Source organism: Anaerovorax odorimutans (assembly GCF_024459955.1).
GTDB classification, from domain to species: domain Bacteria; phylum Bacillota; class Clostridia; order Peptostreptococcales; family Anaerovoracaceae; genus Hominibacterium; species Hominibacterium odorimutans_A.
The window spans coordinates 1-52,385 of the sequence record NZ_JANFXK010000021.1 but is presented as its reverse complement, the minus strand read 5'-3'; the positions used below and the strand labels follow the sequence as shown (position 1 = coordinate 52,385).

43 protein-coding genes and 1 rRNA gene are annotated in these 52,385 nt (G+C 49.2%); 5 read left to right on the top strand and 39 right to left on the bottom strand.

Going from position 1 to position 52,385, the window contains the following annotated elements; all coding sequences use genetic code 11:
* Positions 1 to 98: 98 nt before the first annotated feature.
* The 8 genes from NE619_RS15465 to NE619_RS15430 all read right to left on the bottom strand — a co-directional run bounded on the left by NE619_RS15465 (position 99) and on the right by NE619_RS15430 (position 11,111).
* Positions 99 to 1,691: a sensor domain-containing diguanylate cyclase gene (locus tag NE619_RS15465; RefSeq protein ID WP_256133361.1), complete on the bottom strand. Its 1,593-nt coding sequence runs from the start codon at positions 1,689 to 1,691 to the stop codon at positions 99 to 101.
* A 132-nt stretch (positions 1,692 to 1,823) separates the two neighbouring features.
* Positions 1,824 to 2,768, bottom strand: coding sequence for a carbamate kinase (gene arcC, locus NE619_RS15460; RefSeq protein ID WP_256133360.1), 945 nt, complete (start codon positions 2,766 to 2,768; stop codon positions 1,824 to 1,826).
* Positions 2,769 to 2,802: 34 nt separating this feature from the next.
* Positions 2,803 to 4,023, bottom strand: a complete 1,221-nt coding sequence (gene arcA / locus NE619_RS15455) for an arginine deiminase (RefSeq protein ID WP_256133359.1) — start codon at positions 4,021 to 4,023, stop codon at positions 2,803 to 2,805.
* Between the two features lie 32 nt (positions 4,024 to 4,055).
* A complete protein-coding gene (argF, locus tag NE619_RS15450) occupies positions 4,056 to 5,051 on the bottom strand; it encodes an ornithine carbamoyltransferase (protein WP_256133358.1) in 996 nt (331 codons plus the stop codon).
* A gap of 138 nt (positions 5,052 to 5,189) precedes the next feature.
* Complete coding sequence (locus NE619_RS15445) at positions 5,190 to 6,674, bottom strand: PLP-dependent aminotransferase family protein (RefSeq protein ID WP_256133357.1); 1,485 nt, start codon at positions 6,672 to 6,674, stop codon at positions 5,190 to 5,192.
* On the bottom strand, positions 6,655 to 7,809 hold the full coding sequence (locus NE619_RS15440) for a THUMP domain-containing class I SAM-dependent RNA methyltransferase (RefSeq protein ID WP_256133356.1): 1,155 nt from the start codon (positions 7,807 to 7,809) through the stop codon (positions 6,655 to 6,657). Before NE619_RS15440 ends, NE619_RS15445 begins: the two co-directional genes overlap by 20 nt.
* Complete coding sequence (mreB, locus tag NE619_RS15435) at positions 7,806 to 8,828, bottom strand: rod shape-determining protein MreB (RefSeq protein ID WP_305146656.1); 1,023 nt, start codon at positions 8,826 to 8,828, stop codon at positions 7,806 to 7,808. The genes NE619_RS15440 and mreB overlap by 4 nt, the downstream gene beginning before the upstream one ends.
* Positions 8,829 to 8,981: 153 nt before the next feature.
* Positions 8,982 to 11,111, bottom strand: a complete 2,130-nt coding sequence (locus NE619_RS15430; protein WP_256133355.1) for an Ig-like domain-containing protein — start codon at positions 11,109 to 11,111, stop codon at positions 8,982 to 8,984.
* Positions 11,112 to 11,537: 426 nt separating this feature from the next.
* On the opposite strand from NE619_RS15430, the gene NE619_RS15425 reads away from it, so the two are divergent.
* Positions 11,538 to 12,950, top strand: a complete 1,413-nt coding sequence (locus NE619_RS15425) for an APC family permease (RefSeq protein ID WP_256133354.1) — start codon at positions 11,538 to 11,540, stop codon at positions 12,948 to 12,950.
* Between the two features lie 196 nt (positions 12,951 to 13,146).
* Entirely contained in the window at positions 13,147 to 13,404 is a 258-nt protein-coding gene (spoIIID, locus tag NE619_RS15420; protein ID WP_256133353.1) for a sporulation transcriptional regulator SpoIIID, read from the top strand.
* Positions 13,405 to 13,494: 90 nt separating this feature from the next.
* On the opposite strand, the gene ftsH is transcribed toward spoIIID, so the two are convergent.
* A complete protein-coding gene (gene ftsH, locus NE619_RS15415) occupies positions 13,495 to 15,321 on the bottom strand; it encodes an ATP-dependent zinc metalloprotease FtsH (protein ID WP_256133352.1) in 1,827 nt (608 codons plus the stop codon).
* 107 nt (positions 15,322 to 15,428) lie between these two features.
* Between ftsH and NE619_RS15410 the strand changes: the two genes are divergently transcribed.
* Positions 15,429 to 15,869 carry a MarR family winged helix-turn-helix transcriptional regulator gene (locus tag NE619_RS15410; RefSeq protein ID WP_256133351.1) on the top strand — a complete coding sequence of 147 codons (441 nt, stop codon included), beginning with the start codon at positions 15,429 to 15,431 and terminating at the stop codon, positions 15,867 to 15,869.
* Between the two features lie 9 nt (positions 15,870 to 15,878).
* On the opposite strand, the gene NE619_RS15405 is transcribed toward NE619_RS15410, so the two are convergent.
* Entirely contained in the window at positions 15,879 to 17,474 is a 1,596-nt protein-coding gene (locus NE619_RS15405) for a CTP synthase (protein ID WP_256133350.1), read from the bottom strand.
* 340 nt (positions 17,475 to 17,814) lie between these two features.
* On the opposite strand from NE619_RS15405, the gene NE619_RS15400 reads away from it, so the two are divergent.
* A complete protein-coding gene (locus NE619_RS15400; protein WP_256133349.1) occupies positions 17,815 to 18,828 on the top strand; it encodes a threonine aldolase family protein in 1,014 nt (337 codons plus the stop codon).
* Positions 18,829 to 18,877: 49 nt separating this feature from the next.
* Here NE619_RS15400 and NE619_RS15395 read toward each other — a convergent pair whose 3' ends face one another.
* From NE619_RS15395 to NE619_RS15300, 20 genes are all read right to left on the bottom strand, one after another.
* On the bottom strand, positions 18,878 to 20,095 hold the full coding sequence (locus NE619_RS15395) for a CynX/NimT family MFS transporter (RefSeq protein ID WP_256133348.1): 1,218 nt from the start codon (positions 20,093 to 20,095) through the stop codon (positions 18,878 to 18,880).
* A gap of 9 nt (positions 20,096 to 20,104) precedes the next feature.
* The gene (locus NE619_RS15390) at positions 20,105 to 20,752 is read right to left on the bottom strand and encodes a FadR/GntR family transcriptional regulator (protein ID WP_256133347.1); all 648 of its coding nucleotides are present in this window, start codon (positions 20,750 to 20,752) and stop codon (positions 20,105 to 20,107) included.
* A 143-nt stretch (positions 20,753 to 20,895) separates the two neighbouring features.
* On the bottom strand, positions 20,896 to 22,170 hold the full coding sequence (locus NE619_RS15385; RefSeq protein ID WP_256133346.1) for a sensor histidine kinase: 1,275 nt from the start codon (positions 22,168 to 22,170) through the stop codon (positions 20,896 to 20,898).
* A complete protein-coding gene (locus tag NE619_RS15380) occupies positions 22,157 to 22,837 on the bottom strand; it encodes a response regulator transcription factor (RefSeq protein ID WP_256133345.1) in 681 nt (226 codons plus the stop codon). Before NE619_RS15380 ends, NE619_RS15385 begins: the two co-directional genes overlap by 14 nt.
* A gap of 3 nt (positions 22,838 to 22,840) precedes the next feature.
* On the bottom strand, positions 22,841 to 23,611 hold the full coding sequence (locus tag NE619_RS15375) for an ABC transporter ATP-binding protein (RefSeq protein WP_256133344.1): 771 nt from the start codon (positions 23,609 to 23,611) through the stop codon (positions 22,841 to 22,843).
* Positions 23,612 to 23,622: 11 nt separating this feature from the next.
* Positions 23,623 to 26,004: an ABC transporter permease gene (locus NE619_RS15370; protein WP_256133343.1), complete on the bottom strand. Its 2,382-nt coding sequence runs from the start codon at positions 26,002 to 26,004 to the stop codon at positions 23,623 to 23,625.
* 168 nt (positions 26,005 to 26,172) lie between these two features.
* The gene (locus NE619_RS15365) at positions 26,173 to 27,405 is read right to left on the bottom strand and encodes an MFS transporter (protein ID WP_256133342.1); all 1,233 of its coding nucleotides are present in this window, start codon (positions 27,403 to 27,405) and stop codon (positions 26,173 to 26,175) included.
* 100 nt (positions 27,406 to 27,505) lie between these two features.
* Positions 27,506 to 28,861 carry an MATE family efflux transporter gene (locus NE619_RS15360; protein WP_330640799.1) on the bottom strand — a complete coding sequence of 452 codons (1,356 nt, stop codon included), beginning with the start codon at positions 28,859 to 28,861 and terminating at the stop codon, positions 27,506 to 27,508.
* 75 nt (positions 28,862 to 28,936) lie between these two features.
* A complete protein-coding gene (locus NE619_RS15355; RefSeq protein WP_256133341.1) occupies positions 28,937 to 29,179 on the bottom strand; it encodes a hypothetical protein in 243 nt (80 codons plus the stop codon).
* A gap of 719 nt (positions 29,180 to 29,898) precedes the next feature.
* Entirely contained in the window at positions 29,899 to 30,864 is a 966-nt protein-coding gene (locus NE619_RS15350) for a cupin domain-containing protein (protein WP_256133340.1), read from the bottom strand.
* A gap of 44 nt (positions 30,865 to 30,908) precedes the next feature.
* Positions 30,909 to 31,904, bottom strand: a complete 996-nt coding sequence (locus tag NE619_RS15345; protein WP_256133339.1) for a cupin domain-containing protein — start codon at positions 31,902 to 31,904, stop codon at positions 30,909 to 30,911.
* A gap of 30 nt (positions 31,905 to 31,934) precedes the next feature.
* The gene (locus NE619_RS15340) at positions 31,935 to 33,173 is read right to left on the bottom strand and encodes an MFS transporter (RefSeq protein WP_256133338.1); all 1,239 of its coding nucleotides are present in this window, start codon (positions 33,171 to 33,173) and stop codon (positions 31,935 to 31,937) included.
* A 31-nt stretch (positions 33,174 to 33,204) separates the two neighbouring features.
* Positions 33,205 to 34,194, bottom strand: coding sequence for a carbon-nitrogen hydrolase family protein (locus NE619_RS15335; protein ID WP_256133337.1), 990 nt, complete (start codon positions 34,192 to 34,194; stop codon positions 33,205 to 33,207).
* A gap of 383 nt (positions 34,195 to 34,577) precedes the next feature.
* Entirely contained in the window at positions 34,578 to 35,981 is a 1,404-nt protein-coding gene (locus NE619_RS15330) for a sigma-54 interaction domain-containing protein (protein WP_256133336.1), read from the bottom strand.
* A 266-nt stretch (positions 35,982 to 36,247) separates the two neighbouring features.
* Positions 36,248 to 36,412, bottom strand: coding sequence for a hypothetical protein (locus NE619_RS15325; RefSeq protein ID WP_256133335.1), 165 nt, complete (start codon positions 36,410 to 36,412; stop codon positions 36,248 to 36,250).
* A gap of 323 nt (positions 36,413 to 36,735) precedes the next feature.
* On the bottom strand, positions 36,736 to 38,967 hold the full coding sequence (locus tag NE619_RS15320; protein WP_256133334.1) for a vitamin B12-dependent ribonucleotide reductase: 2,232 nt from the start codon (positions 38,965 to 38,967) through the stop codon (positions 36,736 to 36,738).
* 577 nt (positions 38,968 to 39,544) lie between these two features.
* Positions 39,545 to 41,992: a homocysteine S-methyltransferase family protein gene (locus NE619_RS15315; protein ID WP_256133333.1), complete on the bottom strand. Its 2,448-nt coding sequence runs from the start codon at positions 41,990 to 41,992 to the stop codon at positions 39,545 to 39,547.
* Complete coding sequence (locus NE619_RS15310) at positions 41,979 to 42,623, bottom strand: vitamin B12 dependent-methionine synthase activation domain-containing protein (RefSeq protein WP_256133332.1); 645 nt, start codon at positions 42,621 to 42,623, stop codon at positions 41,979 to 41,981. The genes NE619_RS15315 and NE619_RS15310 overlap by 14 nt, the downstream gene beginning before the upstream one ends.
* A gap of 1 nt (position 42,624) precedes the next feature.
* Entirely contained in the window at positions 42,625 to 43,485 is an 861-nt protein-coding gene (gene metF / locus NE619_RS15305; RefSeq protein ID WP_256133331.1) for a methylenetetrahydrofolate reductase [NAD(P)H], read from the bottom strand.
* A 62-nt stretch (positions 43,486 to 43,547) separates the two neighbouring features.
* On the bottom strand, positions 43,548 to 44,654 hold the full coding sequence (locus tag NE619_RS15300) for a hypothetical protein (protein WP_256133330.1): 1,107 nt from the start codon (positions 44,652 to 44,654) through the stop codon (positions 43,548 to 43,550).
* A 195-nt stretch (positions 44,655 to 44,849) separates the two neighbouring features.
* On the opposite strand from NE619_RS15300, the gene deoC reads away from it, so the two are divergent.
* Complete coding sequence (gene deoC / locus NE619_RS15295) at positions 44,850 to 45,506, top strand: deoxyribose-phosphate aldolase (RefSeq protein ID WP_256133329.1); 657 nt, start codon at positions 44,850 to 44,852, stop codon at positions 45,504 to 45,506.
* Between the two features lie 62 nt (positions 45,507 to 45,568).
* On the opposite strand, the gene NE619_RS15290 is transcribed toward deoC, so the two are convergent.
* The 9 genes from NE619_RS15290 to rrf all read right to left on the bottom strand — a co-directional run.
* Entirely contained in the window at positions 45,569 to 46,447 is an 879-nt protein-coding gene (locus tag NE619_RS15290) for an MBL fold metallo-hydrolase (RefSeq protein WP_256133328.1), read from the bottom strand.
* Between the two features lie 67 nt (positions 46,448 to 46,514).
* A complete protein-coding gene (locus NE619_RS15285) occupies positions 46,515 to 46,940 on the bottom strand; it encodes an aspartate carbamoyltransferase regulatory subunit (RefSeq protein ID WP_256133326.1) in 426 nt (141 codons plus the stop codon).
* A gap of 13 nt (positions 46,941 to 46,953) precedes the next feature.
* A complete protein-coding gene (pyrB, locus tag NE619_RS15280; RefSeq protein WP_305146655.1) occupies positions 46,954 to 47,877 on the bottom strand; it encodes an aspartate carbamoyltransferase in 924 nt (307 codons plus the stop codon).
* On the bottom strand, positions 47,878 to 48,516 hold the full coding sequence (gene pyrE / locus NE619_RS15275; protein ID WP_256133325.1) for an orotate phosphoribosyltransferase: 639 nt from the start codon (positions 48,514 to 48,516) through the stop codon (positions 47,878 to 47,880).
* A gap of 2 nt (positions 48,517 to 48,518) precedes the next feature.
* A complete protein-coding gene (gene pyrF / locus NE619_RS15270; RefSeq protein ID WP_256133324.1) occupies positions 48,519 to 49,220 on the bottom strand; it encodes an orotidine-5'-phosphate decarboxylase in 702 nt (233 codons plus the stop codon).
* Positions 49,221 to 49,232: 12 nt separating this feature from the next.
* Entirely contained in the window at positions 49,233 to 50,144 is a 912-nt protein-coding gene (locus NE619_RS15265; protein WP_256133323.1) for a dihydroorotate dehydrogenase, read from the bottom strand.
* Positions 50,138 to 50,875 (bottom strand): dihydroorotate dehydrogenase electron transfer subunit, encoded by a 738-nt coding sequence (locus tag NE619_RS15260; protein WP_256133322.1) that lies wholly within the window; start codon positions 50,873 to 50,875, stop codon positions 50,138 to 50,140. The genes NE619_RS15265 and NE619_RS15260 overlap by 7 nt, the downstream gene beginning before the upstream one ends.
* Complete coding sequence (locus NE619_RS15255) at positions 50,856 to 52,121, bottom strand: dihydroorotase (protein WP_256133321.1); 1,266 nt, start codon at positions 52,119 to 52,121, stop codon at positions 50,856 to 50,858. Before NE619_RS15255 ends, NE619_RS15260 begins: the two co-directional genes overlap by 20 nt.
* A 177-nt stretch (positions 52,122 to 52,298) precedes the next feature.
* A 5S ribosomal RNA gene (gene rrf / locus NE619_RS15250) occupies positions 52,299 to 52,385 on the bottom strand; the annotation flags it as partial.

The following is a 52,385-nucleotide window of genomic DNA, read 5'->3' as shown; positions in this document are numbered from 1 at the left end:
TTTTCTCAAGTGAATTTCCTTCGCAAAAAGAGACATTTTCTCAAGTTATTGACAGTGAAATTTGTTCTCACAAACAAATATTTCCAATTTGCGTGGATTCAGAAGTCATCGCCGTAAACACAGCACCGTCCCCGGCCCAATTGTTTTGCCCGATACAGCGCCATATCGCTCTCACGCAGCACAGTATCAATCTCCGCCTCAGGGTCGCTGCTTTGTGCAATACCGATACTGGCAGACAGCTGTTTCAGCTGCTCTGAGGCGCGGAAGGCTCTGAGCATTTCCTCCTGCAGGGCAAGAGCCTTTTTCCGGAGGACGCTCGCCTGACAGGGGCCGAGGATCGTTATGAGGAATTCGTCTCCGCCCAGACGTGTAATAAAATCCTGAGGAAAACACTTTTCCATGAGTCGGGCAGTTAAAATAAGAGCTTCATCCCCGGCTTTATGCCCATAGGTATCGTTTACCTGTTTGAATCCGTCCATATCCACATAGATCATGCTGATCTCCTGATCCCCGCGGTTTTCTGCCATGTATTCGTAAAAGTACCGCCGATTATTTAATCCTGTCATAAAATCGGTATGGGCGTTGTGCAGGATCTGCTGTTCCATCATGCGTTCTCCGGTTACTTCCCTGCAAATGCAGAGCTCACCTACCAGATCAGAGAAAATATCATAGATAGGTTCCTTATGAATCTCCAGAATCCGCTCCTGCCCATCAACCTGTATGGCCGTCTCCATATAGCCATCCTTCTCCTGCTCCGTAATGTCTTTTAAAAGCTGTTCTTTCCATTGCTCAAAGTCCATACCTGCGATTTCCTCAGCCGGCATGCCGAAGTATTCGGTGAATTTATGGTTTGTATTGATGATGATTCCTTCGCTATTTTTGACCAGAATAGCAAAGGGCATACTTTGAAGCACAATCTCCAGCTCAGTGGCTACGTTCTCCAGGTCCGTCACATCGTGAGCGATTCCCACTGTGCCGAGAACCTGTCCGTCCTGACCGAAGACAGGCGATTTATAGGTTTTGAACTGACGGAGTCCGTTCTTGCTTTTCACTCTCTCATCGAACAGACAGGTTTCCTTTCTGCGCAGGACCTCTTCTTCTGTTTCCAGACACACATATTCGCCTTTCGCATAATCTTCCGGTTCCAGATCCCAGATGTAATAGTGGCCCCTGCCCTGTACATCTTCTTTCGTCTTTCCCACCGCCTCGCAGAAGGCGTCGTTGACTTTCAGATGAGCGCCTCTGATATCCTTGAACCAGACCAGGTCCGGTATGCTGTCTATTGTCGTGTCCAGATAATTCCGGGTGATCCACAGCTCTTTTTCGGTTTTTATCTGCTCCAGAATTCGCTGCGTGCGCGCAGTGGCAAACTCCCTTTCAAAAGGTCTGGCCCAAACTTCATCATACCTGTGTCCCAACGTTTCCTGCAGCTGCGCTATCTGGCCTGCGTTCCCGCAAAGGATCAGTCTCGCATCCTTTTTCAGCCAGCTTTGTATCTGCCGGGAATCAAATTCCTCCAGGTCGATAATCAGAATATCGCTGTCTTTTAGAATATCCCCGTCTGTCTGCGCCAATACCCTCACCCTGACGGAGAGTCCTTCGGGAACGATAAGCTTCTCCAAAGCCGACTCCCAAAACGTTTTTTCGTTTAATTCATTTAAAATATGAATGTTGAGCTGGCAGTGATACATCTTATTCCCTCCTCTGGTGCTGATTTGGGTATATTATACCACAGTCGCAAAAAATTTAATATAAAGAAAAGGCCGATATCCAATCTGCTTCAGATACCCGCCTTTTGTTCAATGCTTTTTATTTTTTAGCGATCAGTTGAAAGTCAGCACAGTTCCGGTCTTGCCCTCCAATGCCTCAACCGCTTTATCCAGAGAGGTTATGATCGCTTTCTTCTGAGGAAACGCTCTCACGAACTTCATAGCAGCCTCAACCTTCGGCAGCATACTTCCTGCGGCAAAATGGCCTTCTTCCATATACTGCGCTGCTTCTGCCAGAGAAATGTTTTCCAGATCCTGCTGATTGGGTTTGTTGAAGTTGATGGCAACTTTCTCTACCTCTGTCAGAATCATGAGCACATCCGCATCGACCTGTTCCGCCAGCAGCTCGGCAGCAAAGTCCTTGTCGATTACCGCCGCCGTTCCTTCCAGCGTTCCGTCCGGTCTTTCGATAACAGGAATGCCTCCTCCTCCGCAAGTGATTACGATGGCATGATCCCACAGCTGCTTTACCGCGTCAATCTCTACGATTTTCCTCGGCAGCGGAGAAGCCACTACTCTTCTGTAGCCTCTTCCGGCATCTTCCTTCATGATATAGCCCTTTTCCTCTTCCAGCGCTTTCGCTTCCGCTTCGGAATAGAAAGGCCCGATGGGCTTGGTGGGATTTTTAAAGGCCGGATCGATTTCTTCCACGATCATCTGGGTTGCCACTGTAACGACAGGAATGTTCCTGTTGGTTTTATTCAGGGCATATTTCAGGCACTGCTGAATATGGTAACCGATATAACCCTGGGACATGGCGCCGCATACGTCGAAGGGCATGGCCGGCGTAACATCCTTTGCCGCTTCGGAAGCCATAACGATTCTTCCTACCTGCGGCCCGTTTCCGTGCACAACCGCGATTTCGTAGCCCCGTTCGCTGATCTGGGCGATGTGTTCGCAGGTTCTGCGCACGACAGCCAGCTGCGCCTCGGCCGTAGCCTCTCCCTTTCCGGATTGCAGAGCATTTCCGCCCAGAGCAATTACAATTTTTTCCTTCATTCTCTTTTCTCCCCTAAAATCATTTTTAAATATGCTACAGATCATCCCTGTTTACCGGACAGCTCATGCATCTTGGGCCGCCTCTGCCTCTGGAAAGCTCCGAGCTTGGCATTGTGATAACAGTAATGCCCTTCTTTTCCAGCAGATCGTTGGTAACATAGTTTCTTTCGTAGGTGATAACCTTAGCAGGCGCGATGGCCAATGTGTTGGAGCCGTCGTTCCACTGTTCCCTCTGAGCTGCCATGGCATCGTCGCCTCCGCAGCGAATCAGTTCCACCGACGGAAGTTTCAGCTCGGAGCTGAGGATATGCTCCAGTTCTCCCTGGATGCTCTCAAAGTGAGCCTTTCCGTCAGAAGTAAGGGTAATCTCATAAATCTGCAGCGGGCCTTCGATCTCCGGATGAATGGTGAACTTGTCGTAATCCACCATGGTGAATACCGTGTCCAGATGCATGAATGCTCTGCTCTTTGGAATGTCAAACACCAGGATTTTCTTAAAGGACGATTCCTTGAGAATGTTTTCCGCGAAGCGTTCGATTCCGCCGGCTGTGGTTCTCTGGCTGAGTCCGATGGCTACAATGTCTTTGGACAGTACCAGCACGTCGCCGCCTTCGATGGAAAACTCCTGATTGTAGTCGTACCACAGATGGGTTCCTTTTGGCGCGAATTCTTCATTATACAGATACATATAGCGCAGCAGCAGGGCTTCCCTTCTCCTGGCCATTGTGCTCATATGGTGCACGTTGAGTCCGTCTCCCACACATGCGCCCGGGTCCCGTGTAAAATACAGGTTTGGCATTGGATCTGTGTAATACGGGTAACCGGAAGCGATGTAGCTGGCCAGCGACCCCTTGTTCTTTACTTCTACTTCGCTCTTTTTAATTCCTGCGATAGCTGTCTCCACCAGCTTCTTGGAAGGCATCCCCAGCAGATATTCTCTTACTGTTTCCTGCGCCTCCTGTGAATAGATCCCGCTGTCGGCGATGAAATCGTCAACGAAGTTTTCACGGATCTCATCCGTCTTTAATGCCTTTGCCGTCTCATCCACATAGTAGATGACTTCCACGTCGTTTTCACGAAGGAGCTCGGCAAAGCGGTCGTGCTCCTGCTGGGCGATTTTCAGATATGGAATATCGTCAAACAGCAGGCGCTCAAAATTGTCAGGTACCAGGCCTTCGATCTCTCCGCCCAGTCTGTGAAGCAATACTTTGTTTAGTTTACCTATTTCAGAGTAATTGTTAATTCCGGGTTTCATAAACACCCTCCTCTCATTTTCCTCTTACTAGTCTAACCAATTGTCGCTACAATAACAGCTTTAATTGTATGCATTCTGTTTTCTGCTTCATCAAATACCTTGGAGTGCTTGCTTCTGAACACTTCGTCTGTGACTTCACGGATGTCGTATCCCGCTTCCTTCTGTGTCTTGGCCATGGTAGTCTCAAAATCGTGGAAGGATGGCAGGCAGTGGAGGAATACCACATCAGGGTTTTCGGTAGCCTTAATCATATCCATGTCGATTCTGTACGGTGTGAGCAGTTTCACTCTTTCCGGAATCTCAGCCTCTTCACCCATGGATGCCCATACGTCGGCGTACAGTACGTCCGCACCTTTGAGGGACGCCGGATCGCTGGAAATTTCGATGGTCGCGCCGGTCTCTTTGGCAACTTCCTGAACCTTTGCGATTACGTCCTGATTCAATTCTTTTTTCAGTTCTTCCGGTCCGTAGGCCACATAGTGCATACCCATTTTAGCGCAGCCATACATCCATGCATAACTCATGTTGTTTCGGATATCTCCGCTGAATACAACTTTTACGCGGTTTAATGGTTTTGCCACATGTTCTTCAATGGTCATCATGTCGGCCAGAATCTGAGTCGGATGGTCAACATCGGTCAGGCCGTTCCATACCGGCACGCCGGCATGCTTTGCCAGATCTTCCACGACTTCCTGTTTATATCCTCTGTATTCGATTCCATCGTAAAATCTTCCCAGAACCTTTGCCGTATCTTCCAGGGATTCTTTCTTGCCCATCTGGGAGCTGCCGGAATCCAGGAACGTTACGCCGGCGCCTTCATCCATACAGGCTACTTCGAATGCGCATCTTGTTCTTGTGGATGTCTTTTCAAACAGCAGAACAACGTTCTTACCTTTCAGCACCTCGTTTTTGATGCCGGCTCTTTTTTTGGCCTTCAGGTCGTGGGCCAGATCCAGCATGTATCGGATCTCTTCCGGAGTGAAATCCATCAGTGTTAAAAAACTTCTTCCTTTTAAATTTACTGCCATTTGTCTATTCTCCTTTTCATTCATTTAATTATTTACATTTACGAAATTATTTTGCCTGTCTTTAACAAAATAATACTATATTTATCCTTAAATAAAAAGTACCAGCACTTTCTTTTGTGAGTGTGCCAGCACTTTGATTTAGGGCTCTGGAGGCTGGAAACCGCTATTTTTCTGAATCTTCTGCATGGACTCTGTTAAAATTTTCATCCCTTTTTTTATCTGCTCTTCCGTAGGGTAGGAATAGTTGAGCCTTATGTAGTTGGCATCCGGATCGTTTCCCGGGAAAAAGATGGCGCCTGGAATAAAGGAAACGCCCCGCCGCTCCGTCTCCTCTGTCAGCCGGGCCACATCCATATCCGCAGGCAGCTTGACCCACAGATAGACGCCGCCCCTGGGCTTTTGGTAGGTGAGCGGGATCTGTTCCTTTATCTTGTCGAGGCAGTCGCACATCAGGTCCCGTTTGCGCCTGTAGTTCTTCCGAAAATCTTCCAGCTTTTTTAAAAAGGTTCCGTCCTTTAAGTATTGACAGGCCAGATGCTGCGGTGTCCAGTCCAGAGTCACCAGCCGGACCGATACCAGGTTGCTGAGACTTTTAACGACTTCCTTTGGCGCGATCATAAAGGATACGCCTACGCCGGGGACCAGGGTCAGGGAAAAGGAATACATATAGATCACATTTTCTCCGGGATCCATGGATTTGAGCGAAGGCATTTTATTTCCTTCAAAATAAAGTTCCGAGGCTTCGTCCTCTTCCACAATGGGAATTCGGTATTGATAGGACAGATCCAGCAGCTTTTTGCGGCGTTCCATGGAAAGCACGATTCCCGTAGGATTGTGATAGCTGCAGTTGACGTAGATAAATTTGGGCCGGTGCTGCTCTATGAGCGGCCCCAGATGATCGCAGACCATTCCTTCTTCGTCCATAGGGACGGGAATGATCTCGCCGCCGGCCAGCTCGATGGCCCTGTACACATCGGGGGACGTGCTTTCCTCCGTGAAAATCTTATCGCCCGGAGATAAAAGAAGCGTTACCAGAAAGTCCAGAGCCTGATTATTCTCCGAAAAAATCTGGATCTGCCCCGGGCTGGTGAGAACCCCCTTGGTCCGCATAAACGCGGCAATCTCTCTGCGCAGCTCCAAATCTCCCTGGTAGGGCGTATAAAAATAGGAAGGGCGGTTTCCGGCAGCCATGATCTTTGCCAGACAGTCAGCCACTTCATCCTGACCGTAAACCTCTCCCGCCGCCATTCCAGCGGCAAAGGAAATCTTGCTCCCGGTCTGCGCTTTAATGAACAGATCGTCAAAAGCGCTTTCCAGCTCCATGTATTCCGCCTTGATCTGGCTGGCCCAGTTGACCGCCTTTTTCGTTTTCCTGTCCTCTTCCGCCCGGTACTGCACCCGGTAGCCCACACCCTGATAGGATGTAATCAGGCCGTCGGCTTTCAGTTCCGTATATGCCCGTACCACCGTGTTTCGATGAACGCCCAGACTCTTAGCCAGCGCCCGTTCCGAAGGCAGCGCGTATCCGGGCGCCAGCTCTCCGCTTACGATTCTTTTTTTAATTTGCGAAACGATCTGCAGATAGACCGGGGTCTTGAGCTTTTTATCGACTGCCAGCTTCATCTTTCTTTTCCTTTTTTCCGTGGAACTGGTAGTAGCATACCTCCAGCCTTCCATTGTACAGCTTTCGCCTGCGGTCCGCCGGGCGGCCCATGATCTTTTCCTCAGCTTCCTTATCGGTCGTAATCAGAAACAGCGACCAGCCGGGATTTTTCTTCATATAAAAGCTGAGACTTTTGTAGATCCGCTCAATGGCTTTTTTGTCTCCGATCCGTTCGCCGTAGGGAGGATTGGTAATAATGATGCCGTCCCTCACCTCTCCCGGGCGCAGCTTGGAAAGGTCCATGATGTGAAAATCAATGCAGTCGTCCACACCGGCTTCAATGGCATTTTCCCTGGCAGCCTCTACAGCCCCCTTGTCGATATCCGACCCCTGTATCCGAATCTCCGCGTCATAATCGATTTCTTTAAAAGCTGCCTGCCGCTCTTCTTTCCAGAGGGATTTTGGGATCAGTTCCCATTCCTCGCTGGCGAATTCCCGGCCAAGTCCGGGCGCGATGTTCCTGCCGATCATAGCGGCTTCGATGGGAATCGTGCCCGATCCGCAGCAGGGATCCGCAAGCAGCCGTCCTGCCTTCCAAAAGGACAGCTGTACCATAGCGGCGGCCAGCGTCTCTTTGATGGGCGCGGCTACGTCCGCTACCCGGTATCCCCGCTTATGTAGTCCCGCCCCGCTGGTGTCCGCCGTAACGGTAACCCGGTCTTTGAGCAGGGTGACTTTTATGGTATATTCGGCTCCCGTCTCTTCAAAGCGGGTGATGCCGTAGATCTCCGCCAGCCTTTCCACAATGGCTTTTTTGGTTATGCTCTGGCAGCTGGGTACGCTGTGGAGCTTTGATTTTACCGAACTGCCTGTAACGGTAAACTTCCCGTCCGGCGGGATCAGCTCCTCCCAGCTGATCCCTTTTATCTGCTGAAACAGCTCTTCAAAGGTCAGAGCTGTAAATTCGCCCAGCTTTAAAAGGACCCTGTCCGCGCTGCGGAGCCAGAGATTGCTTTTGACAATGGCCCTTTCGTCTCCCATATAGGTTACTTTCCCGTCCTCAGTCTTTAGGACTTTGTAGCCCAGATCCTGTATTTCTCTTTTTACTACGGCTTCCAGCCCAAAGGTGGCTGTCGCAATCAATTCCAGCTTCAAATATAGGTCTCCCTTCTGTTCAATTGGCTTCTTCTTATAACATCCATATTATCCAAGGCCTCTCCCGTGCCAATGGCTACGCAGGACTTGGCGTCCTCCGCGATGCGCACCCTGATGCCGGTCCGCTCTTCAATCCTTTTATCAATGCCCCACAGGTAGGCGCCTCCTCCTGTGAGAACGATGCCTGAATTGCTGATATCGGCCGCCAGCTCCGGCGGGGTCTTTTCCAGAACGTTGTGTACGGATTCACAGATAACGGAAAGCGGCTCGTCCAGAGCTTCCAGCATTTCTTCCGATGTGACGCGGATGGTCTTGGGCAGGCCGGTGACCAGATCGCGCCCTTTACATTCGATGGAAACGCTCTCCTCTCTGGGATAAGCGGTCCCGATTTTGACTTTCAGTTCTTCGGCAGTTCTCTCCCCTATATAAAGGTTATGATTTTTCCGCAGATATTTGATGATCGCGTCATCAAACCGGTCGCCGGCCACCTTTTCGGAAATGCTGGTGACAATTCCGCCCATGGAGATTACGGCAATATCCGTCGTCCCTCCGCCAATGTCGATAATCATGATCCCGTCCGGTTTGGAAATATCCAGTCCCGCTCCGATAGCCGCGGCCACCGGCTCTTCCATGAGGAATACGGATTTGCCTCCCGCTTGGGTTGCTGCCTCACGAACTGCTCGCTTTTCCACTTCCGTCACTCCGCTGGGAACGCATACCATCAGTCTGGGGCGGAAAAATTTGCTGCTGCCGCAGGCCTTGCGTATGAAATATTTGAGCATCCGCTCCGTCACGTCATAGTCGGAGATAACCCCGTCCTTCAGCGGCCGAACCGCCACGATACTGGCCGGAGTTCTGCCCAGCATCTCCCTGGCCTCTTCACCGACAGCCAGTATTTCGTTGGTATCTTTGCTGATGGCCACCACGGACGGTTCGTTTAAAACGATCCCCTGGCCCTTGATGTACACTAACACATTGGCCGTACCCAGGTCAATGCCTACTTCCTCTGAAAATCCCAAAATTTACTACCTCCTTTATTCTAGCAGTTTGAACTTAGTTTTGCCAGAAGATGAGGAAAATATTGATAAATATCGTAAAACATTGCTTTTCCGTATAACAAAAAAGCCGCCGCATCGTAGTTGTTGACGCGGCAAGCTTTTTCTGCTTTTATCTTATCTAATTTTCACTTTCTTTACGCTGCTGTACGCACCGTAAACTTTTTTGCTGCCTATTTTTTTGTATGCTCTTACCTTTACATAGTAAGTTTTCCTTGACTTAAGTCTTTTAATAACCTTTTTATTGGTCTTATTTTTGCTGATAGTCACATTCTTCTTTGCTTTCTTAAATGATTTGTTTCGAGCATAAGTCAGCTGATATCCGCTGGACTTCGTATCCTTCTTCCAGGAAACCGTCATTTTTCTCTTTCCGGTTTTAACTTTCAGGGAAGCAACTTTTTTCGGTTGAACAGTAACGGTGATTTTTGCGGATTTTCCGTTTGCCGCAGTCGCAGTAACCGTTGTTCTTCCTGGTTTTTTTGCAGTTATTTTACCATTAGAAACAGTTGCTATCGAACGGTTGCTGCTGGTCCATGACACCGCTTTGTTTGTAGCGTTGGCCGGAAGAACGGCCGCAGTTACAGTTACGGATTTACCTGCTGCTACAGAAACGGAGCTTTTACTCAGCGTGATTCCTGTTGGAAGAACTATCGGCTTTGCTTTTACCGTTACGGTACACACCGCTTCTTTTCCATTGGTTGTTTTTGCAGTAATAACTGCCTTGCCTGGTTTCACTCCTGTTACTTTACCATCTTTTACAGCCGCGATTTTATCGTCGGAAGATGTCCATGACACCGTTTTATCTGTAGTGTATTCAGGTCCTACCACAGCATTCAGCTGTTGAGAAGCTCCTTCTACCAATTCCATGGTTTCCTTGTCCAAGGTTATTTTTTCTGCCGCATAAGGAGGAACATCCTTGTAAACAGCTACTCCATTTTTTGTATTGATGCTGCTGAACCACAGCTGTCTGTGTTGTGATGCGTTATCATGGTTGGAACCAGCTTTATCCAGATCTGACATTTTAGCTTTTTTCGTCTCGCCAACCAGTTTTCCTCTATGCTCTACCTGAAGCTGTTCATATACCGCACCAAAGAGATCTCTGTCAAAAACAATACGGAACGTGTAAACGTCTTTCTTATCCAGCTTGATATCAGTTCCCAGAATATTAACGACATCGCCGTCTTTTTGCAGACAGTATGTCATTTCCGTTCTGTAATCGCCCGCATTATCGTTCAGTGCGCAGGATAATGCAAATTTCACATTATTATCGACATAGCTTTCTTCATCCGCCGGATCGATCATAACATTGATCTCCTGTACCATTGGACCATCCGCAAGCTGCTGGTTTCCTTTTTTCGAATAAGGGCCCATTGCATAACCGTCCCCATTTAATTCGCCACCCTTTAATATAAAGGCTGTACCATCGTCGGCTGTTTTGCTGACTGCGCCGTAACCACCGGCTGTAATCCAGTCCTTAGCTACATATTTATGAGGCTTTTGCAGTTCCTTATCCTTCGGCAGCTCTGTAAACACTTTTACGCCATCCGCCACACTGATGTTATAGAACCACATAGAACGGTTGCTTACTTTCGCCGCATCTTTATCATTGCTCAGATCTCCATCTTTTAGCGCTACTTTTTTTGTAGTGGCCAGCACCTTGCCGTTGTCCAGCAGGGACTGCTCCCCATATATAACGCCGCCTTCACCCTGTTCTTCCATACTGAATTCCCAACGGATAGTATAAACCGCGTCTTCTTTAATCGTGTACAGATTGCTCTGATCATAGGCGGAATATACGATATTTCCATCTCCACCCGGTCGAAAATCGGAAGTCATCTCTGTCAGATATTCATCTTCCCCGGGTTTATTTAGGGATGCCGTCACCCCAAAGGAGCCTCCATCAAGCGCCTTCGGACCAATAAGAACGTTGATCTCTCTTACAATACTGCCCTTTTCCAAAGTAACTTTCTGCTCATCCTCCGGTTTGGCATATGGTCCATTATAGCCGTTGTTATCTGCCGAATAGGCCCCCTGGGTCAAAATAGTGACATTGGGATCTGCGCTCTGTACGGCCGTTCCATAAGTATCCGTATTGGTCTGATCCCAGTCAGATACAACCCATTTGTGCGGTCCTTTTGCTGCGTCACTGTTTTCATCTGCCGCAAAAGCCATACCCGGCGCGACAGAAAACAGCATTACCGCAGAAAGAACACCTGCGAGAAGTTTTCTAAAAAAAGTTCTTTTCATAAGTATCTTCCTTTCATAAATAGTACAATAAGATATAAGCAATTCACATTTATGATACCCCCCCCCCGCATACATTTGTCAATGTTTTTAGCGATTTAGTGCAAATAATCCTTCAATTTTCTTATTAAACTCAAAGCCTCTGCCGTTATACGGATTATTCGAAAATTTTTTCCCCTTTCACCGGCAATTAATTACCGACAGGTATTTTTTTGCCGCATCCTGTCCGGCATCAATTTCACCATCTAAGCAGCCATTAATTTTTTCTTAAGCACACAAACGTTAAAATTTCAGCGTTTTAAATCTAGCGTTTGTTTTTTTCTGTATTATTATGAAAATTTGGCACGGTTTTTGTTTGTTTATATAAGCGGATCCAATTAAGTCGGCAAATCAAACAATCATAATATGTTACATAAGGAGGATCTCGTAATGAGTTCAGGAAATCAGACTTTGGAAAAGTCTTTTAAATCAAGAGATGTTCTCGCCATGGCTTTCGGCACGATGATCGGATGGGGCTGGATTATGCTCTCCGGTCAGTGGGCGGCTTCGGCAGGAATGGTTGGTGCTATCAGCGCATACATGGTAGGAGCGGTGCTCTGCATATTCGTAGGACTCGTATATGCGGAGCTGACTCCTGCGATCCCTTTTACCGGGGGAAGTGTAGTGTTTTCATATAAAGCAATGGGCTATTGGCCGGCAGTATTCGCCGGACTTGCGACAGCCTTTGCCTATTTAGGTGTTGCGGCCTGGGAAGGCCCTGCGTTTACCACGGCGCTCAATTACATAGTGCCCATACCAGAACTTGGGCGTTTGTGGACAATTCAGGGTTCGGATGTCTATCTATCCGTTGCGCTCATATCGGTTATTGCCTCTGTGATAATTACCATTGTTAATTATCGGGGCGCAAAGCAGGCCGCTGTTTTTCAGACGATTGCGACCGTAGGTCTTGTTGCCGTAGGAATTCTTTTCCTCTCCGGCGGCGTGGCTTTCGGCGATATCGAGTATACAAAACCCCTTTTCACATCTTTTAACGGATTTACAGTGGTATTGCTCATGGTTCCTGCCATGTTCGTAGGCTTTGACGTCATCCCTCAGTCTGCCAGCGAGATGGATGTTCCTCTGAAAAAGATTCCGAGGATCCTGATTATTTCCATCTGCATGGCGGCGGCATGGTATATGCTGATGATCTTTGCCACTTGTATTTCCGCACCGGGCAGCGTGCGCACCGGCGGCGTGATCCCGGTAGCGGACGCTATGGCCTTTGCTTTCGGCAACCCGATCTGGGGCAAGGTATGTATCATCGGCGCCATGTGCGGTATTCTGACCAGCTGGAACGGCTTTTTGTACGGTGGAGCCCGCGTACTGTATTCGCTGGCCAATGCCAAGATGCTGCCGGGCTTCCTGGCTAAGATACATCCCAAATATCATACGCCCAGCAATGCGGTATTGTTCTGCGGCGGTCTGTCCACCTTTTCCTGCCTGCTGGGAGCGGGAGCTCTGACCTGGTTTGTAAACGCCAGCTCCTTTGGCGTAGTAATCATTTATCTGATGGTATCTCTGTCCTTTATCGTTCTCCGGGTAAAACAGCCGGAAATGCACCGCCCGTATAAAGTAAAATACGCTAAGCTGGTGGGAACGATGGCAGTGGGCGTAGCGCTGTTCTTCGCGTATCTCTATCTGCCCATGGGACCGAGCCCTCTGGTTCCCATCGAATGGGCGCTGGTCTGCGGCTGGTTCGCGCTGGGACTGATTCTGGCAATCTACGCCAAGGCCAAAAACAGCAAGGTTTCTGAGCTGGAAAGACAGAGCCTGCTGTTCCGTACAGAGGATGAAACGGCATAGAAAATCTCGATCTCCGATTCACTGATATAATGGTAATTTGTGTGACAAAACACCCTGCGTTTTTTCAATCGCAGGGTGTTTTGCTGCTTTGCGAAATAAATTAAGCATAACCCCTCTCTTTTCCACATATATTGTGATAACAAAATGGTTAATTTTAGCTGTTTAAATAATATAAGAGGTGGTGAACTGTCTTAACATGAAGGATTACATAGAAGAGAGGGTACTGGAGCTGGCCGATTACATAATCGAAACGGGTGCAACAGTCAGAGCAACAGCAAAAAAATTTCGCGTCTCCAAATCTACAGTACACAAGGACATCACTGAACGGCTCCTTGAGATAAATCCCGGACTGGCCGCGCAGGTCAAGGCGGTTTTAGATAACAACAAGGCTGAAAGGCACATTCGTGGTGGAATGGCAACAAAGGAAAAGTACCAGCATCACGAAGAGCAGTAATTTATGAAAAAGCAAAAAGCACCACCGCTATCTGCGGCGATGCTTTTTTGCGGTCCGGCCGTTCCGTGGGGTCCGGCCTCTCTTATCCTGCTATTTCTGCTCCAGTATCTCCATAAACTCTTCCCCAGTAATGGTTTCATGCTCATAGAGGTATTCTGCGATTTCGTCCAGCTTAGCCCGGTTTTCTTCCAAAATAGCACGGGCTTTATCATACTGTTCCTTTACCAAAGCGATCACCTGCCGGTCCACCCGGGTCTGAGTATCGGCCGAGCAGGCCAGCGTCGCATCTCCGCCCAGATACTGATTGCTCACCGTTTCCAGCGCCACCATGCCAAAATCTTCGCTCATTCCGTATCTTGAAATCATAGCTCTCGCCAGTTTGGTGGCTTGCTCAATATCGTTGGCAGCGCCAGTGGTAATGGAGCCAAAGATCAGTTCCTCAGCCGCACGGCCGCCGGTAAAGGTCGCGATCTTGTTTGCCAGCTCTTCCTTAGACATGAGAAAGCGCTCCTGTTCGTCCACCTGCATGGTATATCCCAGCGCTCCGGAGGTTCGCGGAATAATGGTTATCTTATGAACCGGCGCCGAATGATTCTGCATGGCCGCCACCAGGGCATGGCCCACTTCATGATAAGCAACAATCTTTTTTTCCTCGTTGGACAGCACTCTGCTCTTTTTCTGATAGCCGGCGATGACCACTTCAATGCTCTCCTCCAGGTCTTCCTGGCTGGCTGTATCCCGTCCATTGCGCACTGCCCGCAGGGCCGCTTCATTGACTACGTTGGCCAGCTCCGCGCCGGAAGCTCCTGCCGCCGCCTTGGCGATCTCGTGGAAATCCACATCGTCCGCCACGCTGATTTTTTTCGCATGTACCTTGAGAATATCTTCCCTTCCCTGCAGGTCAGGCAGCTCCACAGGAATTCGGCGGTCGAATCTGCCCGGCCTGAGAAGAGCCGGGTCCAGAGAATCCGGACGGTTGGTCGCCGCCAGGATTACCACACCTTTGGAACCGTCGAAGCCGTCCATTTCCGTAAGGAGCTGGTTGAGGGTCTGTTCCCGCTCATCGTTGGTGGACAGCTGCCCATCTCGCTTCTTTCCAATGGTATCGATCTCATCGATAAAAACGATGCAGGGCGCTTTTTCCGCTGCCTGTTTAAAGAGATCCCTCACCTTGGCCGCTCCCATACCGACAAACATTTCCACAAATTCCGATCCGGATATGGAGAAGAACGGAACCTCCGCTTCCCCTGCCACAGCTTTTGCCAGCAGCGTCTTTCCTGTTCCCGGAGGTCCCACCAGCAGAGCGCCCTTGGGCATCTGGGCTCCGATCTGCTGATACCTCTGAGGATTGTGCAGATAGTCTACGATCTCACTGAGCAGTTCTTTTGCTTCGTCTTCACCTGCCACATCGGAAAATTTAATGCCGCTGGATGACTTTACATAAACCTTAGCGTTGCTTTTGCCAAAGGACATGGCTCCCGGTCCGCCCATCATGCCGCCCATCTTTTTGCTGAGAAACCTTCCCATGACGCCGAAAATTAGAATCGGAACGATACATAAGAGCAGGATCTGCATCAGCGGAGAGGTCTGTTTGACCACTTTCTGAGAGAATGCCGCGCCCGACTGATAAAGCCGGTCCACCAGGTTCTCATCGTCTACCCTGCCTGTTTTATAGACGACGTCCTTGTCGTCGCTGTCATCGCTTTCTTTCAGCGTATAATAAATCTCATTCTGTTCGATCGTTACTTCCTGTACCTGTTTTTTGTTAATGCTGGTCATAAAATCGTTATAGCTGGTACTCTTTATATTGTTGCTTCCCAGCAGCGGAGCCAGAAACGCATTCAGCAAAATGATAATAACCAACGCACCCAAATAGTAATAAATCATCGGTTTTTTGTTCGGTTTTTCTTCTTTCACGATAAATCCCCCTTTTTTTAATTTATAGTATCTCAACAATTGATTTTTGTCAACCATTGACTTTGGTCAATTTTAATTTTATAATAAGTATGAACGGAGGTATTTATATGGAACCATTAAAAAAACCGCCTTGTTTTATTCTGACTGAAATTTTTTCAGTTTGTCAGAAACTGGTGATGAGCGCAGTGGATATCAAAGAACTGGATCTGACTAAAAATCAGATTTGCGTGCTTTTCGCGCTGATGCATCACCCTTATTTAAGTATGAGCAGGCTCGCCGATTATATTCCTTCTTCTAAGGAACAGGCGACCCGCGCAGTGGCGCCGCTGGCGCAGGCCCACTATGTGGAACGCTTTCAGGATGAAAAGAACCGCAAGCTGGTCCTGATCCGTCTTACGGAAAAAGGGCGGGACTTCATTTTTCAAACGCTGGACAGTGTGGATGAAAAGCTGTGTGAAAAAGCAGCCGCGCTTTCTGAGGAAGATATAAAAAGATTCCAGGAGGCGCTGGACACGACTCTTGAAATCTTAAAAAAACTGGATCAGTAAAACAAACTTCTATTTTTCCAAAGCAGCCCGGATGAATTCGCGAAACAGCGGATGGGCTTTATTAGGTCTGCTCTTAAATTCCGGATGGTACTGGACGGCTACGAAATATTTGTTTTCCGGGATCTCCACAGCTTCCGCCAGCCTGCCGTCCGGGGAGGCCCCGGTTATCTTCATACCGGCCTCTTCAAACCGCTGTCTGTACCGACTGTTGAACTCATATCTGTGCCTGTGCCGCTCTGTGATCTCTCCGGTGCCGTAGGCCCTTTCCAGTATGGTGCCTGCCTGGATCACGCATGGATACGCGCCCAGACGCATGGTGCCGCCCTTTGGGATGTCTCCCGACTGGTCAGGCATGAAATCGATTACCTTATCCTTTGTCTCGCTGTTGAATTCTCCGGAATCGGCGTCCTCGATGCCCAGCACGTTTCTGGCAAATTCAATGACCGCAGTCTGCATTCCCAGACAGATTCCGAAGTAGGGCACATCCTTTTCTCTGGCGAACCGGGCTGCGGCGATCTTGCCTTCGATTCCCCTGTCTCCAAAGCCTCCGGGCACCAGAATCCCCTGTACGTCGCCCAGGAGCTCCGGAGCGCTTTTATCCGTCACCTCTTCCGCTTCCACCCACTTGATATCCACACAGCACTGATTTTCGTAACCGCCGTGGTGCAGCGCCTCCGCAACGGACAGGTAGGCGTCATGAAGCTTTACGTATTTTCCTACAATGGCAATTTCCACCTTCCGGTCCCGGTTTTTAATCCTTCTCACCATTTCGGCCCACCGGCTCATCTCGCACGGACCGGCATTGATTCCCAGCTCTCTGCACACAATCCAGGAAAACCCCTTCTCCTCCAACATCAGCGGCGCTTCGTACAAAACAGGAAGGGTTATGTTTTCGATCACGCAGTCGGGCTTTACATTGCAGAAAAGGGAAATCTTTTCTGCAATGCTTTCATCGATGGGTTCGTCCGCCCGCATTACGATCATGTCCGGCGAAATGCCCATGCCCTGCAGCTCCTTTACTGAGTGCTGGGTCGGCTTGGATTTGTGCTCACCGGAGCTTTTCAGATACGGCACCCATGTCACATGAATGAAGAGGCAGTTTTCCTTCCCCTGTTCCAGGGAAACCTGGCGGATCGCTTCCAAAAACGGCTGGCTCTCGATATCCCCCGCAGTCCCTCCGATCTCTGTGATAATGACCTCCGCGTTGCCGGTCTTTCCCACCTGATAAATAAATTCCTTGATTTCATTGGTTATATGAGGAATCACCTGCACGGTGCTCCCCAGATATTCCCCCTGCCGCTCTTTATTGAGGACGTTCCAGTAAACCTTTCCCGTCGTCAGGTTGGAATATTTATTCAGGTCCTCATCAATAAAACGTTCATAATGGCCCAGATCCAGATCTGTCTCCGCTCCGTCTTCCGTCACATATACCTCGCCGTGCTGATATGGGCTCATGGTGCCCGGGTCCACGTTGATGTACGGGTCCAGCTTCTGCGCCGCCACCTTTAGCCCCCTGGCTTTCAGCAGCCTTCCCAGTGAAGCTGCCGTGATTCCCTTTCCCAGTCCCGATACAACTCCGCCTGTTACAAAAATGTACTTCTTCATCCGTCCACTTCCTTTCATTCATCTCTCAATCCAGCAAAAAAGCGTCCCTAAAACAAAAAAAATAAGGTGCCGCGGCAATTTTGAGTGAGAAGGGTAACCAAGACCCCGTTATGCCGTCTTTCCTTATTTTTTCCTATTTTCGTGCACTTATTTCAATAATATTACTGAAAAATTATACTATATTGGGAGTAAAAATTCCAGTACTTTTTTTGCAGTCAGCGGAAAAAGATAGTATAATAAAACGAGTTTATTCCGCAGGGCAGGCTCTGCGGAAACGATAAAATTTTAGAAAGGATCTGTGTCCCGCCATCCTTCGGCCGGGCACTGTACAAAGAGAATTATGATTTATTTAAAAAACGATTACAGCCTGGGAGCTCACCCGCAGATCATGCAGGCGCTCTCCGACACCAATATGATCCATACCACAGGATATGGGGAAGATCCCTTCTGTGAGGAAGCCCGCCGGCTGCTGAAAAAACAACTGGCGGCTGATGAGGCGGACATCCACTTTCTGATGGGCGGAACTCAGACCAATCTGACAGCTATGGCGGCCTTTCTGCGGCCTCACCACGCCATCATTGCCGCTGACAGCGCCCATATCTGTGTCCACGAGACCGGAGCCATCGAAGCAACCGGCCATAAAGTCATTGCCTGCCCTTCTCCCGATGGGAAGCTGCTGCCTCAGCAGATCGAGGATGCTGTCCTGGTTCATAAGGATGAGCACATGGTAAAACCCAAACTGGTGTACATTTCCAACACCACGGAAGTGGGCACGGTCTATGACAGGGACGAACTGCAGGCACTGCGGAGCGTGTGCGACAAATACGGCCTGTATCTGTACCTGGACGGCGCCAGACTGGGCTGCGCCCTCACCGCTCCCGACATTCAGCTCACACTGGCTGATCTGGCCCGTCTTACCGATGCCTTCTATATCGGGGGCACGAAGAACGGCGTTTTGTTCGGAGAAGCGCTGGCGATCCTCAATCCTGAACTGAAAGAAGATTTTCGTTATCATATCAAGCAGCGCGGCGGCATGATGGCCAAGGGTCGTCTTTTGGGAATTCAGTTCCGTGAATTGTTTAAAGACGGGCTCTATTTTGATCTTGCCCGCCATGCCAATGAGATGGCCCAAATTCTGAAAAACGGCATTATCGGCGGTGGATATGAATTTTTCGTCGATTCTCCCACAAACCAGATCTTCCCGATTCTGCCCAATATGGTCGCCGATCATCTCCGGGAGCTGGTTTCCTTTGAGGATTGGCAGCCCTATGGGGACCGTGCGACAGTAATCCGTCTGGTCACCTCCTGGGGAACCACCGAGGATGAGATCATGGAGTTTTTACGCCATCTGTAACCTCCGCCGGCCTGCGGCAGGCAGTTTCCCAGGAGGAACAGGAATCTCCTCACGCTCCTTTTGCCGTCAGTTCCGTTTTTTGTTCCTCTATTGTAACGTCGTTTCCGGCATGCCAGCCGCAGAAAGCCAGAAAAAGAATCATCCCTGCAAAGATCATGATGGGAATGGACCAGCTCTGCGTAACGTCATAGATGATTCCCAGCAGAATCGGCCCAACCGCCGCGAACAGATAGCCGGCGGATTGGGACATGCCGGAAAGCTCCGAGGCTTTGGCTCCGTTGGGGCTTCTCAGCGAAATGAACGCGATAGACAGACTTATGCTGCCTCCCATTCCCAGTGCCATCAGCAGGACTGCCGGCACCATCACGACCTGCGACCGGCCCAATAAAAACAGAAGCATCCCGCTTATGTACAAAAAGCAGGTGATGAAAACCAGTCCTCTCTGGTTTTTAAGCTTATCGCACAGCGTCGGTATAATTAAGGTGGCCGGAAGGGCGGTTAGCTGGAAGGCCAGCGCCATGGTTCCCGCAAAAGCGCCTGACATTCCTTTGAAAACGATGATTGTCGGCAGCCATGCTACCAGGGAGTAAAAAATCAGCGACTGCGTTCCCATAAAGAGGGTTACCCACCAGGCAACAGGTGATTTCCAGACGGATCCGGAGAATTTCTCTTTCACCCCTCCATCCGTTGTCTTCACCGCCGGGCGGGCGCCTGCTTTTATCTGGGGAAACCACAGGATCAAAGTTACCACTGCCAGCAGGGACCAAAACGCCAGGGAATTCTTCCATCCCAGCTTCAGACCATCCGCCAGCGGTATGCTGGCACCGGCACCGATTGCGGCAAAGGTACACATGCAGGTGGTGTAGATACTCGTCATGCGTCCTACGGCCTGCGGAAATTTCAGCTTTATTATGCTGGGAATCAATACGTTTCCAATGGCGATTCCAACTCCCAGAAAAGCGGTTCCTAAAAACAGGCCGACCCCGTTGGTATAGGAACGGATCAGCTCCCCCGCCAAAACCAATATCAGGCCGGCGAACATCGTTTTCCCGTATCCGAATCTGCGGGATACTCCGGCGACAAAGGGCGAAACGGCGGCAAAGGCCAGCAGCGGCAGCGTCGTGATAAATCCCGCCATACCGCTTGTCAAAGCGTATTCCGACTGAATTCGGTCCACAAGGGAGCCGACCGCGGTGATTGGCGCCCGAAGGTTGAACGAGAGGAATACAATGCCCAAAATAATCAGTATTTTTTCTTTTCTAGTCATAGGTTCTCCTTATAAGTTTATTATCTCTGATACAATTTCTTTTGCCGTCCGGCTTTCTTTATCCCGAATCGCATAAAAAAGCCGGCTGTGCAGCTCATCAATGTACTCCTGATTGTCCTTGTGAGCAGCCAGGTTTTCCGCGATGAATTCATTGAAATACTGGGAAACATATTTGTATAAATGGATCAGCAGGCTATTGTGCGTAGCAAGGGCAATCGCCAGGTGAAAAGCCACGTCCGCTTCCGTATGCTCCCGCACCGTATTTACAGCAGCATTCCTTTGAAGCAGACATTTCTCCATGTATGTCAGGTCCTTTTCTTCTGCGTTTAAAGCAGCGGATGACACGATATATTCCTCCAAAAGGTTCCGAACCTCCCGAACCTCCTCTCTCTCTGTTTTGCCCATCAGCCCATAGAAGTCCACCTGCAGGCGGTCTTTGGCCACCACATAGGTTCCGTCTCCCTGCCGCGCTTCGAGAATGCCCGCATGGATCAAAGCCTGCACCGATTCCCGCACCGTGTTCCGGCTGACGCCGAAAGCCTGGATCAGCTCCGGCTCCGGCGGAATCCGGTCCCCCACTTTGTATTCCCCACAGCGGATCTTTTCTTCAATTTCATCTGCGATTTGTTTTGTAAACGAATATTTTACGGGTTTCATTTCTAAACCTCCAATCATCCGATGTTTAATGTTGAAAAAATATGTTGCTGCTTATTTTAACATAAATTAAGATCTAAATTCAATAAATAAATTTTTTATCAATCAGGTCCTCCAGGCGGCGTTGCCTGCCCGGAGGGCTGAAATCATCGAAACACCAGCACAAAAGCCATGCCTTCCGCTTCCTTGCGGGCAAAAATCTCGCCGTCCATTTTCCGCATGATTTCCCGGCATATGTAAAGCCCCAGTCCGCTGCCCTGGATTCCCTCGCTTCCCGCGCCGCGGAAAAAGCTTTCAAAGATATGGTTGAAGTCGTTATCCGTCACCGGGGTTCCCGTGTTGAAAATGCGGATCAGCTGACAGTAATCCTCCTCGGAGAAAGATATTTCGATCCTTCTTCCGTCCCCGTACTTAAAGGCGTTTTCAAATATATTTTCAAACACCTCGGCTGCCCGCTGCAAATCGCCCTTCAGCAGACGATCCTCAAAACTCCCCACCTCAAGATCTACCATGCGAATACGGCATTTTTCCTCATAGGTGGCAAGCACCTGTTCCATCAGCCGGGAAAGATAAAACTCTCCCGGTTCCACCTGAATATCGAGTATATCTTCCCGGGAGTTTTTCATGATTTCTTCCACAAAGCGCTCTATTTCCTCCGCCTTCTGCCCGATCTGGCGCGCCGCGCGGATCTTCTGACTTTCCTCTTCATAAAGATTTTCTTCCAGAGCTTTGCCGTAGAGTTTGATGGTGCTGAGCGGCGTTTTGATGTCGTGGGACAGGGAAAGAAGCATTTTTTTCTTTTCCTTTTCCAGATCCAGTCTCCGTTTTCTGTTTACCTCCAACGTATCCTTCAGCTGCCCAAGCCCCCAAAGGAAATGGCCGAAAAAGCGATTTTTCTCTTCTTTTACAATCCCCCTGAGGTGTCCCTGCGCCATCTCATATGGCAGCTCACTCACTTGCCGGAAAGGCCGGATCAGCTGATATTTCAGGTACAGGAGGACTATCAGCAGAAAAAGCTCCATAAGACCCAGGCATACCTGGGTCAGCACCAGCACAAAATGCGAGTCAAATTCAGGCTCCAGATATTCAAATCTGAGATATCCTTTGAGTTTTCCGGCCTCAAATACCGGCCTTATCTCTATCCGCAGCTTGCCGTCTTCCTCAAAAAAAGCCAGATGTTTTTCCTGCGGCTGCATGTCATCGGCTGACAGCCACCGCACATTGCGCACGTATTTATAAGAACGCAAATCTCGCTCATCCGGCAAATGCCCGTCGGACAAACGATCATAGATGCGGTTTATTTCTACTTTGTAAACCCGGTCTTTCTCCTGAGCCGTGTTTTGGATTCCATACCAGGCAGCCAAAGCTGCCAGAACATACAGCAGGATGGAGGCCGCGATCAGCAGGTTATATTTCTTCATATCGGTATCCTACTCCCCAGACCGTTTGAATCCGCTTCGGCTCCCTGGGATTGTCTTCGATTTTGCTGCGGAGCATTTTCACATGCACGGTCAAGGTTTGGTTCTCACTGAAGCTGTCGCTGCCCCATATGCGTGCGAACAGAAATTCCTTGCGCAGCGTTTTGCCTGCATTCTGAATAAACAGCAGAAGCAGCTCATATTCTTTTACGTTTAAGTCTATGATCCTGTCTTTCAGCCGCACGCAGCGAGCCTCCCGGTCAACGGTAATGTCTCCCGATACCAGAACTTCCTCTTTTCGCTGCGCTCCGTAAGCCCTCTGCATCAGTGCTTTTATCTTGGCTGTAAGAATTTCCGCATCCACCGGTTTTTCCATATAGTCATCCGCGCCCAACTCATATCCGCTCAGCTTATCGGCACGGTCGGATCTGGCGCTCATAATCAATATGGGAATATCCCGCTGTTCCCGCACGGCGCGGCAGACAGCAAAACCGTCCATCTCCGGCAGCATGATATCCAAAAGCAGCAGTTTGACAGAATGACGGCGGAGATATTCCACAGCCTCCCTGCCGGATGTCACATGCAGGACGGTATACCCGTCCCGCAGTAAGAAAGTCTGTATCAAAGCGGCCAGCTCTTCATTGTCCTCCACCAGCAAAATATCTTTCATAAATTACCATCCCAGTTTAATCAGCCAATCGTTCAGGCGTCTTTCTCTTACCCGGATATCCTGCGTGTCGGCCCATTTCCCCAGCGCGATCTCATCCCGGATATTACCGTCCTCAATATACAACACCCGCTCACATTTTGCGGCAACCTTCATGTCGTGGGTCACCAGCAGAATACTGGTACCCTCTTCATTGATGCGGTTCAGCTCATCCATCACCTCGATGGAATTCTGTTTGTTGAGAGCGCCGGTAGGTTCATCAGCAAAAATGATCTTTGGCTTGTTAATCAGGCTGCGGCAGATGCACGCCCGCTGCAGCTGTCCGCCGGACACCTCCGTAATATCATTTTCGGCGATCTCACTGATTCCCAGCTTTTGCATCAGGATCTTTGCCCTGTCGTTGGCAGCCTTTCTTCCGGCTTTACTCTTTCCCTCGGGGGACTGATAAGCCGGTAAAATTATATTATCATACACGGTGAGATTTTTCAGCATATACATCTGCTGAAAGACAAATCCCATCTCTCTGAGGCGCAGATCGCTCATTTCGTTGGCATTCAGAGAGGTAAGCTCTCTGCCGAAAAAATCCACTCTGCCGGCTGTGGCCTCGTCCATTCCGCTGACCGTATAGAGGAGCGTCGTTTTTCCCGAGCCGGAAGGCCCCATAATTGCCGCCATTTCGCCCTCTTCGATGGACAGTGTCACATTTCGCAGCACATTGTTCTGCCGTTTATTAATAATATAGGTCTTACATAAATTGGATACGTTTAAAGTTCCCATGTTTTCCCCTCCTATTCCAGGTTATTGAGTTCACGGATATTAATTTTCTTTATACTGAAAGCTGCCAAAATCGTTGCGGCAATAATCCCTGCCAGCAGAATCCCGGGATAGATCCCGTAGACCTGCCGCGGAACTACCTGAACCTCCACATCAGCGCCCATGAGGGCAAAGATCGGCTTAATCATATATTGGTTACTGAGCAGTGAAAGCGGGATTGCCGCCGCCATGGAAACCAGAGCTACGAAAACCATGCGCAGCACCTGCCACAAACGAATGGTTCGATTTTTGTACCCCATGCTCTTCATCATAGCGATTTCTCCTTTTTCCCTCACAATGAACAGCCGTTCCATCAGGAACGTAATCAGCATGATGACGGCGCAGAGCAGGCCGGTCATCGGTATCAGCATCCCCTGTATGGTCTGCTGGATTCCTCCCACGTTCCGGTCGACTACTTCCTGTGCGTTTGACCACTCATAATCAGGAAAATCCTTTGCCAGATCTTTTAACAACACCTCCTGCGAGGTCTTGGTATCAATATCCACCAGCACTTCCCAGTAGTCAAACATAGGGGCCTTGCTGCAATCAAGCTTCGGATTCATGCGTGCGCTCTTCCCCAGCTGCATATAGTCGGAATAGGTTCCGGTAATGATAAATGTCTTTTTTTCGCCTCCAATGGTGGATACCACAGAATCACCGATCTTCCATCCCTTCTCTTCCAGAATCTGTTCGGAAAAGGCGATTTCATTTTCCAGCACAGGGGCCGTGCCTTTTTTGTACTCCTGATATTGATTGTTGGGGCCCAAAATCTGAATGGTCATTATATTGTTTTTATCCTTTTCTCCCGGCTGATTGTATGTGAAAAAGTAGAGAACGATACCGGTAAGCTCAGCGTTATATCCTTTTTCCTTCAGCTCCCGGCTGACTCTGTCCATATCCCGTTCAAATGCCTTGCCGGACTTATAGGTTTCCGACCCGTTTTTTTCTATCTTTCTCACATAGACGGAGCTGTCCGGGTCCAGGCAAAACTGCTGGGCCATTTCCCTGCTCTGCATGGTATTGACTGTATTTAGGGGCAGGGTAATTAAAATAAAACTGATACAGAAGGTAATCATCAGGACTAAATACCTCTTTGGGTGGCTGAAAATATCATTCATTCCCAGGAATGCCGCCACCGGCATTCTGCTCCTGCGGCAGAGGCTGATCCCTTTTCTTCTGCCATAGCGCCTGCCCGTCTGTCCGCCGTGAATCGCTGTAATGGCGGATACCTTATTCAGCTTTCGCATGCAGCCATAGGAAAAAAGCATAACCACAAGGATAATGGCCAGCGTGCAGATCAAATTGGCCCATAGGTTAGCGCTGCTATCCTCCATAATCATATTCTCACTGACGCCCGCGATCATGGTTTTACTGACCGGCACGCTGATCGCCAGACCCAGCAGGGACCCGGCCGTTACCAGGGCCAGATATTTTGCCAGATAAATCTTTTTAATAGCGAAGTTTTTCAGCCCCACTGCTTTCATAATCCCGATTTCCCGGTAATCCTCTTCAATGGTAAAAACCAGGGTAAACCGCAGAACCAGCAAAGCGATCAGAATCAGGCAGATTCCAATAAGGATCAAAAGCGCTGCCACGATCATGTCAAAGGAATAAGTCATTTTATAAGTATCCCTTGTTATGGAAGTTCCCATTGAGGCAAATCCCTGATTGTTCAGCGCCCGGCTGAACTTGGCGGAATCCCTGGTATTGACGTAGTACATTCCGATCAGGTCTGATTTGCTGTCCTCTGCGAACAGAGAGTAATCAGCACGGCTTACCACCAGCCGCTTCATTCCCGTCATTTCGTTGCCAAAAGCCGCATCCTTGACCGCCAGTTTTACGGTAAATTCTTTTTTTGTATTTCCCGAACGGATGCTCAGCCGATCTCCCGGTTTTATATGGTTCCTGTCCATGGTCGCCTGATTCATAGCCAGCTCCCCCGGCTGCAGAGAAAATTCTTTGCCGTCTTTATCGAAAACTTTGCAGTATTCCGTGTCCTTTGCTCCCAGATATATGGTGGCCCCGTTTCCATCAAAATCCGAATCTTTTCCGGTTTTTTTAATGGTGATCCCTTTTTCCGGCAAAGCAATGATTGTATCATAGCCGTAGGAATCCACATCCTCGGCCTCATCCCCCAGCCAGTGATCGATCTCCTCCTTCTCCTCCGTTCCCGATGTGATAACACTGACCTCAGGAATATTCGCGTAATCCAGATAATAATTTTCCGCCGATGCTACCACCAGAATGTTATTGACGCTGCTGGCAAGAAAAACAGCCGCAATGGTGATGAACAAAAAGAGAATGGCATTGACGCTCTTTCTCCGTTTCATATCTTTTTTCAGTATTCGCCCTATCATGATGATTCGTCCTTTCCTGTTTTGTAAGGCCAGTATAGCGGAACAATTATTAAAAAATCCTTAAATGCGGTTTCTTTTTCAGAAACCGCACCTGATGCCGGATAACAGAAAAAAGAGCCGTGCGCAAACGGTCTTTTTTCTCCTCTGCGAAACAGCTCTTTGTTCATTCTATTGATGATCCGATTTAGCTCTCCCTTTCGTTTTCACCCTGTCCACTGTGGCGATAATGATGGCTGCGCCGGCCGCTGTGGCAATGGTGCTGACGAAGGTAAGCGTTTTAGCGCCGCTGATATCAATGATGATTCCGCCGACCAGACTGGAAAAAACCGTTGTGATCGTCACCATAGTGGTGAACAGCGCCTGACCTTTGACCGCCTCGCCCCTCCGCATGGCTTCATTGATAAAGTGGACCATCGCAGGGAGAAAGAGCGCGAAGGCAACCAGCTGAAAGAACTGGGCGATGAAGATCATTGTTACGGATGTTGCCATATAGCAGATGGCGATCTTGACGGTAAACCCTATGGAAGCCGCTTTCAGCATGGCCTGGCAGGAAAATTTTCTCCTCAGCAGATCGAAACAGACCATAGTGGGAATTTCCAGAAACGCCATCACGGACAGAATCCTGCCCATATCTTCACTGTTTCCACCCACAGCGGAAACAATCTGCATCATATAATTATTGAGAATGGAGTTGCTGAAATACAGGCCAATGACACCGACGTTCATGAAAAAGAAAAACTTGTTTCTTTTGATAAAGCGAAGCAGATTGATTTCCTCTTCATCATTTCGATCTGCCCCGGCTTTTGGGATCCCAGCGCTGTCTTTTTTCAACCTTTTTGCTTGATCAAAGGAGCGTTTTGTCAGCAGCAGGCTGACCATCATCATCACTAAAATGATTTCCCCGGTAATCGGCAGCACCGTAACGCCATGTTTTTCCACCAGAGTACCCAGCACCGCCACAAGGGCCGAATAGGCCAGCGAACCCATGCTTCTGGCCACCCCGAAATTGATATGGACGCCGCATTCTTCCAGCTTAAAGGTCAGTGAATTGAGCAGCGGATGCAGCACCGTATGCCAGGCGATGAGCAATACAAACACGATACAGAGGGACAGAGTTTTTCCCTGAAAGGAAAACATTCCTACCGTCACAATCATCATCATAATGGTCATAATCTGAGTGATTCCTATGAGGGATATCCGTTTTACCCGGTCTGCCAGATCCGCGGCAATGGGCTGCAGCACAACCGCCAGTACATTGGCGACAGCCAGAGTTGCCCCGATCTCCCAATTGGAGTATCCCCTGGCCAGCAAAAACACCGAAGCAAAGCTGCTGGCAATTCCGTAAAACATCCAGTATGTCCCGTGGATACAGGCATATTCAATATTCAGCAATTTTTTCATGTATCGCTTAAATCCTCCGCTTTAAACAGTATTTTATCCTTTCATCCCTGACCCCATGGCAGCAGGTTTTCAATTGTGATACCTGCTGCCCACCATCTGCCTATTGCTCTTCATCTTTTGGCAGCCTGCGGAAAAAACGCACAACAAAGGGCAGGGCTATAAAGAATGCGGCTATATCAGCTGCTGTCTGTGCGATTTCCACTCCGGTCAGGCCCATCAAAGCCGGCAGAATCAAAATCGCCGGGAAAAAGAGCAGGCCGCTGCGCAGGGCTGCCAGGAAGCTGGCGATGCCGCTCTTTCCGATGCTCTGGAATAGCATATTGGCGCATATGGACAGGGGCTGGAAAAACAGCGCAATCATCTGTGCCAGCAGAGCAAAGGTCCCTATGGCAATTACTTCCGGGTCATCCCGGAAAAAGCCCACCAATTGAGGCGACAGAAGAATTCCGATCACTGCTGCGCATCCGAGACTTATTTCACCTGCTCCCCAGGTAAAGAAAAAGGCTTTCCGCACCCGGGAGTACTGTTTCGCCCCGTAATTAAATGCCGATACTGGCTGGAACCCCTGACCGATTCCCAGGCCAACGGAAAAAATCAGGAAACAGATCCGATTGACGATAGCCATCGCCGCCACTGCGGCATCTCCATAAATGCCTGCCTGTCCGTTCAAAAGCATGGCGGCAACGCTGGATAATCCCTGCCGGATCAGACTTGGAAATCCGGTTTTTACAATAGCGGCCACATCCCCACGGTCCCTGGAGAAGAAGCGCAGAGACAGCCTGCTGGACGTCCTTCCGGTAAGAAACATACTGAGGAGAATAGAAAAGCTGATCAGCTGGGAAACAGCCGTCGCAATGCCTGCGCCTTCCACTCCCAGTCCGCACTTCATAATTAAAATCCAATCTCCGAAAATATTTAGAATCCCGCCCGTTGTCAGTCCGATCATTGCCAGAGCCGCTTTCCCTTCATAGCGCAGAATGTTGTTCATTACAAAGCTGCTGACCATCAGCGGTGAAGCGATTAAAATGAAAATCCCATACATCCTGGCATAAGGAAGGATCGTATCCGTGCTCCCCAGCAGTCTCATCAGCGGCGTCAAAAAAATCAGCCCCAGGACTGCCAGGGCAATGCCTGCTGCCAGAGCACTGAAAAAGCTGGTAGAAGCAATCCGCGTCGCGCTCTCCTGATTCTTTTCCCCCAGCTTTCTTGAGATAATGCTGCCGGCTCCGTGCCCGAACATAAAGCCGATGGCCTGGATAATAGCCATCAGTCCAAAAACGACACCCACCGCCCCGCTGGCACTGGTTCCCAGTTTGCTTACAAAATATGTATCCGCCATATTATACAAATTTGTCACCAGCATGCTCACTGTGGTGGGTATACCCAGCATAATCACCAGCTTGGGGACAGGCGTCTCCGTCATTTTTCTGTATTCACTCGATAGCTCGCTTTTCAATTTAACTCCGCCTTCTTCCTTATCTGATCTGATTTGACTTGACCTGACCTGATTTGGCCTGCAACCTGCTCTGATCTATTTGGCCTGATCCAGCTTGATCTGTTCTAATTTGACCTGGCCTGATCTGCGACCAGAATGCGTCTTTGGGGACAATGGTCGCGGAATTTGCCGGCAAAATTGGAGTTTGGTCGCAAACTCAAAGCCATTTTCTTCTCTGCTTTCTGCCGCATCCGGGCCGCCTTCTGCCAGTTTCTCCAGGTTCGCCAATTGGGCCAGTTCTGCCAATTGGGCCAGTTCTGCCAGTTCTGCCAGCCTCACAATCCCGTCAGCCCGAGCCAGAAGGAACGTCTATCCGCTTTCGCATTGTAATGCGCTAAATCGTTTCCGGATCTTTTATCAAAGAAAAGAGATAAAAGCGGACCTTTTTTCAACGTTTCTTACCCTTGTTGGTCAATTTCCAGTGGAAATTTCCAAGAAATAAACTCATAAAACCCGCAAACCCACAGATTTTGTCCGCTCAGGTCCAGTTTCAAAGCAAAAAGCGCCGGGTCGCCGGGCTGACTCCTGGCCATCTTTCCGGATCGTCATTGCAAAACAGGGATGAATATCAAAATTATATTGCTTTCTTGTGCCTATTGATATTTGGGCATGACAGATGAGAAAATTTGTGCTGCCGCTTGTTTCGAGGGACCGCAGAATCGTTGAAAACGTGCGTGGCTTTTCGCTAAAATCGGCATCTGGTTATCAAATCACATTCCGATATAGTATATCATATTTCCATACCTTATGACTACCACCGATCAAACCGCACTGGCATCTGCTGACGAGTGGTCCCTGAGCAGGTTGAACGGTTTGCTGCCGCAAATCGGTTCGCCGCAAAGAGCATTCCGTACTTCAATATAGCAAAAAAAATTATACGATTTCCTTCCTTACAGCACTGCTGCATTTAACCGAAGGAAATCGTATAATATTATGTTCAGCACTTGCGGGAGCAGCGCCTGAACACGCAAGAATTTTGTTTTAAAAACGCCCCTGCGCTACCGGGTGAAGATACCGGTAATCGCTCTGTACGGGCACTGGTGCTTATCAAGCAGTTCTTCTAAGAATACTGGATCTATTCTTTGCGGATTCTTCTTTTTCGTAAATACGATCTCGTCTAAAAGGAGCATCAGATTATATTGTACATTAAAATCCAGAAGAGTCGTTTTTGCTTCCAGAGCCGTCAGTTTGTGGCTGGTGAAGTTGGGGATATTGATGAGCTCCCCCTTGCGGGCGGTCATCGGCTCGCGTCCCTGAACTTCCACCCTGACGCTTCCCTGCGTCACAGCAAAGAGCTCATGGCCCACATAATGGCCAAAATCCACTGACATCTGTTCATCCAGTTCAAACTCCCAGATCTCTTTTTTACCGGCCAGCTCCCACTTTGGATATTTCAGCCTGCACTGAATCCCCGAAAAGCTGTAGGTCTTGTAGCACATTCCTCTGCCGCTGAATCCAGGAAGCTTTTCTGCGTTTACCTCCGTAACTCCTTCTATCGGAAATTCGGGATAGGACACCTGCCCCTTCCGTTTTTCATACTGCTCCCGAAACGTTTGATCTTCGTATTTTTCAGGACAGTTTTCAAAGATTCGGTCCAGAGACCAGACCCTGTCCCACAGGAACATGCCGTTCATCACTTCCCACCATACGGTCTGCTGGCCGTACTCAAATCCGTGGGGCATGGCAGGCGGAATCAGCAGCATGTCTCCGGGCCTGACCTTAGCCCGATAGCCGCCCAGCACCGCCGTCAGTTCACCCTCCTGCACATAGAACAATTCATACCCTTTATCATGAGTGTGCAGCGGGATTTTCGTTCCCTGATAAGCGATATAGTCATTCATTTCATTATTGCCGCTGATATGCACATTCTGTACAAAGCTGTGCGCGCTTTCTTCTCTGCCGGAGATCGCACTCAGCGCATGCCTGGAATCCTTTGTATCAATAATTATTCTTTCCGTATTCATGTTGACCTCTTTTCCTCATTTTCCGCAACAACATTTTCTTTCCGCTACAGACAAAACAGTCCGCTTACCTCTGTGATCGGGCAATGGTAACGGCCCAGGCACTCCTTAACAAAATCATCGGAGATCCGGCCCTGCCTTTCGGCAATATCCAGCTCCTCCAGCATGAGAAACAAATCATACTGAACATTAAAATCCTGTAAAACCGTTCCCGGTTCCAAAGAAGTGATTCTGTGTCTGGTATAGTCGGGAATGTGGATAATATCTTCTTCTTTTGCGATCTGTTTTTCATGTCCCTCGATTTCAACTTCCGCGCTCCCCTTGCGCACTACCATGAGTTCATGGCTGAAATAGGGATCGTTCCAGGATACGGACTTTCCTGCATCCAGAATGAATTCCCACACTTCCTTGATATTGTCGATTTTCCATCTCGGGTATTTTATGCGGCATTCGATGCCCGGAAGCAGGTAGTTTTTATAATACATATCCTTTCCGCAGAATCCCGGAAGATCTTCAGGCAAAGCGGCCGGCGCTTCCAAATACGGATATCCCAAATAATCCACCCGTCCCTCTGTTTTGAAATAGTCACGCATAAAGGCGGCATCCTCGATTTTTTCCGGACAGTTTTCGTAGATCCGGTCCAGACCGGTCAGGCCTTCCCAAAGATCCATCCCCTGAATAATCTCATGCCAGACAGTCCCGTTTTCCCGATACTCGAACCCATGGGGCATGAAAGGGCGAATCAGAATCATGTCGCCCGGATTGACAACAATTTGTTTTCCCCCGATCACCGCATCAACGCTTCCTCTGGTGACAAAGAAGATCTCACTGCCGTATTCGTGGTAATGATAAGGAACCACATCGCCTTCATTGACACAGTAATCGCTCATTTCCAGGTTCTTTTCCGGGCCCCTGGCCGTAATGAACAGATGGCCGACTCCGTTCTCGTCTGCGGATTCTTCCAGAGAGAACACCGTCGGATCAATGACGGACGCTTCCCTGATCGGTTCATATTTATCTGTTGTTTCATTAAATTTTAACATTTTTCAACCTGTCCCTTTCCTGCTTTCTGATTATGCGGATTTTTCCGCATTTTTTCTTAAATCCGTAAAATTACTGCGGCCTTTCATTCCCAGTATGATGGATATGACAATTGTCACAGCCATGAATATACCGCCTACAAACAACGCTTCTCCCGGAGTCACCTCTCCAGTGAAAAATTTCGTGATTGAATTTACTAAATATGGCTCGATCATCGTTCCTATGCAGTCAAACCCCCAGAAGATTCCCATGCAGCTGGAAACCCATTCCGGCTTGACAAAGCGTCCGACCATTTCCATTCCTCCGACAATGCCGATGCTGTAGCCGAAAAAGATAAACGCCTGGGCTGCCGCATAGACGAAAACACTGTAGGACGCATAGCTCAGGAAGAGGCCTATGGTCATGGATACGGCGCTGGTCACTAAAATGAATTCTTTGGAAAGTTTGAGGATATAGACATAAAGAACTCCCGATACCATGCTGACCAGATAGGAGAAGGAGCTCATCAGTCCCGCGACCCAGGCGGCGCCTCCCCCGATATTACGATCTTCGATGAGCATGGCCGCATTAACATTGATCGACGCAAAGCCAATTTCAAAGAAAAAGATAAATGCCAAAAGCAGGATTACCGGCAGAGAAAGGATTCGCTTGGCCTTTGGCCCTGACGCATCAACATTGCCCTCCAGCTCATCCTCCGCGCTGTGGGGATTTTCCTTCGGCAGCCAGAGCGCTACAAATATCAGCGTCGGTATGCCCAGGAAACTGATCAGGTAGATATAGGTCCATTGAATGCTGGCCAGGGCACCTCCCAGCATGGAAATCAGAATCAGTGTAATCATCGTCACGGTGTTCTGCCATCCCAGCAGCTGGCTGCGCATCTTGCCGGTGAACAGCGTGTTAATAAGGCTTCCCATTAGGGTAAGGGCGATACCTTGTCCAATTCCCATGAAGAGGGAGCCAACGTATAGATAAATCAGGCTTCCGTGCAGCAGCATCGGCATCGCTCCGCCGGCAATGATGCAGATGACACCAAAAATCAGCAGCTTTTTCTGACTGATCTTTGCCCCGGCAAAACCGGAAGTAACGCTCATCGGGAACTGCCCGATCATGGCAAAGGTCATAATCATCTGGATCGCTGTCGGGCTGGCGCCGGGAAAAGCGTCCGCAATGACAGCCAGAGCAGGAATCATGAAGCAGTTCATCGAACCAACCACTGCGATAGACAGTACCGCAATACGCATCAGATTGGTCTTTGTCGTATTTTTGCTCATAAGTCAACCTCCTGTAATTTGTTCACGTTAACTATAACTTTCGTTTCTCTAAAAAGAGGTTCAGATCTTGTTCATATCCTTTTAAGTCTTTTTCGATTTTCGGTCGTTTGCCCAACATATTAGCGCCGTAGGGCTGTACGTTTTCATCGTAAGACCTGGTGTTTGTGGCTGTACCGGGGATCGTTTCAAAGAGAGGCGCCTTGGGTGCGTTTCCGGCAAAGGGCGCCGGAAAATTGAATTCGCGCACATGCTGCATATAATGGTCCATAAACTTAGTACCGCAGACTCTTGAACGCTTTACCAGATCCAGATCCAGTGAAACAACGCAGATGGCAGGCGCTTCTCCGCCTTCCCATACAAGGAATCCCTCCGGGCTGATGACCTGAGAATGTCCGTACATCGTCGACGATGCAAAATTCCCCACACAATTGGTAGACACCAGATAGGCTTGATTTTCCAAAGCTCTGGCATAGTGAATATGCCGGTTCAGTTCAAACAGCTCCTGCGGGTCCAGCGTAAGTTTTACCAGCACCTCGGCCCCCATCAGGGTCTCGTTTCTTGAAATCTCCGGAAAGTTGAGATCGTAGCAGATCTGCACACCTATTTTGGTCTCCTTTTCCGGAACATCGAACACCACATAGCGGTCGCCGGGCACTACCAGTTCTTCCGCCGGATACCAGGGGGCCATTTTCCGATAGATGTCGATCAGTTGTCCCTGAGGTCCAAAGATCGGCGCCGTATTGTAAAACTTGCCCTCCGGCAGAGACGCATGCTTTTCATAGACCGTTCCGGGAATGAGATAGATTTCATACTTCTTTGCAAGGGAAGCAAAGTAGTCGGTCACCGGTCCGGGGATTTCACAAGGGACTGAGCACTGGAGGCATTCCACGCCGACCACCAATTCCGGTTTGTGAAAACCAGTCATAATGCGTTCCAATTCTTTTTCAAAATATGCTAAGTTTGCTGACGGATCTTCTGTGATTGGCATCTGAAGGATGCCTACATTTAAAAACCTTCCCATAATCATTCTCCTATAGATTCAAAAGTGTCAGACATGTCTGTATACACTTAACTATTAAGCAAGCTGCATGCCATCCCCGCTCAGGCCCGCCATACGGCAGCGGCAACCATTGAAATTTCAAGATATTTTTGTTTTTTACTTTGGAAGTTGAATCTCGTTCCCGGAAAGTCCGCCGGATTTTTGTGCAAAAACCGTAACCTTTTGTTTACGCTTTCTCCTTTTTTTCAGATAAAAAAAATACACACCCACCATATTTCAATGGTTTTATGGATGTGTAAACTTTTGTTTCCGTTCTATGAATTTGTTCTGATTTCGTAAACTAAAGTTTACGTTTTTTTCTGTTGGCCGCTCTTTTTGCATAAAATCCTGCCTGAAAGAAACAGCTAGAGATTATGCTTTTTTACGATTTTTCCCAAAGCCTGTCTGCTGATTCCCAAAGACTGGGCGGCTCTTGTCTTATTTCCATGAAAAACGCTCAAGGCAGTCTTTACCGCTGCCAGTTCCGCGTTCATTTTCGCCTCTTTCAGGGTAATCAGGCTCATCTGCGGGAATAGTTCCCCTATCCGGTTCACCGATGACGCAGGCTGGGATTCAATCACCTTCTGCTGAAAATCTCTGAAATGCTTCAGATCTAATACTTGCTCATAGCAAAGGTTGACAGCCCGTTCCAGCACATTGTGCAGCTCTCGAATATTTCCCGGCCAGTCGTACTGCTTCAAAAGCAGCAGGGCATCCCCGGAAATGGTCTTGACCCTGCGTATTTCAGCCCTTCCCAGCAAATTGTTCAATTGCCCGACAATGGATTCGGCAATAGGCTGAATATCTTCCTTCCGCTCCCGCAGCGGCGGTACTTGTATTTCGAAGATGTTGAGACGGTAATAGAGGTCCTCGCGGAAGAGCTTTTGCTCCACCAGTTCCTGCAGGTTTTCATTGGTCGCCGCGATAATCCTTACATCCACAGTTATGGTTGTATTGCCTCCAACTCTCATGAATTCCCGTTCCTGCAGGAATCGCAGCAGCTTTGACTGCATGGCAAGCGACAGCTGATGTATCTCATCTAAAAATAAAGTTCCACCGTCCGCCAGCTCTACCAATCCCTTTTTCCCGCCCCGCTTGGCCCCGGTAAAACTCCCTTCTTCATAGCCAAAAAGTTCCGATTCAAAGAGCTCGGAAGGAATGGCCGCGCAATTGACTTTGATGAAATTATGCAGCGAACGGGTACTCAAATCATGAATGGAATGGGCGACCAGTTCCTTGCCCGACCCGGTTTCTCCATAGATCAGCACGGTGGAAACACTGTAGGATACCATCTTAATCTGCGCTTTCAGATGAGCGGTGGCCTGGCTCTGCCCGATAATATTGTCGATCGAGTATTTTGTGCTTTTCAGCGGTCTGAGATCGTTTTTGTGATAATTGATTTCATGGTTCAGGTTAATCACTTTATCGAGAAATTTATGGATCTCAGCGGCATCGCCGAAAGCGTCATACTCTAAAACGCCGGCCAGTTTTCCGCCCTGATGGATGGGGAAAGCATTGGAAACTACCGTATGTCCTTCGGAAATATAAACTTCGCCAATCTGTTTCTGCCCGGTGGACAAAACCTTATAAGCCGTATTGTGGGGCAGCAGGTCTTTGATAGATCTGCCCGTCACCTCTTCGCCGCAGGAAAAGCCAATACTTCGCGCCAGCTCGTCCGTCATAAAGATGATATCGCTGTTGATATCCAGAATCACCAAGCCCTCGATAATATTCAAAAGCTGTTTCGCCTCGTCATTTAAATGAATCATTCGCAGGGTCTCCTTTCAGCAATCGCTTGAACTTTAAAGCCCGGAAGCTGTCCATGCCGCTAAAATTGCCTGTTTTCTTAACATTATATAAAAGATCCGGGCAATTGTAAATTGGAGTATTCTGGATGGTCTCAGCAAGTGACCGCATGGCGCCCGCTGCGGCCCGTCTCATCCCTATGCGCATTCTTTAAAGCTCCATTCTCCAAATAAAAAACTGCGGGGAAAAAACAAGTGCCTTTCCACCGCAGTTTTTTATTCGATTCAAATTAGACCGCCATATAATAGGTTCTGCCGTCATGGGTCTTCAAATACCCGGGCAAAACGTTCAGTTCAGTCACGTCCAAAGATCCGTTCAAAGCACCGCTGTTGTCATACAGTCTGTCTTCTTTAATATATCCCCCGTGCAGCAAAATGCGTTCTGTTCTGTTCATTATAACTAACCCCCTTTTTTTCCAAAATAAAAAGAAACACTCAGCGCGAATAAAAATCACAGAATAGCCTTTTCCTTCGCATTTATCTGATGATGTTTCCTACCTAACTTTTATATTATACTCCTGTTTCATTCCATTTGCAACCGTTTTTTCAGAAAAGAATCCGAATAAGCCAAAAATTCAAGAATTGTGGATATAATGAAAGCGAAAGGTTACAAATCCTTCACCTTTCGCTCTCTGTTCTTTTAACTTCAGTCCGCCGAAATTAAAACGTTATAAAAATCGGGAAACCGGCCGGCCTCCGCTGCGTTTCTTCCTGTTCATCAGCCGCATTTGCTGTATCCGCACTGTCTGCAGATTACGCAGCCGCTCTCGTGCTCCAGCATACCGCCGCATTCGGGGCACATCGCTTCTTCGTCCGGATCAATTTTCTGAGTTGGCCTTATATCATCCGGCAGGGGCAGCCAGTTGCCCAAGGCCACCTGCTTTTCATATTCCTGTTCTATGACTCTGGCCATGGCGTCCGGACAGGATGTGCATTTCAATCCGTGCTGCCGTATGGTGGAAGGGCACCTTATTCCCCGCAGCTGATCGATAATCGTATTGACGTCAATGCCGCTTCGCAGCGCCACGGAGGCAAGTCTGGCTGTAGCCTCGCTCTGGCTTGGGCATCCGCCCGCTTTTCCTGTGTTGGTAAAGATTTCGCATATGCCCTGTTCATCGTAATTTACCGTTATATACAGATTTCCGCAGCCGATCTTTACACGTTCCGTGACCCCCGTTACCACGTCAGGACGCTGGCGCGGTTTAATCTGAACAACCTCCTGCTCCTGCTCATCGCCTCGTTTCACCTTACCGATATTCAGCACCTGCTCATCGCGGCTGCCGTCCCGGTAAATGGTAACGCCCTTACAGCCGAGTGAGAAAGCCAGGGAGTAGACTTTAGCCACATCGTCTCTGGTCGCCTCGTTGCTGAAGTTTACAGTCTTGGAAACCGCATTGTCTGTATGCCTCTGGAAAGCAGCCTGCATGCGCACGTGGTATTCCGGACTGATATCATGGGTGGAAACAAAGACTCTGCGGATATCCTCGGGCAGCTCCTTAATGTGGCTCACAGCGCCTTCCTGAGCGATTCGCCGCATCAAGGCTTCCGAATAGAGTCCTCTCTTTTCCAGCTCTGCTTTTAAAATCGGGTTTACTTCCAGCATCTCCGTTCCGTCCATAATATTGCGGATGAACACATAGGCAAATACCGGTTCCACGCCGGATGAACAGCCGCCGATTATGGAAAGCGTTCCTGTCGGCGCGATGGTCGTTATGGTTCCGTTTCGCTGCGGCTTGTCCTGCGGCAGGATACTCTGTTTGAAGAGCGGGAAAGCGCCACGCGACTGGGCAAGCTCCTGGCTGGCCTGACGGCCTTTTTCCGTTATAAAGGTCATTACCTTTTCTGCCAGCTGCACGGCCTCTTCCGTATTGTAGGGAATTCCCATCATCAGCAGACTGTCGGCCCAGCCCATCACTCCGAGGCCGATCTTTCTGGTCTGCTTCGTAGTAAATTCAATCTGTTCCAATGGGTATTTATTGACTTCAATCACATTATCCAGAAAATGCACCGCGTGTTTCACTGTGCGCTCCAGCTTATCCCAGTCAAATACCCGGCTTCCGTTTTCTTCTTTTACCATCTGCGTCAGGTTTATGGAACCCAGGTTGCAGCTTTCATGGGGCAACAGAGGCTGCTCGCCGCACGGGTTGGTAGCTTCGATCTTTCCCTGTTCCGGTACAATATTGTCCCGGTTGAGACGGTCCAGGAAAATAATGCCCGGCTCGCCGTTTCTCCATGCCGCGTCCACAATTTTATTGAAAACGGTCCTCGCGTTGAGCTGTTTTATCATCTTTCCGGTATGGGGATCGACCAAATCATAATCCTTGCCTGCCTCAGCAGCCTTCATGAATTCCTCGGTAAGGCCTACGGAAAGATTGAAATTGGTGATCTCCGTGTTGTCGGCTTTGCAGTCAATGAATTTCAGAATATCGGGATGGTCGATTCGCAGGATGCCCATGTTGGCTCCCCGCCTGGAACCGCCCTGTTTGATGGCTTCCGTAGCCATATTGAATACCTTCATAAAGCTGATAGGTCCGCTGGCTACACCTCCGGTGGAATTTACCGTGCTGCCTTCCTGACGAAGCCGCGAAAAAGAAAATCCGGTTCCGCCGCCGCTCTTGTGAATAAGAGCCGCCTGCTTGATTGCCTCGAAAATGGATTCCATGCTGTCCTCTACAGGCAGCACAAAACATGCGGAGAGCTGGCCCAGATCACGCCCCGCGTTCATCAGCGTCGGGGAATTGGGCAGGAACTCCAGGTTTGTCATCATATCATAAAAAAGAGCCTCTACCTTTTCCGTATCAGTATTCTTATCATGAAGAGCATCCGCAGAAGCGATGGCTTTTGCTACCCTGCGGAACATTCCGTCCACCGTTTCCACCGGGTTACCGTCCTCATCCTTTATTAAATATCTCTGTTTCAGTACAGTTTCAGCATTTGCGTTTAATTTCATTCGTCTTCTCCTTAAATCACCAAAATATACTACATATTGTATCACTCTCATTTTTTATGTCAATACTTTGTGGTGTTATTTCAAAGCCTATGGACAAAAAATGATAGCGTTGATGACCAGGGTTGCTGTAATTTCAGGGCGCAGGGGTGGCGCTTGCGGTGATTGCAGCGCCGGTGAGAATTATGAATTTAAAAAAAACCGTGATTTATGTTCCATACGGTGACTTTTAGGATATATGTGAACATAAAATGAAATTCTTCTGATCACCATCCATACTATTTTGCTCCTGTATAAGCAATTGTTTAAATTTTTTTGTTCTTTTCTTTTTTAAAGTGCCTTGAATTGTTTTAAAGTTTTGCGCAATTTAGGAAAAGTATGTTCACAAATTAGCTTTTGGACCTCATTTGGAACATAAAATAACATTTGGGATTTTATTACATATTTTTTGCTGTATTCTGCTCAAGCTTGAAAGCCGCTATATCGGATTCTGCTCAATACCGGACAAAGGGCTCTGAATCACGGCGGCATGATTCAGAGCCCTTTGTCTTCTTACTTATTCTCTGAAGGATCGCTCTGGTTAAATTCCAAAAACCTCCCTGGCAGCTTCCACGGATTTCATGGCGTCTTTACAGTAGTAATCGGCGCCAATCTTTTCCGCGTAGTCCGGCGTGAGCACCGCTCCGCCGACGATGAATCTGCAATCCGGCGCAGCCTTTCTGACTGCCGCAATGGTCTCTTCCATGCTTTTGAGGGTCGTGGTCATCAGTGCGCTGAGGCCCACCAACTTGATTTCATTCTCTATAACCGTCTCAACAACCTTTTCCACAGGCACGTCTCTACCCAGGTCGATAATATCAAACCCGTAATTTTCCATAATGACCTTTACGATATTCTTGCCGATGTCGTGAATATCTCCTTTAACCGTAGCGATTGCTACACGCCCCTTGGACACATTGCTGCGCCCTGATGCGGCCAGGCGGTCTTTAATCAATTCGAATCCCCCCTGCGCAGCCGTTGCCGCCTGCATCATCTGCGGCAGGAAGATCGTTCCCTTTTCAAATCCCTGGCCGACCTGATCCAGCGCCGGAATCAAATAGTCGTTGACCACCGTCATTTCATCGACCTTTTCCAAAAGGGCCTCCACTGCATGGATCGTCTCTGTCTTCATCCCCTTTTCCAGGGCGTAAAAGAGGTCGATTTCTTTTCCTGTTTCCGCAGCCGGCTGGCTGACAGCGCCGCTTCTGCTCATGGAACCCATGGCAGCGTCACCGTACCGCTCGATAAACGCTTCCGCATTTTTGTCCCGGTTATGGAGCATTTCAAAGGCAAAGATCGTTCCCATCATATCCTCATCGTTGGGGTTGATGATCGGCAAGTCCAGCCCGTTTTCCATAGCCAGGGCCAGGAAGGTCCGGTTAATCAGCGGCCTGCACGGAAGCCCAAAGCTGATGTTGGATACCCCCAGAACAGTGTGCAGACCCAGCTGCTCTTTAACCATGCGCATGGCCTTTAAAGTCTCCGTCACTTCCGCCTGCTGCGCCGATGCCGTAAGGGTCAGACAGTCGATGAATACGTCTTTTTCAGGGATTCCCATGCTGACTGCCTTATCGAGAATTCGCCGGGCAATGGCAAAACGTTCCTCTGCCTTGGCCGGAATTCCCTTTTCATCCAGGGTCAGACCCACCACTGCCGCACCGTATTTTTTCACGATCGGCAGGATCGTTTCCAGTACCTTTTCCTCTCCGTTGACGGAATTCACGATGGCTTTTCCGTTGTATACCCGCAGCGCGGCTTCAATCGCCGCCGGATTGGAAGAGTCAATTTGCAGCGGCAGATCCGTAATAGCCTGAATCTGTTTTACCACCATGGGCAGAACCTTCACATCGTCGATATCCGGCACTCCCACATTGACATCCAAAATCTGGGCCCCGGCGTCAACCTGTTCGATGGCCTGGGAAAGCACGTAATCGTAATCCTGATCAATAAGCGCCTGTTTCAGCCGCTTCTTTCCCGTCGGGTTGATCCGTTCACCGATAACCGTAACATGATCGATGGTCACCGCTCTGGTGGCGCTGCAGATCACGCTCTGCTCTGCCGACCCTGCCAGCTTTGCTGGTTCTGACTCCGCTGTCAGTTCTGCCGGATCTATCGGCTTTTCCGTTTCCCCGTTCTGCGCGCTTTTCCCGGAAGCGAAAAGTTCTTTCATCTTTCGAATATATTCCGGCGTCGTTCCGCAGCAACCGCCGGCCATGGAGATTCCCAGCTTCAAATACTGTTCCATAGCCCGGGCGAATTCCTCCGGCCCGATATCATAAGCCCCTGTCCTCGGATCAGGCAGTCCTGCATTGGGCTTAATGAAAACAGGCAAACTGGTGAGGGAGCACAGCTTCTCCGCCAAAGGCAGAATCTCCACTGGGCCCAGAGAACAATTGATGCCCACGGCATCCACCCCCAAACCTTCCAGCGCAGCGGCCATACATTCGATACTGGTACCGGTAAAGGTCCTGCCGCTTTCTTCGAAGGTCATGGAAACCAGTACTGGCAGATCGGTATTCTCTTTAGCCGCCAGCACCGCGGCCTTTACCTCATAGAGATCCGTCATGGTTTCAATTACAATCAAGTCCGCTCCGGAAGCTTCCCCCTGCTTCATCACCTGCGCGAAGGCGTCATAAGCCTCTTCAAAAGCCAGTGTTCCCATCGGCTCCAGCAGCTCGCCCAGAGGGCCCACATCCAGAGCCACTAGCGTCTGCCCGTCACATGCGGCCCTGGCCGCCTTTACAGCGCTGTCTATGACCTCCTCCAGCCGATAGCCGCAGCCTTCCAGCTTAAAGCGGTTGGCCCCGAAGGTATTGGCATAGACCACATCCGAACCTGCCTCTATATAATTTCTATGGATGGACGTAATCAGATCCGGGTCCGTCAAACTCAGAAGATCGGGAGACGCCCCCGGCTCAAGGCCGCTCTGCTGCAAAGTCGTGCCCATCCCTCCATCCAGCAGATATAATTTTTTGCTAAAGTCCAGCACAGTTTTTTCCTTCCTTTCTCAGGACGCACTTGTCCCTCAGTGTACATTCTTCACAAGTAGCCAGATAGCCGGCAACCGGCTGATCGGAGATTCCCAGAACCGCAGTCACAGATTTTCTTGGAATCATGATATGACTCTGGTTTACCGTCAATCCGATCTTTCTCGGCCCATCAATAATCCGTATCAGTTGGTCCTGGGTTTCAATGGGAAGATCCCCATAACCCGGGCTGTACCTGCCGGTCAGATACCCGCTTGTTTCCTCCCGGATCTGCGTTTCAAAGGCATCGCATACCTGCTCGATCAGCACCGATGCGCCGCAGTCCAAAATAACTGCCGCTGCCATATCACGAATCTGACTCTGACGGATCAGATTGTCAATAGCCGTTCCGAGTGTTGCGCCCATGACCGCCATTTCTCCGCATCCTGCCAAATGTTTTTTAATGGCCTTTCCGCTGAGTTCCATCTCATCCAGTCCCAGAACCCGGTAGATTCCCTGGGGCGCCGCGCATTTCAGCAGCTTTTCTTCTGCCGAAAGCAGGGATTGTTCCAAGGCCGCATCCGCCTCTCCTGCGACCCCCAGCCTCACGAGCCACTGCCCCCGGTCGATTTTATTCGGTCTTTCCAGCTTCATCTTACAGCAAATCCTTAATCTTATCGTAAATAGCCAATGAAACATCCGGATTGTTCATGGTATACAGATGAATGCCATCCACGCCGTGTTGCAGCAGATCGCGGATCTGCTCCGCCGCGTACTGGATTCCGTGGTTGTAGAGTTCCTCCGGGTCGTTTTCGTACAGGCCGATCATCTTGGTAAATTCGTGGGGCAGGCTGGCACCGCTTAAGGCTACCGTCTTTTCAATCTGTTTTTTGTTTACGATGGGCATGATTCCGGCGGAAACAGGCACGTTGATTCCGGCATTTCTCACCTGCACCATAAATTCGTAAAACAGCTGATTGTCGAAAAAAAGCTGGGTAATCAGTACCTTAACCCCCGCTCCGATCTTGTATTTCAGATTTTGGATGTCCTCTCTGAGGTTCTTGCTCTCATAGTGGCCTTCCGGGTAGCAGGCCCCTAAAATCTGCAGGCCGCTGTTTCTCTGAACTTCGATAGCCAGCTCATTGGCATGTGAAAACTCTTTTTTGATGGTTTCCCCGGGAACGATATCACCCCGCAGGGCCAGAACATTTTCAATTTCGGCGTCGGCAAAGCGACCGATCATTTCCGTCACGTCTTCCATGCTGGAGTTAACGCAGGTCAGATGGGCCAGCGGCTCCACACCGAATCGTTTCTTTATGTTGGAGGCGATCTCACAGGTTGAGTTATCCGCCATGTTTCCTCCCGCTCCATAGGTCACACTGATAAAATCCGGCTTGCAGACCGCCAGTTTTTCAACAGTGTCATATATCTTATCCAGCCCTGACTGCCTTTTGGGCGGAAATATCTCAAAGGAAAAAACGGGTTTTTTGTGTTCAAATAGTTCTGGTATCTTCATGTTGTCCTCCTGTAGTTTATTTGTTAAAACCCCAGCATACGCCAGGGTTTTCGTTGCTTCTGTCATATACGTTTATTTCGATTATGTGCCTCGATCATGTCCTGATACTCTTCTTTTGTAAGAAGCCCTGAATCCAGCAGAGTACGCAGGCTTTCCATATAGCTCTCATCCGGGGTCTTGGCTCTGCCCGTGCTTTCGTTTCGTACCTGGACCATCTTTCCGTCCGCCTTCACAGACTTCATCTTTGGAATCTTAATCCGCCCTTTTTTCTCCGTCTCTGATGAGGAAAAGGCCGTATGGCGGTCCATACTGCGATCGCTTTGCTGCTGTCCGCCTCCTTGCCCCTTATTTGAGGCAGCACGCCGCATACGGGAACTCGACATTCCTCTTTTTTTCTGTGCGGCAAGTCCCCCTCCTATGACCAATATAATCGCTATAACGATAAATGAGGTCCAGACATCGCCGTCGGTGCCATAGTCGTAGTCTTCATAATCACCGTCATCTTCGCCATAGACCGTATAACTGTCATACCAGCCGCTGTCGGAAAAACTGGTGACGGCAGACTCCATATCCTGTAGGGATTTCTTTGCCGGCGGGCCATTGGTAGTAAGGCAGAAGGTTATGACTGCGCTGTCCCGCATGGTAAAGTATACCTGATGATAAATGTAAGCGCCGGGGCTGTCTGTCCGCTCTCTTACCTGCGCATGTATGAAATTGCCCCAATCAGTTGAAAGGACCTCAAATTCGTCTCCTATTTCCGGCGCTCCGAAGGTCAGAAAAAGAATAGCGTCCTGCAGCACCGTTTTTCCGTCCTCATCCCGGCAGAAGTCTTCCAGCTCTTCTCTTGAATATTCGTTGAAATCCGCCTGTCTGTCTTCCTCATATTCCGTAGTGTACAGCAGCTGCATCATGGCTTTGGGGTCAGCACTTGGATCCTCAGCCATCATGATACTATGGAAGTATTCCATGTACCCGGCGGCTGTTTCCTGGGTGCAGCCGCACACGGCCCGTACCACGCTCTCATAGTCGGCTTCATCGACCACCTGCCAGCCGTCGGGCATATCGACCTCAATCTTTCCGTCCCCAAAAGACTGCTTCGCTCCATAGCTAAAGGGTGCAGCCAGGAGCATGATTACAAACAGTGAAAAAAGAATCCGCAGCTTTCTCATATGACCCTCCTTAATTTTTTAACACACAATTACAATTCGCTTTATTATACGACAAAATCCGTGCTGCCGCAATGCTCACCGCTATTTTTCACCCGATATTCCCGGCGGCTGCGGGCAATCAGGCAAGAACCTGTTTTTATCTGCGCCGAACTTATGATATAATTAAAACAAATAGTTGAGTGAGGAGATTGATAGATGAAACCATTGAACAAATACTTTGATCATACCAACCTGAAAGCGGACGCCACTTCGGCGGATATTATCAAGCTGTGCGGCGAGGCCAAGAAGTACGATTTTTATGCTGTCTGTGTCCACGGCTGCTATGTACCTCTGGCTGCAAAGGAGCTGGCGGATACAGGAATAAAAATTGCCAGTGTCGTTGGATTTCCTTTGGGTATGGAATCCACGGAATCCAAGGTCTACGAAGCAGTGGCGGCCTGTAAAAACGGTGCTGACGAAATTGATATGGTGATCAATATCGGCGCTTTGAAAGAAGGGCGCTACGATTATGTAAGAGATGAAATCGAAAAAGTGGCGGAAGCTTCCGGACAGCATAAGGCTATCGTGAAGGTCATTCTGGAGGTTTGTCTGCTGACGGATGAGGAAATTGTTAAGGGCTGCCAGCTGGCGGTGGAAGCCGGCGCCGCGTTTGTCAAGACATCCACAGGCTTTGGCAAATCCGGAGCCACGCCGCATACCGTTGCTCTGATTAAGGAAACCGTTGGGGACCAAATTATGATTAAAGCCTCCGGGGGAATCCGCGACGTTTTGGTGACAAAGGAAATGCTCCGCCTGGGAGCGGACCGCATCGGCGCCAGCGCATCAGTGGTTATTATGGAAGCGATAAAATAGAGATACAATATTGTACATAAAAAGGAAGCCAGCACTTGCGGCCTCCTTTTTTCATCAAACCGTTACACGGTTTTCCACTTCATGATATTATCTTCAAAATAACATTCCAGCCTGCCGCTGTCCTGCAAATACGTCAGGTAACACCTCAGCGTCGATCCCACCAGTGCGTTTTGAACCACATTGGCTTTCATCTTATACCGGTCATAGACGCCTTTCAAAATCAGGTCGAAATTCTTTCCGCCCCGGCAATCCTCCAGCAGACCATCAATATTTTTACGGATATTTTCCAGGTTCCCCTGCGCCAGAGGCCGTATATCGGAGACCACATCCCCATGAGCCGGAAGGAACAGCTTGCCCTCCAGAGTCTGCAGAAGTTTCAGCGTATTCATATAGCCTTCCACATCCACCAGATAACCGAACTGGTATTTTTCCAGACACTTGCTGTTGAGGACGCTGTCCGCCAAAAACCAGACTTCATCCGAGGTTTTAATCCCGATCATACCGAAGCTGTGCCCTGGCAGACGTATGTATTCCAGGCCTTCCGGCAGATCAAAATCCTCAATATCGAGAAAGCCGATGGGCCCCGGATGGTTGAATACGCGATTCAAGTCATTGCACGGATAGCCGCCGTACATATATGCCGCTTCCAAGGTCTCATAGTTGGCAAAGGCATTGTCGATATTGGTAGCGTATGCCGGGCACTCCCACTTTTCCATCAAATAGCGGTTTCCTCCCAGATGATCGATGTGGGTGTGGGTATTGATGATGAATTTCAGCTTCCACCCCTGCTGGGTCAGGATATTCTGTATCTCCTCCGCCGCCTTGTCCCCGTTTCCGCTGTCGATCAGACAAACCTCCTGATCGTTCAATTTATAGATTCCCATGATATTGGGATTGTCAATGTAATAAGTCCGTTCACCTGCCTGTATAAGTTCAAACACTGCACGATTCTCCTTCCTGTCAAAAAATATTCAACGTCTTTTTCTTCATGCGGCAGTTTTCTATCCGTTATTTATACTCTTTATGCTCTACATCGCAGTACGCGCAGCGGTAGATTTTCTTTTCCCTATCCGCCAGTTTGAACACGTGAGTGATCTCCTGCTCCACCGAGGTAATGCATCTCGGATTCTTGCACTTGATTATGTTGGTCAGCGTCTCCGGCAATTCCAGATGCTCTTTCTTAGTCAGCACGCCATCCTTGACCCGGTTGATGGTAATATTGCTGTCGATGTATCCCAGCATTTCAAAATCCAGCTCGATCTCATCATCGATCTTAATGATATCCTTTTTTCCATATTTGCTGCTGCGCACGTTCTGTACCACCGCAACGCTGCAGTCCAGCTTGTCCAGCCCCAGATAGTTGTATATTTGCATACTTTTGCCCGCTTTGATATGATCCAAAACGATTCCAGTCGTTACACCGTCGATATTCATGTTCTATCCCTCCTTATTTAATACCTAACAGATTTAAGATCAGCGCCATCCTGATATGCTTTCCGCACAGAGCCTGTTCGAAATAGCAGGCTCTCGGATCATCGTCAACTTTGACGGAAATCTCGTTTACCCTTGGTAGCGGATGCATGATCGTCAGGTCCTTCTTGGCGTTTTCCAGTTTATCCATATCCAAGATATAGGTATCCTTTAATCTCACATAATCCTCTTCATTGAAGAAGCGCTCCCTCTGTACTCTTGTCATATACAGTACGTCCAGCTGAGGCATGACTTCCTCCATGCTCTCAACCTCGCACCATTCCACGCCGGCCTTGCGCAGCTCTTCTCTGATGTACTCCGGCACTTTCAGCTCCTCCGGCGAAATGAGCACGAATTTTACGTTGGGGTAGCGAAGCATGGCCTCAATCAGTGAGTGAACGGTACGGCCGAACTGCAGATCTCCGCACAGGCCCAGAGTGATATTGCCCAGCTCGCCTTTTTTACGTTTGATAGTCAGAAGGTCGGTCAGGGTCTGGGTCGGATGGTGATGTCCGCCGTCACCGGCATTGATGATCGGTACCGTCGTTCTTCTGGATGCCACCAGCGGCGCGCCTTCCTTTGGATGACGCATAGCTATGATATCCGCATAGCAGCCCACCGTTCTCACGGTATCGCTGACACTTTCACCCTTAGCTGCTGAACTGGATGAAGCTTCTGAAAATCCCAGAACCGATCCGCCCAGTTCCAGCATAGCTGCTTCGAAGCTGAGTCTGGTCCTGGTGCTGGGCTCGAAAAACAGCGTTGCCAGCTTTTTACCTTTACATATATCTTCGTATTGATCGTGGTTTGCCACAATGTCATCGGCGACGGCGATCAGATGATCGATCTCCTCCACCGACATATCCAAAATGCTAATCAGATTGCGAATTGTTTCACTCATTTATTTATCTCCTTTCATCCATCCTTCATCCGAAGGGTTATTTCTAAATGTTATCAGCCTTTCCACATCTTCTTTCTTAATATAACCCTCTTCCGCAGCGACCTCTACCAGAGTGTCCAGATCGCAGAGGCTCACATTTTTGATGTCAGAGGCTGCCATTCTTTCAATGCCTTTTGCCATTCCATATGTAAAAATGCTGGCAATTCCCAATACCTGAGCCCCGGCGCTGCGCAGCGCTTCTACCGTCTCCAAAACTGAGCCGCCTGTGGAAATCAGGTCTTCTATGACTACCACCTTCTGGCTCTTTTCCAGTTTTCCTTCAATCTGATTGGTTCTGCCGTGGTCCTTTGCCGAACCTCTCACATAACCCATGGGCAGGCCCATAATATGCCCTGTGATGGCTGCGTGAGCGATACCGGCGGTGCTGGTACCCATCAGCACTTCACATTCCGGGTAATGTTCCCGCACAACCTCTGCCAGGCCTTCTTCTACTTTAATGCGCACTTCCGGCGCTGTCAGAGTCAGCCGGTTGTCACAATAGATCGGACTTTTAATGCCGCTGGCCCACGTAAAAGGCTCGTCAGGTCTTAAAAATACTGCTCCGATTGACAGCAGTCCCTTTGCAATCTCCTGTTTCATCTTTACACCTCCACAAAATCTTTCATACAACGATCATATGCGGCCACCGGATCGTCGGCCTGGGTAATGGGTCTTCCTACTACGATGTAATCGGAACCCAGTTCTTTTGCCTTGGCAGGGGTGGTCACCCGCACCTGATCGCCCCTGGATGCGTCATCAAACCGCACTCCCGGCGTCACGGTCAGGAAATCCCTTCCGCATGCGTCATGGATCTTTCCTGCCTCCAGCGGAGAACATACCACTCCGTCCAAACCGGCCATATCCGCGTTTTCCGCATAGCGAATCACGACCTTATCAATATCCTCGTCGATCAAAAGCTCCTCTGTCATCCGTTCCTGGCTGGTCGATGTCAGCTGAGTCACTGCAATAAGCAAAGGTCTTGTGCCGTCTTCTCTGGTCAGTCCCCTCAGGGCAGCCTTCATCATGTCGATGGTCCCTGCGGCGTGCAGATTGACCATATCCACATCCAGCCTGGAAAGGACCGCCATCGCCTTCTCCACTGTATTGGGAATATCGTGGAGCTTTAAATCCAGGAACAGCTTATGTCCTCTTTTCTTGATTTCTTTAATAATTTCGGGTCCTTCGGCATAATACAGCTCCATGCCCACCTTTACATAAAGTTTTCTCCCTGTAAACTTATCCAAAAAGCTCAGGGCTTCTTTGCCGCTTTTAAAATCCAGGGCAACGATTACATCTTTTCCCATCATTTACCTCCTCTACTCTGCGATTCCTATAATATCTTCCAATCGATCGATTCCCAGTTCTTCTAAAAGAAGCGGAAGTTCTTCGATGATTTCTTTACATGCGTAAGGGTTTACCAGGTTTGCTGCCCCCACCTGAACTGCTGTGGCCCCGGCCATCATCATTTCAACTACATCCCGTGCCGAAGAAACGCCGCCCATACCGATTACCGGAATATTTACCGCTTTAGCCACCTGATAGACCATTCTCACGGCGATCGGGAAAATAGCCGGGCCGGAAAAGCCTCCCATCTTATTGGCGATCACCGGCTGCCGTCTCTTAATATCAATGCGCATTCCCAGCAAAGTGTTAATCAGGCTCAGCCCATCCGCACCCGCTTCTTCACAGGCTCTGGCGATGGAAACAATATCCGTTACATTGGGGCTCAGTTTGATGTAGACCGGCTTTTTCGTCACGGCCTTGACTGCTTTCGTTACCTCAGCTGCGCTTTCCGGCAGCACACCGAAAGCCATCCCTCCGTCATGGACATTGGGGCAGCTGACGTTTACTTCAATGATTCCCACCTGCTGCTGCCGGTCCATAGCCTCTGCGCATTTGGCATATTCCTCAATGGAGAACCCGCTTACATTGGCGATCACCGGCTTTTTATAGATTTTTGCCAGCTCCGGAAGCTCTTTATTGATTACTGCTTCCAGTCCCGGGTTCTGCAGACCTACGGAGTTAATCATTCCCTGGCTGCATTCGGCGATCCTTGGCTGGGGGTTGCCGAATCTTGGATCTGCTGTAGTCCCCTTGAAGGAAATGGAACCCAGTATGTTGATATCATAAAACTCTGTGTATTCCTTGCCGTAGCCGAAGGTACCGCTGGCCGGTATTACCGGATTTTCCAGGGTCAGACCACTGAGCCTCACTCTTGTATCTACCATAGAATTTCCTCCTTTTCCAGCACTGGGCCCTCCTTGCAGATTCTCTTCGCTCCGTATTTTGTCTGGCAGCTGCATCCCATACAGCCTCCGAACCCGCAGGCCATCCGCGCTTCAAAGCTGAATTGTCCATTCTCCGCCTTATCCCAGACGGCTTTCAGCATGGGCTCCGGTCCGCAGGCGCACACGTAGCCGGGATTCTTCGTCGCATCTGTCACAAAGCCTTCTATTCCATAACTTCCATTGGCCGTAGTTACCTTTACATCCACGCCCAAATCCTTAAATTCCTTTTCGTAAAAAATTTCTTCGCTCTTATTGAATCCCAATATCACTTCCGGGGGCACTTTCCGATCAAGCAGAGCTTTCGCCAGCCCGTACATGGGCGGAATTCCCACGCCTCCGCCGATCAGCAGAGGGCGCTTTTCCTTGGCTCCTGCTTCAATCTTGTCCAAATCGTAGCCGTTTCCCAGCGGTCCCAGGATGTCCAGCTCCTGCCCCGGCGCCATCCGCGCCATTCTTTCCGTACCCTCTCCAACAACTTTGTAGATAATCGTCAGTTGGTTCTGATCCCAGTCACAGATGGAGATCGGCCGCCTTAAATAAAGGCCTTCTATCTTTATATTGACAAACTGTCCCGGAGCCTTAATGGAGGAAGTATCCCCCTTCAGCTTCATTTCATAAATATCACTTCTCAGCGCCCTATTGGATTGTATCTTATATATGCTTGTTTTCATAAACTTTTTCTCCATTTACAAAGGTAGCAACGGTTTTTCCCGTGACTTCCATGCCCTCAAAAGGCGTACTGCGCCCTTTGGACAGAAACTCTTCAGGATTGACCCGGTAACTGTCCTCGAGGTCCAGAACTGTCAGGTCCGCAACCTGTCCCTCCTGCAGGAAGCCACCTTCCATGCCAAAGATCTGACGCGGCGCCACTGCCATGAGATGAATCAGCTTTTCCAGGGACAGTTTACCGGTCTTGACCAATGCCGTATAGAGCACCGGAAAGGCTGTTTCCAGTCCCACAATCCCAAAGGCGCTTCCGGTCAGTCCGCGGCTCTTTTCTTCCTGCCTGTGGGGAGCGTGGTCTGTGGCAATCACATCGATGGTCCCGTCCAGCAGACCTTCGATCAGTGCCTCTCTGTCCTCAGCGGAACGGATCGGCGGGTTCATTTTAAAGCGCCCGTCTTCCTGCAGATCTTCATCGCAGAATATCAAGTAATGTGGTGTTGTCTCACAAGTAATTTTCACGCCCTCCGCCTTCGCCTGGCGAATCAAAGCAACTGTCTCTTTAGTTGAAATGTGGCACACATGATAACGGGCACCCGTTTTTTTGCAGAGCTCGATATCCCGTTTTACCTGCCCCCACTCGCTTTCTGAGCATATACCTTTATGTCCGTGTTTTTTCGCATAGCTGCCATCGTGAATATAGCCACCATCCAGCAAAGTCTCGTCTTCACAGTGAGCAACAATGATTTTATTGAGCGCTTTCGCCTTTATCATCGCTTCTTCCATAAGTTCTCCGGTCTGAACGCCCTTTCCATCATCGGAAAAAGCGATTACCTGGTCCTTCATAGCCTCCATGTCGGAAAGCGCGCCTCTGCCGTTTTGTTCCTTGGTAATGGTCCCATAAGGATAAACTTTTATTACTGCGTCCCTTTCAATAATATCCAGCTGCTGCCGCAGTGCTGACGCTGTCGATGGCACCGGATTCAGATTTGGCATCGCACAGACAGCCGTATAACCGCCTCTGGCAGCCGCCATTGTCCCTGTTTTGATGGACTCTTTATAAAAAAAACCAGGTTCCCGAAGATGTACATGAACATCAACTAAACCTGGAATTATGAAGAAAGAATCACAGTCAATCCTTTCATCATATCTATCAAAATGGGAAAGAGACAAGCGGCCGTCAATAACAAAAACGTCCCTTTTCTCGAATCCATTGCCTGTGAAAATATTTCCGTTTTTCAGTAATGTTTTCATACCTTTTCCCTTTCTTTTGTTTTAGCCTAAATCTTCGATAGTATACCATACCGCTATTTAGACGTCAATAGGCAGGACAAATCTTTTTTCTTTTCCCTGACACTTCCATCAAGACAATCTCATCGCCTTTGTCTGGGCAATAAAAAAGAGAAACTGTTTTCGCAGTCTCTCTTTTCAAACCGGCAACGTCCTACTTTCCCAGGCAGTCGCCCGCCAAGTATCATCAGCGCTAAGGAGCTTAACTTCTGTGTTCGAGATGGGAAC

What these genes read in the sequence shown, in the direction of transcription:
- NE619_RS15465 (WP_256133361.1), bottom strand. Translation starts at nt 1,691, where the DNA reads ATGTATCACTGCCAGCTCAACATTCATATTTTAAATGAATTAAACGAA.
- arcC (WP_256133360.1), bottom strand. Translation starts at nt 2,768, where the DNA reads ATGAAGGAAAAAATTGTAATTGCTCTGGGCGGAAATGCTCTGCAATCC.
- arcA (WP_256133359.1), bottom strand. Translation starts at nt 4,023, where the DNA reads ATGAAACCCGGAATTAACAATTACTCTGAAATAGGTAAACTAAACAAA.
- argF (WP_256133358.1), bottom strand. Translation starts at nt 5,051, where the DNA reads ATGGCAGTAAATTTAAAAGGAAGAAGTTTTTTAACACTGATGGATTTC.
- NE619_RS15445 (WP_256133357.1), bottom strand. Translation starts at nt 6,674, where the DNA reads ATGAAGCTGGCAGTCGATAAAAAGCTCAAGACCCCGGTCTATCTGCAG.
- NE619_RS15430 (WP_256133355.1), bottom strand. Translation starts at nt 11,111, where the DNA reads ATGAAAAGAACTTTTTTTAGAAAACTTCTCGCAGGTGTTCTTTCTGCG.
- NE619_RS15425 (WP_256133354.1), top strand. Translation starts at nt 11,538, where the DNA reads ATGAGTTCAGGAAATCAGACTTTGGAAAAGTCTTTTAAATCAAGAGAT.
- spoIIID (WP_256133353.1), top strand. Translation starts at nt 13,147, where the DNA reads ATGAAGGATTACATAGAAGAGAGGGTACTGGAGCTGGCCGATTACATA.
- NE619_RS15410 (WP_256133351.1), top strand. Translation starts at nt 15,429, where the DNA reads ATGGAACCATTAAAAAAACCGCCTTGTTTTATTCTGACTGAAATTTTT.
- NE619_RS15405 (WP_256133350.1), bottom strand. Translation starts at nt 17,474, where the DNA reads ATGAAGAAGTACATTTTTGTAACAGGCGGAGTTGTATCGGGACTGGGA.
- NE619_RS15400 (WP_256133349.1), top strand. Translation starts at nt 17,815, where the DNA reads ATGATTTATTTAAAAAACGATTACAGCCTGGGAGCTCACCCGCAGATC.
- NE619_RS15395 (WP_256133348.1), bottom strand. Translation starts at nt 20,095, where the DNA reads ATGACTAGAAAAGAAAAAATACTGATTATTTTGGGCATTGTATTCCTC.
- NE619_RS15390 (WP_256133347.1), bottom strand. Translation starts at nt 20,752, where the DNA reads ATGAAACCCGTAAAATATTCGTTTACAAAACAAATCGCAGATGAAATT.
- NE619_RS15385 (WP_256133346.1), bottom strand. Translation starts at nt 22,170, where the DNA reads ATGAAGAAATATAACCTGCTGATCGCGGCCTCCATCCTGCTGTATGTT.
- NE619_RS15380 (WP_256133345.1), bottom strand. Translation starts at nt 22,837, where the DNA reads ATGAAAGATATTTTGCTGGTGGAGGACAATGAAGAGCTGGCCGCTTTG.
- NE619_RS15375 (WP_256133344.1), bottom strand. Translation starts at nt 23,611, where the DNA reads ATGGGAACTTTAAACGTATCCAATTTATGTAAGACCTATATTATTAAT.
- NE619_RS15370 (WP_256133343.1), bottom strand. Translation starts at nt 26,004, where the DNA reads ATGATAGGGCGAATACTGAAAAAAGATATGAAACGGAGAAAGAGCGTC.
- NE619_RS15365 (WP_256133342.1), bottom strand. Translation starts at nt 27,405, where the DNA reads ATGAAAAAATTGCTGAATATTGAATATGCCTGTATCCACGGGACATAC.
- NE619_RS15350 (WP_256133340.1), bottom strand. Translation starts at nt 30,864, where the DNA reads ATGAATACGGAAAGAATAATTATTGATACAAAGGATTCCAGGCATGCG.
- NE619_RS15345 (WP_256133339.1), bottom strand. Translation starts at nt 31,904, where the DNA reads ATGTTAAAATTTAATGAAACAACAGATAAATATGAACCGATCAGGGAA.
- NE619_RS15340 (WP_256133338.1), bottom strand. Translation starts at nt 33,173, where the DNA reads ATGAGCAAAAATACGACAAAGACCAATCTGATGCGTATTGCGGTACTG.
- NE619_RS15335 (WP_256133337.1), bottom strand. Translation starts at nt 34,194, where the DNA reads ATGGGAAGGTTTTTAAATGTAGGCATCCTTCAGATGCCAATCACAGAA.
- NE619_RS15330 (WP_256133336.1), bottom strand. Translation starts at nt 35,981, where the DNA reads ATGATTCATTTAAATGACGAGGCGAAACAGCTTTTGAATATTATCGAG.
- NE619_RS15325 (WP_256133335.1), bottom strand. Translation starts at nt 36,412, where the DNA reads ATGAACAGAACAGAACGCATTTTGCTGCACGGGGGATATATTAAAGAA.
- NE619_RS15320 (WP_256133334.1), bottom strand. Translation starts at nt 38,967, where the DNA reads ATGAAATTAAACGCAAATGCTGAAACTGTACTGAAACAGAGATATTTA.
- NE619_RS15310 (WP_256133332.1), bottom strand. Translation starts at nt 42,623, where the DNA reads ATGAAGCTGGAAAGACCGAATAAAATCGACCGGGGGCAGTGGCTCGTG.
- metF (WP_256133331.1), bottom strand. Translation starts at nt 43,485, where the DNA reads ATGAAGATACCAGAACTATTTGAACACAAAAAACCCGTTTTTTCCTTT.
- NE619_RS15300 (WP_256133330.1), bottom strand. Translation starts at nt 44,654, where the DNA reads ATGAGAAAGCTGCGGATTCTTTTTTCACTGTTTGTAATCATGCTCCTG.
- deoC (WP_256133329.1), top strand. Translation starts at nt 44,850, where the DNA reads ATGAAACCATTGAACAAATACTTTGATCATACCAACCTGAAAGCGGAC.
- NE619_RS15285 (WP_256133326.1), bottom strand. Translation starts at nt 46,940, where the DNA reads ATGAATATCGACGGTGTAACGACTGGAATCGTTTTGGATCATATCAAA.
- pyrB (WP_305146655.1), bottom strand. Translation starts at nt 47,877, where the DNA reads ATGAGTGAAACAATTCGCAATCTGATTAGCATTTTGGATATGTCGGTG.
- pyrE (WP_256133325.1), bottom strand. Translation starts at nt 48,516, where the DNA reads ATGAAACAGGAGATTGCAAAGGGACTGCTGTCAATCGGAGCAGTATTT.
- pyrF (WP_256133324.1), bottom strand. Translation starts at nt 49,220, where the DNA reads ATGGGAAAAGATGTAATCGTTGCCCTGGATTTTAAAAGCGGCAAAGAA.
- NE619_RS15265 (WP_256133323.1), bottom strand. Translation starts at nt 50,144, where the DNA reads ATGGTAGATACAAGAGTGAGGCTCAGTGGTCTGACCCTGGAAAATCCG.
- NE619_RS15260 (WP_256133322.1), bottom strand. Translation starts at nt 50,875, where the DNA reads ATGAAAACAAGCATATATAAGATACAATCCAATAGGGCGCTGAGAAGT.
- NE619_RS15255 (WP_256133321.1), bottom strand. Translation starts at nt 52,121, where the DNA reads ATGAAAACATTACTGAAAAACGGAAATATTTTCACAGGCAATGGATTC.